Annotated in this window: 59 protein-coding genes and 2 riboswitches; of the genes, 23 read left to right on the top strand and 36 right to left on the bottom strand. The window is 38.2% G+C overall.

All coding sequences use genetic code 11. From position 1 onward, the window contains the following. Nucleotides 1-5: 5 nt before the first annotated feature. The 5 genes from AC3WJG_RS10500 to phaR all read right to left on the bottom strand — a co-directional run bounded on the left by AC3WJG_RS10500 (nt 6) and on the right by phaR (nt 4500). Nucleotides 6-1385, bottom strand: coding sequence for a TrkH family potassium uptake protein (locus AC3WJG_RS10500; protein ID WP_255256589.1), 1380 nt, complete (start codon nt 1383-1385; stop codon nt 6-8). A 171-nt stretch (nt 1386-1556) separates the two neighbouring features. Next, the gene (locus AC3WJG_RS10505) at nt 1557-1790 is read right to left on the bottom strand and encodes a hypothetical protein (RefSeq protein WP_342839364.1); all 234 of its coding nucleotides are present in this window, start codon (nt 1788-1790) and stop codon (nt 1557-1559) included. 120 nt (nt 1791-1910) lie between these two features. Further along, a complete protein-coding gene (locus AC3WJG_RS10510; protein ID WP_028407874.1) occupies nt 1911-2999 on the bottom strand; it encodes a class III poly(R)-hydroxyalkanoic acid synthase subunit PhaC in 1089 nt (362 codons plus the stop codon). A gap of 76 nt (nt 3000-3075) precedes the next feature. Next, entirely contained in the window at nt 3076-3819 is a 744-nt protein-coding gene (gene phbB, locus AC3WJG_RS10515; protein ID WP_014461095.1) for an acetoacetyl-CoA reductase, read from the bottom strand. Between the two features lie 81 nt (nt 3820-3900). Next, complete coding sequence (gene phaR / locus AC3WJG_RS10520) at nt 3901-4500, bottom strand: polyhydroxyalkanoic acid synthase subunit PhaR (RefSeq protein WP_013055937.1); 600 nt, start codon at nt 4498-4500, stop codon at nt 3901-3903. Nucleotides 4501-4853: 353 nt separating this feature from the next. Here phaR and phaQ point away from each other — a divergent pair, with 353 nt between their 5' ends. From phaQ to AC3WJG_RS10535, 3 genes are all read left to right on the top strand, one after another. Next, entirely contained in the window at nt 4854-5333 is a 480-nt protein-coding gene (gene phaQ / locus AC3WJG_RS10525) for a poly-beta-hydroxybutyrate-responsive repressor (protein WP_013082201.1), read from the top strand. A 168-nt stretch (nt 5334-5501) separates the two neighbouring features. Beyond that, the gene (gene phaP, locus AC3WJG_RS10530; protein ID WP_014461097.1) at nt 5502-6014 is read left to right on the top strand and encodes a polyhydroxyalkanoic acid inclusion protein PhaP; all 513 of its coding nucleotides are present in this window, start codon (nt 5502-5504) and stop codon (nt 6012-6014) included. Nucleotides 6015-6157: 143 nt separating this feature from the next. Further along, nucleotides 6158-6355 (top strand): alpha/beta-type small acid-soluble spore protein, encoded by a 198-nt coding sequence (locus AC3WJG_RS10535; protein ID WP_013055933.1) that lies wholly within the window; start codon nt 6158-6160, stop codon nt 6353-6355. Nucleotides 6356-6407: 52 nt separating this feature from the next. On the opposite strand, the gene sigI is transcribed toward AC3WJG_RS10535, so the two are convergent. The 5 genes from sigI to AC3WJG_RS10560 form a co-directional block, all read right to left on the bottom strand. Beyond that, a complete protein-coding gene (gene sigI / locus AC3WJG_RS10540) occupies nt 6408-7118 on the bottom strand; it encodes an RNA polymerase sigma factor SigI (protein WP_492588206.1) in 711 nt (236 codons plus the stop codon). A gap of 371 nt (nt 7119-7489) precedes the next feature. Then, the gene (locus AC3WJG_RS10545) at nt 7490-8305 is read right to left on the bottom strand and encodes a TerC family protein (protein WP_337133441.1); all 816 of its coding nucleotides are present in this window, start codon (nt 8303-8305) and stop codon (nt 7490-7492) included. Between the two features lie 96 nt (nt 8306-8401). After that, a riboswitch (yybP-ykoY riboswitch) is annotated at nt 8402-8497 on the bottom strand. Nucleotides 8498-8573: 76 nt separating this feature from the next. Next, the gene (locus AC3WJG_RS10550) at nt 8574-11597 is read right to left on the bottom strand and encodes a PAS domain S-box protein (protein WP_337133442.1); all 3024 of its coding nucleotides are present in this window, start codon (nt 11595-11597) and stop codon (nt 8574-8576) included. Between the two features lie 159 nt (nt 11598-11756). Next, nucleotides 11757-12500, bottom strand: a complete 744-nt coding sequence (locus AC3WJG_RS10555) for a LytR/AlgR family response regulator transcription factor (protein ID WP_028407869.1) — start codon at nt 12498-12500, stop codon at nt 11757-11759. A gap of 751 nt (nt 12501-13251) precedes the next feature. Continuing rightward, nucleotides 13252-14907, bottom strand: coding sequence for an alkaline phosphatase (locus tag AC3WJG_RS10560; RefSeq protein WP_337133443.1), 1656 nt, complete (start codon nt 14905-14907; stop codon nt 13252-13254). A gap of 202 nt (nt 14908-15109) precedes the next feature. Here AC3WJG_RS10560 and AC3WJG_RS10565 point away from each other — a divergent pair, with 202 nt between their 5' ends. The 3 genes from AC3WJG_RS10565 to AC3WJG_RS10575 are packed head-to-tail and all read left to right on the top strand — an operon-like array spanning nt 15110 to nt 18867. Next, the gene (locus AC3WJG_RS10565) at nt 15110-16630 is read left to right on the top strand and encodes a spore germination protein (protein ID WP_098248414.1); all 1521 of its coding nucleotides are present in this window, start codon (nt 15110-15112) and stop codon (nt 16628-16630) included. Nucleotides 16631-16644: 14 nt separating this feature from the next. Continuing rightward, nucleotides 16645-17730 carry a Ger(x)C family spore germination protein gene (locus tag AC3WJG_RS10570; RefSeq protein ID WP_102813759.1) on the top strand — a complete coding sequence of 362 codons (1086 nt, stop codon included), beginning with the start codon at nt 16645-16647 and terminating at the stop codon, nt 17728-17730. A gap of 12 nt (nt 17731-17742) precedes the next feature. Beyond that, the gene (locus tag AC3WJG_RS10575; protein ID WP_098579342.1) at nt 17743-18867 is read left to right on the top strand and encodes a GerAB/ArcD/ProY family transporter; all 1125 of its coding nucleotides are present in this window, start codon (nt 17743-17745) and stop codon (nt 18865-18867) included. A gap of 24 nt (nt 18868-18891) precedes the next feature. On the opposite strand, the gene msrA is transcribed toward AC3WJG_RS10575, so the two are convergent. From msrA to AC3WJG_RS10610, 7 genes are all read right to left on the bottom strand, one after another. Beyond that, a complete protein-coding gene (gene msrA, locus AC3WJG_RS10580) occupies nt 18892-19854 on the bottom strand; it encodes a peptide-methionine (S)-S-oxide reductase MsrA (protein ID WP_337133445.1) in 963 nt (320 codons plus the stop codon). A 153-nt stretch (nt 19855-20007) separates the two neighbouring features. Further along, entirely contained in the window at nt 20008-20436 is a 429-nt protein-coding gene (locus tag AC3WJG_RS10585; RefSeq protein ID WP_028407863.1) for a MarR family winged helix-turn-helix transcriptional regulator, read from the bottom strand. A gap of 201 nt (nt 20437-20637) precedes the next feature. Next, nucleotides 20638-21138 carry a MerR family transcriptional regulator gene (locus AC3WJG_RS10590; protein ID WP_028407862.1) on the bottom strand — a complete coding sequence of 167 codons (501 nt, stop codon included), beginning with the start codon at nt 21136-21138 and terminating at the stop codon, nt 20638-20640. 136 nt (nt 21139-21274) lie between these two features. Further along, complete coding sequence (locus AC3WJG_RS10595; protein WP_255257674.1) at nt 21275-21409, bottom strand: hypothetical protein; 135 nt, start codon at nt 21407-21409, stop codon at nt 21275-21277. A 447-nt stretch (nt 21410-21856) separates the two neighbouring features. Continuing rightward, nucleotides 21857-21991: a hypothetical protein gene (locus tag AC3WJG_RS10600; RefSeq protein WP_337133448.1), complete on the bottom strand. Its 135-nt coding sequence runs from the start codon at nt 21989-21991 to the stop codon at nt 21857-21859. A 114-nt stretch (nt 21992-22105) separates the two neighbouring features. After that, entirely contained in the window at nt 22106-23272 is a 1167-nt protein-coding gene (locus AC3WJG_RS10605; protein ID WP_337133449.1) for an ABC transporter permease, read from the bottom strand. Nucleotide 23273: 1 nt separating this feature from the next. After that, nucleotides 23274-24011 carry an ABC transporter ATP-binding protein gene (locus tag AC3WJG_RS10610; RefSeq protein WP_028407859.1) on the bottom strand — a complete coding sequence of 246 codons (738 nt, stop codon included), beginning with the start codon at nt 24009-24011 and terminating at the stop codon, nt 23274-23276. Between the two features lie 175 nt (nt 24012-24186). Between AC3WJG_RS10610 and AC3WJG_RS10615 the strand changes: the two genes are divergently transcribed. From AC3WJG_RS10615 to AC3WJG_RS10625, 3 genes are all read left to right on the top strand, one after another. After that, nucleotides 24187-24885 carry a LytR/AlgR family response regulator transcription factor gene (locus AC3WJG_RS10615; protein ID WP_098248418.1) on the top strand — a complete coding sequence of 233 codons (699 nt, stop codon included), beginning with the start codon at nt 24187-24189 and terminating at the stop codon, nt 24883-24885. 17 nt (nt 24886-24902) lie between these two features. Beyond that, nucleotides 24903-25853 (top strand): sensor histidine kinase, encoded by a 951-nt coding sequence (locus AC3WJG_RS10620; protein ID WP_098333624.1) that lies wholly within the window; start codon nt 24903-24905, stop codon nt 25851-25853. A 219-nt stretch (nt 25854-26072) separates the two neighbouring features. Continuing rightward, on the top strand, nt 26073-27374 hold the full coding sequence (locus AC3WJG_RS10625; protein WP_098248420.1) for an NCS2 family permease: 1302 nt from the start codon (nt 26073-26075) through the stop codon (nt 27372-27374). Between the two features lie 31 nt (nt 27375-27405). On the opposite strand, the gene AC3WJG_RS10630 is transcribed toward AC3WJG_RS10625, so the two are convergent. Further along, nucleotides 27406-27609: a hypothetical protein gene (locus AC3WJG_RS10630; protein ID WP_231504471.1), complete on the bottom strand. Its 204-nt coding sequence runs from the start codon at nt 27607-27609 to the stop codon at nt 27406-27408. A 165-nt stretch (nt 27610-27774) separates the two neighbouring features. Here AC3WJG_RS10630 and AC3WJG_RS10635 point away from each other — a divergent pair, with 165 nt between their 5' ends. Both AC3WJG_RS10635 and AC3WJG_RS10640 read left to right on the top strand, forming a co-directional pair. Next, complete coding sequence (locus AC3WJG_RS10635; protein ID WP_028407856.1) at nt 27775-28944, top strand: MFS transporter; 1170 nt, start codon at nt 27775-27777, stop codon at nt 28942-28944. Nucleotides 28945-28967: 23 nt separating this feature from the next. Then, nucleotides 28968-29198, top strand: a complete 231-nt coding sequence (locus AC3WJG_RS10640; RefSeq protein WP_034275570.1) for a hypothetical protein — start codon at nt 28968-28970, stop codon at nt 29196-29198. A gap of 45 nt (nt 29199-29243) precedes the next feature. Here the strand turns inward: AC3WJG_RS10640 and AC3WJG_RS10645 are convergent, their stop codons facing one another. Then, nucleotides 29244-29690: a GNAT family N-acetyltransferase gene (locus AC3WJG_RS10645; RefSeq protein WP_337133454.1), complete on the bottom strand. Its 447-nt coding sequence runs from the start codon at nt 29688-29690 to the stop codon at nt 29244-29246. A gap of 113 nt (nt 29691-29803) precedes the next feature. Here AC3WJG_RS10645 and AC3WJG_RS10650 point away from each other — a divergent pair, with 113 nt between their 5' ends. Together AC3WJG_RS10650 and AC3WJG_RS10655 are read left to right on the top strand one after the other, a co-directional pair. Continuing rightward, the gene (locus tag AC3WJG_RS10650; protein WP_492588210.1) at nt 29804-30163 is read left to right on the top strand and encodes a CotG/ExsB N-terminal domain-containing protein; all 360 of its coding nucleotides are present in this window, start codon (nt 29804-29806) and stop codon (nt 30161-30163) included. A gap of 147 nt (nt 30164-30310) precedes the next feature. Continuing rightward, entirely contained in the window at nt 30311-31108 is a 798-nt protein-coding gene (locus AC3WJG_RS10655; protein ID WP_098333628.1) for a VOC family protein, read from the top strand. A gap of 18 nt (nt 31109-31126) precedes the next feature. Here the strand turns inward: AC3WJG_RS10655 and AC3WJG_RS10660 are convergent, their stop codons facing one another. The 5 genes from AC3WJG_RS10660 to AC3WJG_RS10680 form a co-directional block, all read right to left on the bottom strand. Next, nucleotides 31127-32740 (bottom strand): M20/M25/M40 family metallo-hydrolase, encoded by a 1614-nt coding sequence (locus AC3WJG_RS10660; RefSeq protein WP_337133458.1) that lies wholly within the window; start codon nt 32738-32740, stop codon nt 31127-31129. A 470-nt stretch (nt 32741-33210) separates the two neighbouring features. After that, entirely contained in the window at nt 33211-33453 is a 243-nt protein-coding gene (locus AC3WJG_RS10665) for a hypothetical protein (protein WP_028407851.1), read from the bottom strand. 68 nt (nt 33454-33521) lie between these two features. Beyond that, a riboswitch (SAM riboswitch) is annotated at nt 33522-33623 on the bottom strand. A gap of 62 nt (nt 33624-33685) precedes the next feature. Beyond that, nucleotides 33686-34840 carry a M20 peptidase aminoacylase family protein gene (locus AC3WJG_RS10670; protein WP_028407850.1) on the bottom strand — a complete coding sequence of 385 codons (1155 nt, stop codon included), beginning with the start codon at nt 34838-34840 and terminating at the stop codon, nt 33686-33688. 47 nt (nt 34841-34887) lie between these two features. Then, nucleotides 34888-35394: a GNAT family N-acetyltransferase gene (locus AC3WJG_RS10675; protein ID WP_337133460.1), complete on the bottom strand. Its 507-nt coding sequence runs from the start codon at nt 35392-35394 to the stop codon at nt 34888-34890. A 203-nt stretch (nt 35395-35597) separates the two neighbouring features. Next, a complete protein-coding gene (locus AC3WJG_RS10680) occupies nt 35598-36842 on the bottom strand; it encodes a methyl-accepting chemotaxis protein (RefSeq protein ID WP_051421047.1) in 1245 nt (414 codons plus the stop codon). Between the two features lie 261 nt (nt 36843-37103). Here AC3WJG_RS10680 and AC3WJG_RS10685 point away from each other — a divergent pair, with 261 nt between their 5' ends. Continuing rightward, nucleotides 37104-37856 carry a M48 family metallopeptidase gene (locus AC3WJG_RS10685; protein WP_050688243.1) on the top strand — a complete coding sequence of 251 codons (753 nt, stop codon included), beginning with the start codon at nt 37104-37106 and terminating at the stop codon, nt 37854-37856. A gap of 212 nt (nt 37857-38068) precedes the next feature. On the opposite strand, the gene AC3WJG_RS10690 is transcribed toward AC3WJG_RS10685, so the two are convergent. Then, a complete protein-coding gene (locus AC3WJG_RS10690) occupies nt 38069-38476 on the bottom strand; it encodes a DUF1259 domain-containing protein (protein ID WP_016763340.1) in 408 nt (135 codons plus the stop codon). Nucleotides 38477-38728: 252 nt separating this feature from the next. Between AC3WJG_RS10690 and AC3WJG_RS10695 the strand changes: the two genes are divergently transcribed. The 3 genes from AC3WJG_RS10695 to lepB all read left to right on the top strand — a co-directional run bounded on the left by AC3WJG_RS10695 (nt 38729) and on the right by lepB (nt 40537). Further along, nucleotides 38729-39067 carry a YmaF family protein gene (locus tag AC3WJG_RS10695; RefSeq protein WP_337133462.1) on the top strand — a complete coding sequence of 113 codons (339 nt, stop codon included), beginning with the start codon at nt 38729-38731 and terminating at the stop codon, nt 39065-39067. 392 nt (nt 39068-39459) lie between these two features. Then, nucleotides 39460-39795, top strand: coding sequence for a LapA family protein (locus AC3WJG_RS10700; RefSeq protein ID WP_102813748.1), 336 nt, complete (start codon nt 39460-39462; stop codon nt 39793-39795). 190 nt (nt 39796-39985) lie between these two features. Further along, nucleotides 39986-40537, top strand: a complete 552-nt coding sequence (gene lepB, locus AC3WJG_RS10705) for a signal peptidase I (protein WP_013055900.1) — start codon at nt 39986-39988, stop codon at nt 40535-40537. A gap of 36 nt (nt 40538-40573) precedes the next feature. Here lepB and AC3WJG_RS10710 read toward each other — a convergent pair whose 3' ends face one another. Then, on the bottom strand, nt 40574-41020 hold the full coding sequence (locus AC3WJG_RS10710) for a YndM family protein (protein WP_016763336.1): 447 nt from the start codon (nt 41018-41020) through the stop codon (nt 40574-40576). Nucleotides 41021-41161: 141 nt separating this feature from the next. Between AC3WJG_RS10710 and AC3WJG_RS10715 the strand changes: the two genes are divergently transcribed. After that, entirely contained in the window at nt 41162-42037 is an 876-nt protein-coding gene (locus AC3WJG_RS10715; protein ID WP_060746683.1) for an aldose 1-epimerase family protein, read from the top strand. A 192-nt stretch (nt 42038-42229) separates the two neighbouring features. Here the strand turns inward: AC3WJG_RS10715 and AC3WJG_RS10720 are convergent, their stop codons facing one another. Then, on the bottom strand, nt 42230-43096 hold the full coding sequence (locus tag AC3WJG_RS10720; RefSeq protein ID WP_337133463.1) for a gamma-glutamylcyclotransferase family protein: 867 nt from the start codon (nt 43094-43096) through the stop codon (nt 42230-42232). Nucleotides 43097-43101: 5 nt separating this feature from the next. Continuing rightward, entirely contained in the window at nt 43102-43500 is a 399-nt protein-coding gene (gloA2, locus tag AC3WJG_RS10725) for an SMU1112c/YaeR family gloxylase I-like metalloprotein (RefSeq protein WP_014461134.1), read from the bottom strand. Nucleotides 43501-43647: 147 nt separating this feature from the next. Between gloA2 and AC3WJG_RS10730 the strand changes: the two genes are divergently transcribed. From AC3WJG_RS10730 to AC3WJG_RS10740, 3 genes are all read left to right on the top strand, one after another. After that, a complete protein-coding gene (locus AC3WJG_RS10730; RefSeq protein WP_029325051.1) occupies nt 43648-43848 on the top strand; it encodes a hypothetical protein in 201 nt (66 codons plus the stop codon). Between the two features lie 227 nt (nt 43849-44075). Further along, nucleotides 44076-44441, top strand: coding sequence for a MerR family transcriptional regulator (locus AC3WJG_RS10735; protein ID WP_013055894.1), 366 nt, complete (start codon nt 44076-44078; stop codon nt 44439-44441). A gap of 59 nt (nt 44442-44500) precedes the next feature. Next, on the top strand, nt 44501-45856 hold the full coding sequence (locus AC3WJG_RS10740) for a hemolysin family protein (RefSeq protein ID WP_013082163.1): 1356 nt from the start codon (nt 44501-44503) through the stop codon (nt 45854-45856). 52 nt (nt 45857-45908) lie between these two features. Here AC3WJG_RS10740 and AC3WJG_RS10745 read toward each other — a convergent pair whose 3' ends face one another. From AC3WJG_RS10745 to AC3WJG_RS10760, 4 genes are read right to left on the bottom strand one after another with little or no spacing between them, the layout of a single operon-like run. Then, the gene (locus AC3WJG_RS10745) at nt 45909-46619 is read right to left on the bottom strand and encodes an ABC transporter ATP-binding protein (RefSeq protein WP_337133466.1); all 711 of its coding nucleotides are present in this window, start codon (nt 46617-46619) and stop codon (nt 45909-45911) included. Further along, the gene (locus tag AC3WJG_RS10750; protein WP_492588214.1) at nt 46616-47758 is read right to left on the bottom strand and encodes an ABC transporter permease; all 1143 of its coding nucleotides are present in this window, start codon (nt 47756-47758) and stop codon (nt 46616-46618) included. Before AC3WJG_RS10750 ends, AC3WJG_RS10745 begins: the two co-directional genes overlap by 4 nt. Next, entirely contained in the window at nt 47755-48978 is a 1224-nt protein-coding gene (locus tag AC3WJG_RS10755) for an ABC transporter permease (RefSeq protein WP_337133468.1), read from the bottom strand. Before AC3WJG_RS10755 ends, AC3WJG_RS10750 begins: the two co-directional genes overlap by 4 nt. A 14-nt stretch (nt 48979-48992) precedes the next feature. Further along, nucleotides 48993-50687 (bottom strand): DUF6583 family protein, encoded by a 1695-nt coding sequence (locus AC3WJG_RS10760; RefSeq protein WP_337133469.1) that lies wholly within the window; start codon nt 50685-50687, stop codon nt 48993-48995. 513 nt (nt 50688-51200) lie between these two features. On the opposite strand from AC3WJG_RS10760, the gene AC3WJG_RS10765 reads away from it, so the two are divergent. Further along, the gene (locus tag AC3WJG_RS10765; protein ID WP_057241684.1) at nt 51201-51518 is read left to right on the top strand and encodes an iron-sulfur cluster biosynthesis family protein; all 318 of its coding nucleotides are present in this window, start codon (nt 51201-51203) and stop codon (nt 51516-51518) included. Nucleotides 51519-51576: 58 nt separating this feature from the next. Here AC3WJG_RS10765 and AC3WJG_RS10770 read toward each other — a convergent pair whose 3' ends face one another. Together AC3WJG_RS10770 and AC3WJG_RS10775 are read right to left on the bottom strand one after the other, a co-directional pair. Beyond that, nucleotides 51577-51894 (bottom strand): hypothetical protein, encoded by a 318-nt coding sequence (locus AC3WJG_RS10770; protein ID WP_328249293.1) that lies wholly within the window; start codon nt 51892-51894, stop codon nt 51577-51579. 15 nt (nt 51895-51909) lie between these two features. After that, nucleotides 51910-52380: a MarR family winged helix-turn-helix transcriptional regulator gene (locus AC3WJG_RS10775; RefSeq protein ID WP_029325046.1), complete on the bottom strand. Its 471-nt coding sequence runs from the start codon at nt 52378-52380 to the stop codon at nt 51910-51912. Between the two features lie 160 nt (nt 52381-52540). On the opposite strand from AC3WJG_RS10775, the gene AC3WJG_RS10780 reads away from it, so the two are divergent. Further along, nucleotides 52541-54211, top strand: a complete 1671-nt coding sequence (locus AC3WJG_RS10780) for an alpha-keto acid decarboxylase family protein (protein WP_328249291.1) — start codon at nt 52541-52543, stop codon at nt 54209-54211. A gap of 52 nt (nt 54212-54263) precedes the next feature. Here AC3WJG_RS10780 and AC3WJG_RS10785 read toward each other — a convergent pair whose 3' ends face one another. Both AC3WJG_RS10785 and nagE read right to left on the bottom strand, forming a co-directional pair. Further along, a complete protein-coding gene (locus AC3WJG_RS10785) occupies nt 54264-54983 on the bottom strand; it encodes a DUF554 domain-containing protein (protein ID WP_013055884.1) in 720 nt (239 codons plus the stop codon). 191 nt (nt 54984-55174) lie between these two features. Further along, entirely contained in the window at nt 55175-57052 is a 1878-nt protein-coding gene (gene nagE / locus AC3WJG_RS10790) for an N-acetylglucosamine-specific PTS transporter subunit IIBC (RefSeq protein WP_337133472.1), read from the bottom strand. Between the last annotated feature and the right edge of the window lie 186 nt (nt 57053-57238).

Consider the following 57238-nt stretch of genomic DNA (forward strand, 5'->3'; position numbering starts at 1 on the left):
CTCTTTTATCCAATAATAATACGTTCTTTCGGATAGTGATAATCCGGTCCAGACGTTGGACGGCGAAGCATTAAAATAAATGAAAACATGCCGATTCGGCCAATAAACATTAAAATCATAATAACGCATTTACCAATATCAGAAAGCCCTCCTGTAATTCCCATTGATAAACCTGTTGTCCCAAAAGCTGAACACACTTCAAAAATAAGCTCAATGAGAGAAAAATGTTCTGTAATACTTAAAACAAGAAGAGAAATCGAGCAAATGATTACCGCTAACATCGATACAGCTACTGATTTAATAATGTCATCTTCATGAATTTCGCGGCGAAAAATTTTAATCGTTTTATTTCCTCTTACGTAATAAAACAGGAAAAGAATATTTAATGCAAACGTCGTCGTACGAATTCCTCCCCCTACTGAGCTCGGTGAAGCCCCGATAAACATCATCGCGCTCATCATAATTAACGTGGGAAGCGAAAATTCATTAATATTCATGGTCGCTACTCCTCCGCTCCTTGTAGCAGCGGATTGGAAAAACGCATAAAAAAACGATTCATCCCAAGACTTATCTGCTAAAAATCCTGAATGCTCTAACACAAGAATCAAGATTGTCCCCCCTGCTAACAGCAGAAAAAACATAATAGTCGTTAGCTTCGTAAATAGCGAAAACTGAAATTTACGCTTATCTTTAAATGTTAAAAAATAGTGCTTAATTTCAATTAATACAGGGAATCCAATCGCTCCAAGCGTAATTAAAATAACGGTTACCACTTGTACAAAATAATCATGGGCATACGGAATAAATGAAGATCCTGTAATATCGAAGCCAGCATTTGTTGTAGCGCTGACAGAAGCAAAGAAACCATGCAGAAACGCATCTGTCCAGCTCGAATAATAACGGAGAAAATGTAATCCTAAAATAATGGCACCAACTAGTTCAATGGCAAAAATAATAAATAAAATATTTCTCATCAAGTCAACTAACCCTGATAAGCGGGATTGGTTATGGTCCGTCATAATGAGCTGACGTTCCTTTAAACCGATTTTTTTACCCAAAATCATCCAAATAAATGTACTGAGTGTCATTACACCAATACCACCGATTTGAAAAATAAAAGCGAGCAAAAAATAGCCCGTCGTACTAAATGTATCCGGAGTAGAGACAGGTGTCAGCCCTGTTACACTTACCGCACTGACGGCAATAAATAAGCGATCAATAAATGCTAACTTCACTCCCGGCTTTAAAGCTTCTGGAATACTAAGTAATAGAAATCCAAGCGTAACAGCCACTATGTAAAATGTAACAATAATTTGAGCTGAAGACATCTGCCTTACTCGTCGTTTCCATGGTTGCGGCATAATCTGACATTCCTTTTTTGTTATAATACTAATAGTTTTCTTCTTTCTTCCCAAAGCATACTCATTGTTACACGGATCGCAATATCCATGTAAAAAATCCCATGTTCAAGAAGGTGACTACATTAGTATAAAAGAAGTCACCTCACTTGTCATTAGATATCATACATTCCAGCAGCCCGCATAAAGAACCGTCAATCAATATTGTCTGTTTACAAAAAAAAAACGAGGTTGAGACATAATTAAATGAATCCAATCTAAAGACGAACAAATGGGATACATGTGCTGAACCGCTTGTGACACCGCTGTTGACTTCCGTGCAAGACTTCGCTTTCCGCGGGCGGCCCGTGAGCCTCCTCGTCGCTGACACTCCTGCGGGGTCTCACCTGTTCCGCTTTTCCCGCAGGAGTCTTCGCCTTGCTCTCCAATCAACAGCTAGAAGCAACTATATATTTGAAACCTACGTTTACCATAACAAAAAAACGAACCACTAATCTCAGTGGTTCGTTTTTCACGTCGGCTAAAATACTTTTGTCCAGCCTCGTCTTTATTTTATTTAGAGCGTTTTTCTAGCCAATCGCCGATTGAAGGATATGTTTCCTTCACTGCTTTTGGACCAAATACAACAGATACGTGACCTGTTTGCAACAATTTATACTCTTTATCTTCACTTGAAACAGCGTCCATTAAAGCTGCCACTTGATGCGGCATCGCAATATGATCACGGCTAGCAGCAATGTTTAAAATATTAGCTTTAATATTTTTCAAATCTACTTTGCGTCCGCGAACTTCAAGTTCACCATTGATTAATTTGTTTTGTTGATAGAAATCACGAATCCACTGACGATAAGCTTCACCAGCAAATGGGATGCCGTCAGCAACCCACTTTTGCATGAGCTTCCAGCTTTCAACAAAACGCTGATTTTCCGAACGATCCACCAACGTTACATATGGACCGTAGAAATTCGTGATTGGTTTTAACATCTTGTTTCCAAAGTCAATCATCTCTGGAGGGATATTTCCAAATGTATCTACTGCTTTATCTAAATTAAAGTAGCGATCGTCTAGGAATGCCCCGTATAAACCTGTATCCGAAAAATCAAATGGACTTGTCATAAAAATTAAGTTTTTAATCGGCAAGTCTTCATTTAATGCAGCAAAAATAGATGTCATAGTTCCGCCCATGCAGTAACCAAGAACAGACAACTCAGGAGATTTAGAAGTGCGCAGCACCTTTTTAGCCGCTTTTGGAATATAATCCACAATATAATCATCTAGCTTCATATTGCTGTCTTCAAGCCCAGGAGTTCCCCAGTCAAGTAAATACACGTCAAAACCGCGGTTTAATAAGTATTCAACAAGGCTGTTTCCAGGCGTTAAATCTAAAATATATGGTTTATTGATCAATGCATATACGAGTAAGATTGGTGTTTTATGCAGGTTATCTTTTACTGGCGTATAGCGGTATAATTTCGCTTTGTTCTTTTTCCAAATAACCTCTTTTGGTGTTAATCCAACTTCCGGTTCTGCTTCTGTTGTCATAATTTCATATGCACGCTTAAAACGTCTTGCAGAACTTTTATATTCACTTGGCATTGATTTGATTAATTTTTCCCACTCTTGCACGTAAGGAATTGCCACGAATATACACACCCTTTCATTTCATTAGTAGTTAGTTAACAAGCACAGCCCCGACAAAAGTCAGGGCCAGCATCTATTACATGTATAAGCCGCCGTTAATGTTTAACTGTTGTCCTGTAATGTACGCGCCGTCTTTTGCTAAGTAAACCACTCCGCGTGCAATTTCTTCAGCGTGGCCTAAGCGACGAGTTGGGATTTTTGCTACAACTTTTGCACGAACTTCTTCCGGCATTGCCATTACCATTTCCGTTTCAATAAATCCTGGGCAAATTGCATTAACTGTTACGCCTGACTTAGCTAGTTCAAGAGCTAATGATTTAGTGAATCCTAGCATACCTGCTTTAGCAGCTGAGTAGTTTGTTTGACCAAATCCGCCCGCTTGACCAATAATTGATGAAATATTGATAACACGACCACCTTCAGATTCTAAAAGGTGCGTTAGCGCAGCTGATGTTGTGTTGTATACGCTATGTAAGTTTACATCAATTACTTTTTTCCAATCTTCTTCACCTAACTTCTTGAATGAACGGTCGCGCGTAATTCCAGCATTGTTTACTAGAATGTCTAATTGACCAAACGCAGCTTTTGTTTCTTCGATTAGGTGTTTTGCTTGATCTACATAAGACACGTCAGCTTGAACCGCAATAGCTTCTCCGCCGTTGTCTTTAATTTCTTTGACAATTGCTTCTGCAGATTCTTTACTGCTGTTATAGTTTACTGCTACTTTTACTCCATTAGAAGCAAGCTCACGTGTAATTGCTGCCCCGATACCTTTAGATCCGCCTGTTACGATTGCTACTTTACCTTGTAATGTTGTCATGAAAAATTTCCCCCTTGCTTCTTCAGCTATGATTTTTACTGTAAATACAGCAGTTAATGTTATTATAAAATCCCCTATACCTTACTTGCGAGCTGGCTGCTCAGTTTTTTGAGCGTTTGACGGTTTTGCTTCAGATTTAGCTTCTGCCTTTGGCTTTTCAGCTAATTTTTCTTGTTTTTCTAACAGCTGAGCCTGAAGCTGCTCACCTTGAGTTTTAATTTGTTTTTGAATAGTTTCTTTTAACTCGTCTTGTGTTTTTTGCTGCCCTTCAAGAAGAGATAAAACTTTGTCGAGTTTTTTGTCTAACGATTTGACATCAGATTTCAGCTTAGTGACATCTTTTTTCAAAGCAGATGCACTTTCTTGCTGTGCTTCTAATTCATCAAAACGATCGTCAAATTGCTCTTCTAATAATTCTACTTTTTCTTCCACATTAATGACTAATGACGCAACGTTTGCTACATCTTCTTTTGTTGGTACATTTACTTGGTGCAGATAGCGCCCCGTTACTTCATTTACTGCTTGTTGATATTGAAGGTTCATATTTAGCACATTTCCCATGAGCTGGGAAAATTCTTCACGATTCATATTGTCCCCAATAACTTTACCCCAGTAAGATTCGGTTTTGTCATATACGTCTTTCCATGCTTGAAACGGATCAAATACTTTTTGCTGTTCCAAAACTCCATCTCCTTTCTTGTGTACGTTAAAAGTGATGGCTTTCAATATGGACACTTAATGTGACAAGCGACATATTAGAAGCTCTAAGTAAACGCAACCAATTTTGCGTTTATTTATTGGATAATGTAAATCTTTTCACAATTCACTTACCAACAAATTATAAATGTTATAAAAATTACCTACATGTACTATTATAAATACGTTTTCCGAAATAAACAATTCTAAATCTTTGTTTATTTTTGAATTTTTTTGACGCTTTTTGTCGAAATCCAAAAAATCGTTCTTTTTTCCTGTATTTGAAAGACCTGTTTTAAAGTGTTGACAATTTTTTCATCTAGGTGTAAATTACACATATGGAAAACAAATTCTCTTTTTTCGAAGGGGTGATTACCTTGGGATCAAGTGAAAAAGATAACACCTCTAATTCAAACAACTTAGAAAAATCGATTAGCGGTGCACCAAAAAACTTGATGGTTCCTTTTCTTCTTTTAAGTTTAAGAGGTTGGAATCTACATGGTTACAAGCTCATTCAGCAACTAATGAGCTTTGGATTCACATCAGTTGATCAGGGAAATGTCTACCGCACGCTGAGACAGCTTGAAAAAGACAACTTGATTACATCGCAATGGGATACGTCAGCTGAAGGCCCTGCACGTCGGATTTATTCATTAACAGATGCCGGCGAACAATATTTAAGCATGTGGGCTAATTCACTTGAACAGTATCAAAACATGTTAGATTCATTTTTTCACATGTATACCGACATGTTGTTCCCTTTTAGCTCTTCTTCTTCTAAAAAGTCAAAAGAATCAAAAGAGGAAGAAAACGATTAAAGGGATTCACGCAGTACATCTGCGTTTCCTAATATAATGTAAAATTTCACGGTCAACCAGCGAGCGCGGAATGTTAGGTTTATCACACAACTACGAATTTCTTCTTTAACGTTTTGTTCATTACGATAACTGTTCGCCAGACCAAATTATTCAAGGAGGAATTTGATTATGTCAACAGTAAAGTATGATACAGTAATTGATGCAATGTGGGAACAATGGACAAAGGGGTTACAAAACATTGCAGACGGAAACAAACAAATTGAGCAATGGACGTTAAAAGCACTTGAGCAACAGCAAGAATTTGTAACAAAAGCAGTTGAACAGCTTCAAGCAACAGACAAACAATGGAAAGCTGAATTAGAAGACCTTCAACAAAAAACAGTTGAAAACTTACGTAAAACAGCTGGAAACGCTGTTGCCGATTCTTATGAAGAATGGACAAACCGCACGCATGAAGCATTAAATAAATTACAAGAGCTTTCTCTTAACCAAAGCAAATCAAGCTATTCTTTAGTAAAGCAAGCTCAAGAACAATATCATCAAGTAGTAACACAATTAGTAGAAGAGCAAAAGAAAACGCGCCAAGAATTCCAACACGTATCTGATGCATACGTAGAACAAGTAAAATCTCTTCAAAAGTCATTTGCTCAGTCTCTTGAGCAATATGCAGTTGTAAAATAATATATAAAAAAGCCCAGCTTCTTTGAAAGCTGGGCTTTTTTATACTTTCTTGCAAACCATTACCAGTATGCAAAATAGGAAACAACAAATAATACAGATACAGCAGTGAACTGCTGTACCACTAAAAAAGGAGATGACTAATCATGGCTAGAACAAATAAACTATTAACACCAGGCGTAGAACAATTTTTAGATCAATATAAATATGAAATCGCTCAAGAATTTGGGGTAACTCTAGGTTCTGACACTGCTGCACGCAGCAACGGTTCAGTAGGCGGAGAAATCACAAAACGCTTGGTGCAACAAGCTCAAGCTCACTTAAGCGGCAGCACACAAAAATAAAACTTAACTTCATAACATGGCTAAAAAAAAGGCACCTGCGTGTGCCTTTTTCTTACATAATATAGTCTTTTAAATACACGTAGTCCCCCGCTAATATAATAACCATCGCGATAATATATTTACGGTTTCTTTCAATTGTTTTCCGGCTCACTTTGACATGTTTTTCAATCAAGCGAATAGGAAGCTGCCGCTTTAAAAACAGCTTATCTTTTAATTCTTTTTCATTGACGATAAATGATGCAACTTCGACTGCATTTCCCCTTGCATCCTTATGTTTAGGAGACGTGTTAATAATGTCTTCAAGAGTTAATTTAAACAATTTTAACGCCTGACAAAAATAAGTCATTTCCTCTTGAATATATGAAGTTTCACTTTGCCTTTTATAGTTAGAAAGCGATATGTCCCTTTCTACCTTACCTTGAATAAAACCTTCATTTTCAATTCGGCTATAGAGCAGCGTTTGATTTCTCTTTTCTTTTCGAATATAGTCGATTACTCTTCTTTTAATAATAAGTTCGGCAAATGCAAGAAGAGATCGTCCTTTTTGGACTGTGTAATTTTCAATGGCTTCATTAAATGCAATTAGACCAATGCTAAGTTCATCGTCAGCTTCACTTATATAACGTTTACATACAGCTGAAACAACTTTAGCAATAAACGGTTTATACTGTTGTATCATTTCATTATGTAATTGTTTATCCCCTTGCTGAATCGTCAGTACAAGCGTTTCAAGCGATGGAGGCGTTTGAACTTTTGTGAGCATTGGCTTCACCTCTTTTACTATACTCAGTTGCTTTATACCATGTTAATATCCATTCTTTTGATGACGAACAGGGTTGAGAAGCGCTCTGCTCCTTTTAATTTCCCTTTATTATAACCCATAATAGCTCAATTTTACCAATTAACATACATTTGAAATATATGTTTATAAACTGAAATAAACTTCATTGAACTGAATTACTTACGGCTGCTTCTGTTCTCTACAGAATATGAACGAAAAAGCAAAACATTCGGATATAAAATAATTAAACATTAGTTAGTTCTTTTACCCTTTACCTAAACAATCCAAACTAGGTATTTTGTCTCAACAATAAAAAACGCGCCTTCAATTAGCATTGAAAGCGCGTTTTTTTATTATTGATTTTCAATTTTTTTTAACAATTCTTTTTCTTTCTCTGAGCCTTCAAGATCAGTTTGTTCTTTATTTTTAGATAGAAACCAGCCTGAAGCTGCTATGCCAAGTAACACAATCCAAAACGTAATTTTCCACACTTTTGATTCAGGGAAATGTTCATTAATAATACCTAATTCCGGATGAGCAAGGGTATAAACCGCTAACTTAACCCCTACCCAGCCTACAATAGCAAAAGCCGCCGTTTCTAGGCCTGGGCGCGTATTTAATAGCTTGACGAACCAAGTTGCAGCAAAACGCATAATAATTAATCCCATAATTCCTCCGGCGAAGATCACCAAGAACTGTCCTCCGTCTAGTCCGCCAATTTGAGGAAGATTTGTCGTTGGCAATGTAACGGCAAGAGCTACAGCAGCCAAAATTGAATCAACGGCAAAAGCAATGTCTGCTATTTCTACTTTTAAAACCGTCATCCAGAAACTTGAGCCCTTTTTCTCGTCTGCTTCTTTCACTTTTTCATGATCGTCTTTTTTCACATATCGCTTCACAATATGATTAATGGAAATGAACAATAAGTAAATGGCTCCTATAGCTTGAAGCTGCCATACGTCGACTAAAAATGAAATCAAGAACAATGAACCAAATCTAAAAATAAAGGCACCGGCTAGTCCGTAAAATAATGCCTTCTTGCGTTTTTCTTCCGGTAAATGTTTGACCATAATGGCCATCACAAGAGCATTATCCGCCGCCAAAATTCCTTCTAATGCAACCAGCACTAGCAATACCCATCCATATTCTAACAAAAGTGATGCATCCATAAAAATCCCCTCTCGTTTCTTTGTATAAGTTTATTTATCCTCATTACCGGAATAAAACACAAAAAGACCTTTGCCAAATATGGCAAAGGTCTTGCTAAGCATAATCATTATGCCAACAAAGCCGATGGAATATTCCATGTAATGACGACTTTGTTTCAGGTTTCCCTGACGCTACTCCCCTTTACTCCTTAAGAAGTAAATGTATTAAGTTGTTTTTATTTTACAAAGAGTCCACTAATAAGTCAATTAAAAGCCCTCTAAACTTTTGTTAAGCTTTTGTTAAGCGTTTTAATACATTCAAAAACGTTGCAAGATGAATAGGCTTTGTTACGTATTCACTAAAACCGACTAAAAAAGCTTGATCGATATCGGTTTGCATCGCGCTTGCACTCAGGGCGACTCGGGGAATATGCTTCAACTCTTTTTCTAGCTGAAGCTGTGTGCATACCTCAAAACCATTCATATCAGGCAGATCAATATCAATTAAGATTATATCCGGTGAAATAGACCTGATTAGCCCGATGCCATTTTCTCCTGTTTTAGCAATTAAAAGCTTAACGTTTTTATATGGAGAAAGAATCGATTGCATAAGCTCAATATTTGTATCATTATCCTCAATATACACAATTGAAATTGGCATGGAAAAACCTAAAAACGGCTCGGCTTCTCCTTCATCGGATAAGCGTTTAGGAACAGGTGGATGGACTATGGGAAAACGCACCCAAAATGTACTGCCTTTGCCTTCTTCACTTCGGACTCCGCACGTTCCATTCATTAATACAACAAGCTGTTTTACAAGCGCCAACCCAATTCCTGTTCCGTCTTTTTCTAGTCTATTTACACGGTAGAAAGGCTCAAAAATCCGATTTAATTCTAAAGCTGGAATTCCAAAGCCCTTATCTTCAATCGATATAGTTACGTGATGCTGAGTGATGTCAGTATAGATAGTGATATCGCGATAAGCGGGCGAATACTTAATGGCGTTTGTAAGCAGATTTAATAAGATCTGCTGAAACCGAAGTTCATCTACTTCAACAAAGACTTCTTGGTATGCGTGAAAGCGAGTATAAAGTATACTATGCTTATTTTTTGCTAGTGGTTTCATAATTTTAAGCGCGTCTTCAATTGCCTCTTTTACCGACACCGGTTCAAGATTAATCGCTAAGTGACCTGATTCAATTTTCGATAAATCAAGCGTTTCATTTATCAAATAAAGAAGATGATTACCAGCTTTTAAAATTTTTCGTATACGATTCAATTGTTTTTCTGTTAAATCTTTTTCCCCTTGCTCTTCCAATATCTGTGCATAACCTAAAATACTGTTTAACGGCGTTCGAAGCTCATGGCTTACTTTTGATAAAAATTCAGACTTGGCTTGATTGGCCTTTTCGGCTTCTTCTTTTGCTATAATCATTTGCTGATTAGAATGAAGCAAATCTTGTTCTTGTTCCTGCTGTTTTGTAATATCATAAAATGTGACAACTACGCCTTTATAATATTTGCTTTCTTGAAGCGGTTCAGCATTCACCGAAAGCCATGTCAACTTTTTCTCATCTAAATAAATACCCATAACTGTATTTCGCACAGCCTCTTTTGTGTCAAGACATCGAACAGATGGAATGTCTTCCAGTGCAAAAGGTGTACCATCAGGATGAATAATTTCCCAGTCTAAACCAAACGGGTTAACCGATAACATTTGGTCGTAAGGCACGTTTAGAATTTTAGCAGCGTAGGCATTGGCAGCAATTAAGTTACCTTCAAGGTCATGAAACACCACACCTTCTGACATTGTAGAAAGAACGGAGCGATACATGCTTTCACTTTTAGCCAACTTTTCTCTTGCCTCGTGAAGATCAGTGATATCTACTATAGAACCAATAACTTCTTGTACTTCTCCTTTGTAGATATGAGGTATTAACTTCGTATAGTAAGCAAAGTCGTTCATAAGTACTTCATAAGACACTTTCTCTCCCGCCCATGCTTTCTCATAATATCTCTTATTTTCTTTCGCGTAGGATTCAGGCAAAAATTCTTCAAGTGTTTTACCAACAACATCTATTTCCTCATATCCCATTTCACGAACCATTTTTCCTTCGCACATGGTATGGATATACCCTTTATCGTTTTTCACAAATTTAAAAATAGCGCCATCTTGCTGTGAAAGCGTGCGTTTTAAATCTTCTTGTAAATCCAACAGCTGCTGTTGAGCCTTTTTTCGGTCTGTCACATCTTTGGCGATGACGTAACTGCCTTTAATTTGACCATGAACAATAATAGGCATTTGCGTTACTTCAACATATACAGGCTGATTATCTTTGCGAATGAGCGTTGCCTCATAATAAACAGAGTCTCCGTTCAGAGATTTCCACATATATTCTTCAGCTCTTTCAGCTTCTCTAAACATATAAGGAAACGGAATTTTCTCCATTTGATGCAACGTGTATCCTGTTAGCTCTGTTCCTTTTGGATTAATCGTTTGAATATTGCCGTACAAATCAACCGCACACACAATATTGGGATTGTAGTTAAAAAGAGATTGATAATACTCTTCTTTTAATTGACTTTCCCTCACTTCTTCCTGACGCTTAAAAGCAGCAACGAGCAGGAAGACAATGAGTAGCGTAATTGTGATGCTTGCAATAATATTGGAAAATGGCGCTTGATACGGCAGCCACTGGCCCCACCTTCTAGCAACTGAATGTGCAATATGGAGCTTCATTCCATACATACTGATGAAATGCATAGCTGAAATTCCAATACCCAGCAAAATAGAGCTAACAAGTTTAAGAAACGGATTAGCTTTCACGCTTTTCGAACGAAAAAACAAGTGCATCGCATAAAATGCAACGACCAGAGCGATGATGATGGAAAGCAAAACAGATAGCACGGCATAATGAATGCGTGCTTCTGTTTCGATTGCTGCCATTGCAATGTAATGCGTGCCCAGAATACTACTTCCTAAAATAAGCCCTGACCATACCGACGTGCGCCATTTCCAGAATGTCCAAAACGCAACTAATGATCCGCTGATCGCTATTATTAAAGCAAGGACAGAAAGTACAGCATCAAAATGAAAGCTAACAGGAACATAATAAGCAAGCATCGCAATATAATGCATCGCCCCCACTCCAAGCCCCATTGAAGTTGCTGACAGTGTAAGCCACAAATAATTGTTCCGCTGTTTTTTTATCATTTTGCTCATAATATCAAGTGCTGTATAAGAGGCAAGAATCCCTACAATGACAGCAAGAAATACGGTAAATTCATTATAGTGACCAGTAATTGAAATCATTTTCTTTCCTTTCAATTCAACGTTACGTCTTCTATCTAACTCTTCTCATAAGAACTATATTACGATCATTTATTCCGAAAGCAGACACATGAAAGAGACGAAACTTACATAAGCTTCGTCCTTTCATCAACATAGCTATTTTAGAAGCAGCAGCATCTTTTAATTCGTCATTAACTGATGCAGCTGTTTTTGAACGTCTTGAATTTTTAATTTTGAGATATGAGCATATTCATCAATTTCTAAGAAATAAACAAGATATGTTTCGTTTTTTGGTGTGATGTGCGAAACTTTCTGTAAATTCACGATATAAGACCGGTGTGTTTGACTAAATACAGAAGGGTTCAAATACATATAGATATCACTAATATTTTCATATGTCTCATAGACACGTGATTGAGTATAAATTAAGCATTTTTTTCCGGATTTCTCGATAAAAATAATTTGATCAATTGGAATGTAATAAGTAGAACCATTAAATTTTACAGGCAGTCTTTTTAATTGCTCACCTGGCTTTTTTGACTGATTTTTATCAATTCCAATGGAGTTTTTTGCCCGCTCTAACGCCATATAAAGCCTGGTTTTTTCAATCGGTTTTACAATGTAATCCAGTGCTGACAACTCAAATGCCTTTACAGCAAATTCATCATAACCGGTGATAAAAATGAAGTTTAAATTCGGCTTAATGCGCAGGCACTTTTTTATGGCATCTACACCGTTAATCGTAGGCATATTAATGTCTACGAGCAAAAGGTCTGGACTCTTAGCCATCACTTCCTGTACAAGCTGCTCTCCGTCTTTGCAGGTGCTAATCACTTCAAATTCCGGAAGCTGTTCTATAAAATAATCTAAAATTTCAACCGAATCTTCGTTATCATCGGCAATAATTAAGTTAATTTTGTTCATCCTGACTCCCCCTAGGATACAATGTTAAAGTATAGTACGAACTATTGCCCATTCTGTTTTATGCATGTCTACACATAGTTATAGTGTTTTTATGTTGAGATGAATGATCTACACGGACGCTAATCGTTAATGGAACGCACAACGATTGTTCATGGGGAATATTGCAATAATTGTAGGTTTTCTAGAAGAAGACATAAAAACCGTTTATCTATTATCATTTATTTTCCTAACAATGATTTAATACCCTTTTTATAATCTGTAAATCAGCATGCCAAAATCTTTATTTACTATTTTCGATAAAGACGACACGCTTTTTTCAATCATTTTGTTTTCTCTTACTATTAAAACATGTTCTACGCTCTTTCACCCATACTTTTATTCATTTTTTACTTTTTATTCAAGGTAATTACTTACATATTGTCCTTAATAACCATGACTTTGTGATTTCAGCCAAAAGAATTTATGTATTTTTTATTCATTTTATTATAAAAATTCTAGCATACAAAGGTATGAACTTACATATGTATTCCGAACTAGTTCCTTTTAAAACTATGATTATTATACCATTTCATAGTACAAATCACATATAGTTAAACGTGAAGACTTTCCATTTCTTTAAGTGTTCAAAGCTATTTATTTGTAAAATAAATAGCTTCATTCCTCTATAAAGGCTACATAACCTAATTAACCATCTATTATTTGTAAAAAAACAGGCCTAAAGTTATAACCCGGCCTGTTTTGTATTCATTTCTTATTTTTCATTTTTTACAATTTGCTGTGCTTGTTTCGATACAAAAAAGCGATTCTTTTTATCCTGTACCACCACGCTGTCCATTTGAATTTCTTTTCCGTTTACAATAGCAATATTTTTGTTTACTGGGAAACGCACCGTTCGCTTATTGTTTGTAACAACCAGCACAGGGTTGTTTTTGTCTTTTGAATCAACCGCTACCTTTGAGCCTTTAAAAGCTTTATTTGCCTCAATAAATAATTCATTTGTTAACTTGTTTAAGTTAATATTCATTGATTTAGCCATATGTTTGGCAATATCCGTATTATCAAAGTGCCCTGTTGGTCGATTTACACCGTACGAATACAGAAATACATCCTCACCCGTATGACCACCCGTTGTGAATCCAAGGTTTGCTCGGTTGGCTAATAACTTCGATAGTGCAGCACTGATTTCTTTTTTATCTCTTGCTTTAGTCAGCTGCGCTTTTTCCTCTGAAGTTAGATTGGACAAACCATACAAAGCAGCCACTTCTTCTTTATTTGATAAATCTTCTTTTAATTTAGACGTAGCACCTTCTAACGTCATTTTTGCTTTTTTTAACGGATCAATATAAGCAGAAACAGGTGTGGTATCGTACCCTTTTGTTGTATTTGCATTACCGATTGAAAGACCGCTGTTTCCGTGATCAGCAATCGCAATAACCATCGTATTTCCATCTTTTTCAGCGAACTCTACTGCTTTGCCCACTGCCTCATCAAAGGCTAATACATCGCTAATCATTCCTACTGGATCATTCGCATGAGCTGCCCAATCCGTTTTGCTTCCTTCAACAAATAAGAAAAAACCGTCTTTATCTTTGGATAGTGTTGTTATTGCTTTATTTGTCATCTGGGACAACTTTGGCTGTTCTGCTTTTGTCTGCGGTCGGTCCATATCATACGCTAAGTCACGGTCGGCGAAGCTCCCCCAGATTTTTTTGGCGCGTGACTGCTCTAATTCCTTTTTATTTTCTACAAAGTCATATCCTCTTGTATTCAAAACATCGACTAAGTTTTCACCGTCTTTCCGGCTTTTTTCTTCTTTTCCTGGAAGAAGAGATTGCTTACCTCCTCCAAGCACTACATCAATGTTTTGATACACTTGCTGCTCCGCTAGCGTTTGAAAATCATCACGGCTATAGTTGTGGGCTGAAAAACCAGCTGGTGTAGCGTGCTGGATTTCAGAAGTAGCCACAATTCCCGTCGCGCGCCCTGAAAGCTTTGCTCCTTCTAGAACGTTTGCTACGGGACGAAATTGATCTTCTTTTTCTACGGGTTTAACCCCAGGCGTATTCACTACCGAAGGCAGCACCCCTACATAGCCTGAATTTGATTTATTTCCCGTTGCTAAAGCAGTAGCTGCCGGAGCGGAATCTGTAATAGCAGATTCTGCCGAATACGCACGTACTCCCCCAGCCATCAGCTGATCCATATGTAACGGTTTTCCCTTGTACCATCTTGCGAGTGTAGTAGCATTTGAACTCGTCCCGTCCATTACCATCATAATGACATTTTGAGGCTTCTTAGCTGAATTATGCTCCACTTTTGCTTCCGTTTGAATAAGTGAGTTTCCTACACCAAACGAGGCCAATGCTACTGCTCCTGCCAGTGTAATACCTGCTAATTTTTTCTTCATATAAATGTACCCGCTCCTTTATTTCATTATCTTCGACATGTCTAAAGTTACCATTCAAACGTAAATCCACTGTTTATCCACTGTAAAAGAGTGTAAAGTTTGTCTTTATATTCTTCCTTTCTTCTTGAGAAAAAATAGTCGAATAAAAAGGAAGTACATGAACAAACTACCAGTAATAGAAAGTCATGCGAGGGGCACGGTTATGTTTAAACATTTATTTAAAAAAAAGAATGCAGACGATCAGCCAAAAAAAACATTGGATGAACTGATTAAACAATTTAAAAAATCAAGTGATTTCACAACATTAGCCATTGGTTCGCAGCATCGAAAATACATCATTACGTATTTTAAGCAACTTGTAAACATGCAAAGTGTTGAAGATAAAATACTTGAGCCTTTTCAAAAACTAGACTTCACGTTAAGCAGTGTATATGAAGTCGAAAACGTTCTGCCGATTGAAGATATTTCCGTTACAAAAGATACAAAAGAAATTTTAGAAAAGATGCTGCGCGGCTACGTAATGTTTCAATTACATAAAGACGATAAGCTAGTAGCGCTTATTAAAGTTCAAAGCTTTGATACAGGGTTTCGAAAAGAAAATGAAACCGAAAATGAGTTCAGTGTTGTTGGTCCTAAAATTGGTTTTGTAGAGGATTTAGATGTCAATCTCTATTTAATGAGAAAAACGGTCATTTCCGAAAACCTTATTTTTAAAGAACTCACCGTAGGAAATAAATCGAAAACGCGCGTCGTTCTTGTTTATTTAGAAGGCGTAACGAACCCTCAGCACGTAGACACTATGACGCAGCGCCTGGAAGATATAGATTTCGACGTCATTTTTGATAGTACAATGCTTGATCAATTAATTTCCGATAATTCTTCTACGGCGTTTCCGCTTTTTTTAACAACAGAGCGGATCGATCGAGTCTTGTTCAGCCTGTTAAACGGGCAAGCTGCCTTTTTCTCAAGCGGTTCACCCTACGCAGTTACAGGTCCGTCAACGCTGCTTGACTTCTTTATTTCACCTGAAGACTACTATTTACCGTGGGTTCTAGGGTCATTTTTCCGAGTTATTCGTATTTTTGGCGTCTTTTTCTCTATTTTTGCTACGCCTCTTTATGTAGCGATTGTTACGTATCATTATGAGATGCTTCCAAAAGATCTGCTGGGTCCTATTATCTTTTCAAGGACCAACGTTCCTTTTCCCCCCGTCATCGAAGTACTTTTTTTAGAAATCACCATTGAACTGCTTCGTGAGGCCGGGGCCAGACTTCCAACAAAAGTAGGTCAAACACTGGGAATCGTAGGAGGGATTGTTATTGGGCAAGCAACAGTCGAAGCGGCGTTAACAAGCAATATTTTGCTTATTATTGTTTCACTGACAGCTTTAGCTTCTTTTACAACGCCTATTTTTAAAATGTCTAATACCATCCGGCTGCTACGCTTTCCGTTTATTTTGTTTGCCACTGCGTTCGGTTTAGTCGGCATTACCTTTGGTTTTTGTTTCTTACTGGTTCATTTGCTTCGTTTAAAATCTTTGGGCATGCCTTATCTTGTTCCGCTTTTTCCGTTTCGTCCAACAGAGTATAGGGACACCTTCCTGCGATTGCCCTATAGTCATACGGCTAAGCGACCAAGCTACTTGCGTCCTTTAGAGCGCTTTCGCTATAACCCTAATAAAGCGAATAAGACTAAACGAAAAAGTAATCTAGATAATGAGTAAAGCGGGGAAACGTCATGAAGAAAATACTTATTTTATGCACTTGCCTTACTTTCTTAACAAGCTGTGCAGACCGTGAAACGATTGACGAAATTCAAGTAGTTAACTCTATAGGATATGATTATATTCCTCAAAGCAATAAAGTCAGAGGAACTATTTTATACCCTATCTATAAGTACGGGCCAACAGAAGAACCTAGTATTATTGCGGCTACTGCTAATTCATCATTTGATATTCCACTCCGCTTAAACAATAAATCATCTCTTCCGGTCGCTTTTGGGCAGCTGAGGAGCATCGTCATGGGAAAAGAATTTGCAACACATGGCGTGGATGAATTAGTAAACACGATTGCTAGAAATCCAGACCTTGGACGTAATATTAAATTAAGCATTGCAGATGGCAACGCACATGAATTATTGAGCTCCGTTACAAAAAAGAAAATTAAAGACTATCAGTTTATTTCTAATTTGATCGAACAAAATATCCGAACAGAAAATTTGCCCAACACTAATTTACAAATTTTTTTATTCAGTTTTTTCAGCGACGACCGCGACCCTTATCTTCCTGTTTTAACGCAGCAAAAAGATGCTATTAAATTAAAGGGACTGGCGCTTTTCAAAAAACAAAAAGTCGTTACAACCATCGGAATGAAAGAAACATTTTTATTTAAGCTGCTAACAAGCGGAACAAAACATGGCCGCTACTCAGTAACAATTAAAGAAAGTGACCGTAAAGGCGAAATTATACTGCAGAACTTGCGAACCAAAACAAAGTATGAAATTAAAGGAAATCATCAACATCCAAGTATTGTTGCGCACTTAACTATCGACGGTCTTGTAAAAGAGTTTCCCGGATGGATAAATCTAACAGACCCAGCTAGTATTAAAATGGTTGAAAAAACGCTTCAAAAAGATATTGAAAAAGATGGGGATGCCTTTATTAAGAAACTTCAGCAGCATAGGATCGACCCCATTTGTTTTACAGATTACGTTCGAAGTAAAACGCGAGGATTTAACAGTGAAAAATTCAAAGCGCAATATCCGGATATGAATATTGAAGTAAAAGCTCGCGTTCACCTTATTCAAACCGGGATTAGCAACTAGGAGGAAGAAAAGATGCACAATACAATTAAAGAAGAAAATCAAGTTTCCCCTTCTTTTCTTTTTTTCTTAGTCCACTCTACGCAAATTGGTGTTGGAATACTAGGATTTCAGCGTTATATTATTAAAGGAGCTGGATATGAAGCTTGGATATCTATCTTCCTTGCTGCGATCAGCGTCTGTATTTTATTAGCGATGATTTTTAATATCTTAACCCGTGAAAACAGCGATATTGTCGATATCCATCGGTTATACTTTGGTAAATACCTTGGAGGAGCTTTAACTCTTGCGGCATCGGCTTATTATTTTATTTTTGCTTTAACCATTTACCGGACGTACGTAGAAATTTTACAAATATGGATGTTTCCACAGCTGGAAACATGGATTGTATCACTTGTTTACTTACCTATTATTTACTATACAGTTTCCGGTGGATTTCGTGTGATTACTGGAATTGCTTTTTTTGGGGTTATGCTTCCCTTGCCGCTCGCACTTGCATTGATTTACCCTCTGAAATACGGGCACCTTAATAATTTATTTCCTTTGTTTGACCACACGATATGGGAATTTTTAATTTCAACTAAGATGATGACTTTTGAGAATTTGGGATTTGAATCTGTGCTTTTTTTCTATCCTTTTATAAAAAATGGCGCTACTAGCCAAAAATGGGGTCAACTTGGGATATTGTTCAGTGCTTTTTTGTATTTATTCACAGCATTGGTTTCATTTGCCTACTTTAGCCAGGGACAATTAATGCATACGATCTGGCCAACTTTAACGATGGCCAAAATTATTGAAATTCCGTTTTTACAGCGTTTTGAATATATTTTAATTGCTCTGTGGCTTATAGTGGTTCTTCCTACGATTGCTGTCAGCGTATGGTGTACAATTCGTGGATTTAGCAAAACATTTAATAAGCCACCTACGCTTTTTCTCATATTAGTTCTGATTGCCCTTCTTGGTTTTTCTATTTTCTTTGATGATCGAGAAACCATCGATCAGCTTAATACACGATTATCCATGACCGGCTTTTACTTTATTTATGGCTACATTCCTTTCCTTTTTCTCTACAGCCTCATTCGAGCCAAAATAAAACAAAAGAAAGCACAAAAAGAAGAGCGTGAGCCAACTTTAAGTTGAATCACGCTCTTCTTTCATATTATTTTATTTCTTAAATAAAACAGCGTATTCCCTGTATCCTTCTTTTTCTAAATCTTCCTTCGGAACAAAGCGAAGAGCTGCTGAGTTGATGCAGTAACGCAAGCCGCCTGCATCTTGCGGACCATCATCAAATAAATGACCTAAATGAGAGTTAGCCGTTTTGCTTCGTACTTCTGTACGAACCATATTATGACTAACGTCCATGTTTTCGTTTACTTCATCTTTATTAATCGCTTTTGTGAAAGACGGCCATCCGCATCCAGCATCATATTTATCAGTTGAACTAAACAACGGCTCTCCTGATACGATATCTACATAAATACCATCTTCTGTATGATCCCAAAATTCATTACGAAACGGAGGTTCCGTTGCGTCATTTTGAGTAACTTCATATTGAATAGGCGTCAATGTCATTTTCAGCTGCTCGTCGCGGCCAAAATCTTTCCAGTTTTCTTTAATAAAACGATCGCGTCCAGATCCTCGTCGATACATAGCATAGCGGAATTTATTTTTCTTATAGTAACCTTGATGGTATTCTTCGGCTTCATAAAACGGTTTTGCCGGTAGAATTTGTGTAGCAATTGGCTCAGAAAAACGACCGCTTGCTTCTAATTGTTGTTTGGATTCTTCAGCTAGTGCCTTTTGATGTTCATTGTGATAAAAGATGGCTGTTCGATATGAATCGCCTCGATCCGCAAATTGTCCGCCTGCATCCGTTGGATCAATTTGAGGCCAGTATAGTTCCAAAAGCTTTTCATATGGAAAAACTTCTGGGTCAAATGTAATTTGGACCGCTTCATAGTGGCCCGTTGTTTCTGAGCATACTTCTTTGTACGTCGGGTTCTCTTTGTGACCGCCTGTATAGCCAGATACAACTTTTATAATGCCTGGCTGTTCATCAAAAGGCTTCACCATACACCAAAAACAGCCGCCAGCAAAAGTTGCTACTTCATATTGTTCTGTCAAAAAGATGACCTCCTTCATGTGTTCTTTCTATTATTATACGCTGATTTTATGTTCTCACCAACTAACTTGCCTTTTATACTCTTTGCGTTTTAAGACAAAAAAATAATCAGTGAAGCTCATGTTCACTGATTATTCTTCCGTATTTAAAGCGCTTTATTTTTGATCGCCTTTAATTTTGTGAAACAGTTTATTCATCGTTTCAATTTCTTTATCTGTAAAGTGCTCAAAACGCTCAAGGAAATAGGCTCGTTTCTTCTCTTGAATAGCATTAAAAATATCCTGTCCTTCCTTGGTCAGTTCGATATCAATAATACGCCGATCGTTTTCAGACCGTTTGCGTGCAATGTAGCCTTTTGATAAAAGCAAGTCGGTTACCGCCGTAATGTGGCTTGCTGACACTTGAAGATACTTTGATAAATCAGTTGATCGCTGCCTGCCGGAATCAACCAGCATACGAAGCACCATAAATTCATTTGTTGATAGCTCTGAATTGTATACTTCATTAATTTCTTGGCGAAGCTGTCTGAACACAAAGCGAAACAGCGTCTCCATTTCTTGAACGAGCTCTTCTCTTTTTTTCACTTGTCACTCTCCTTATCGCTATCCCATAATAACGAATATGTATTTACGAAAGTATTTCACTTTCTTAACTTAATTAGTTTTATCAAATTACTAAGCGTTTCGTCAACTATTATTGAGATTTTTTTCCACAAACCTGTACGAATTGATGTATTTTTCATAAAATTCCATAAAAAAGCGATTTACCGTTATGGTAAATCGCTGCTAGTAGCTAAAAATACCGGTTAAAAAGCTTCTCCATCTCGGAACAGGCTTTTTACCTTTTAAGCTATCTTCACTTTTTAACTGACTTTCAAGTTCCACTACTCGATTTTCTAATTTCGTAATAACTTTATTTAATCGATCGATTTCTGAACGATGCTCTAAAATTTGAAACGTCACTACTTCTCCCGCTTTTTCTTCTGTACGCTTTTCATTTTCAATCAGCCTTAAAAAAAGCTGATCAAGCTGCTTTTGCATGTCTTGCGCACGTTCATCAGATATAACCACTTCCTCTTTTTCTACTACTTTTTCTACCACTTTGACGACGGCTTGACGATTGCGGTTTTTTTGAAAGTTTCTAAGTGCTTCAATGTTTTCTTCTGTAAACTCACAGTGTCCCGATTCATTTCTCTCTAGCTCGATATCCGCCATTTTGACCCACTTTAATACCGTACTTGGATGTATTCCCAGCGCTTTTGCCACATCTACCGTTTTCATCGTCATGTTCCATCCCTCCATTTTTTCATTTACTAGCCATTTCGAGAGAAATTTTTAAATCCCTTCATACGTGACAAAACTAGTATGAATTCGTCAAAGAAAGTGGACGTTCAACAAATGAAGAAAATGATGTCATTATTGCTTAGAAAAACTCGTACAACCCTTCTGCAAAATAACAAAATTCGTGCTGTGAAATCTGTTTGCCGTATCCCTTAAAAAAAGCAGCGCGCTCTTTACCGGTAAAAATTCCGCCTTCAAAGCGAACAGCAAGGGCCATATCATAACGGGCATCTCCGCAGGTTCCTCCGCTCCAGTCAATAACAGCTGTTTGAACAAATTTGTAAGCACTCGGGCTTTGAAAGTCCGCCAGTGCCCGTATATTTTTTAATACATAATATTACCTATATAACCATTTTCTGTACTTTTCCCCTTTTGTCCGCTTTAAAACATACCTTCCTTTAGCCGTATGAAGGATACCAACATCCGAGGTACACCCTTGCTTTGGAAACGTCACTTTTTCGATTTGCTTTACATACTTTTTTATCGAATGAGAAATTTCTTCTACTATAATAGGATGCATATAATAAGATGCAGCTGTTTCACTCTCCTTTCTTTCCATATTCTCTTTTAATTTCTATTTCCCTACAAAAAAGTTGAGACATAACGAAATCAATTGAATCTAGAGACAAACAACTGGGGTAAATGAGCTATTATGAGGCGCGTGTTATGCCGCTGTTGATTTCCGTGCAAGACTTCGCTTTCCGCGGGTGGCCGGTGAGCCTTCTCGTCGCTTCCGCTCCTGTGAGATCTCACCTGTTCCGCTTTTCCCGCAGGAGTCTCCGTTTTTCCCTCCAATCAACAGCTAGAAGCAGCTAACTACCTACTTGAAACCTACGTTCACCATTCCAATAAAAAAATCCGAACGATTACTCGTTCGGATTTCTCTTCAACTAAATTACTTTTGCCCAGTCTCTTACCCTTTACCAAGCACCCAACGGCTTTTGGTAAACATCGTATAACCAATCGTAAATAAAACAATAATGCAAACCGACAAGCTTCCTGCTGTATACGCAAGACTCTGCATGTCATAGACACCGTAGAGAAGCTGTTTCATAAGTGCAAATACGTTATAAATAGGAATTAAGAATCCGCTTGGCTGCAGTTCGTGTACGGATTTTCCCATCAGTAAAAAGTATGGAAGTATCGCTACTATCATAATCTGGGATGTGTAGCTTTGCGCTTCTTTAACGGAGCTTGCTAAAAGGCTAAGAATACATAATACCATAGCTCCTAGAAGCGCTAGTAAAGTAAGACTAACTAAAAATGAGAAAATAAAGGTTGTAAAATGCCCCTTAAGCTGCAGTGCATTATTTAATACCGTTGTTAAATAACGCACAGACAAAACAAAGGCCAATGTCGACAAAAGGCCGCTTATGATACCGAATGTAGAAATAGTCAGCCATTTCCCAACCAATAATTGAGTTCTTTTGACAGGAGACATCAATAAAGCTTCCATCGTCTTTCGTTCTTTTTCACCTGCAAAGATATCATTTGCAGAAGGAAGAATACCACCTAAAACGCCCATAATGATAATCATTGGGGCAAACATCGCAATCATAGTTAAAGAGCCGTCATCTTCCTTAGACACTCCTTTTTCAACCACATTAAACGGAGCAATCGTTTGACTATTGACATTTAATTGACCTAAGCGTTCGTTAACTATAGCTTCTCGATGTTTATTTAATATATTTTGTATATAATCCGCCGTAGCGCCTGAGTTCATACTGGATGAATCAATATAAACAGTAACTTCTGGCGATTTCATGTTACGCATTTCTGAAGAAAAATTATCTGGTAGCTTTAACGCCGCTAACGCTTTCCCTTGTTCTACAGCACTGAGTGGATTTCTGCTTTCAATTACTTTAATGTTGTCATCGTTTTTTAACCAATTGATCACACTGGCATCAGAATCTTTTGTAACAGCTACAGACATGGAATCCGTTTGATCACTAGCCATCATTTTGTCGGCAAAAAAGATAATCCCTACATTTAATAAAATCGGAATCAACACACTAAAGATAATCGTCTTTCGATCTCGCAAACAATCAATTAACTCTTTTTTATAAATATGCCAAATCATATTAAGCCCCCCTCACGATACGGGACATAAAGATATAGTTTAAGTCTGTGCTTTCCTCTTCTTTATACAGCTGTTCGTTTGTTCCTTGATAAATCATTTTGCCTTTATGAATCATGATGATAGACTGACACAGCATCTCCACTTCTTCCATAATGTGACTGGAAAAAATAATCGTTTTTCCTTCTCTTTGCAGACTTTTAATAAGCTCACGAAACATGTTTGCTGATGTAATGTCTAATCCTGTAGTCGGCTCATCAAATAGGATAACGTCCGGGTTATGAAGAATAGTGCGTGCAATGGCTACTTTTTGACGCATTCCTTTTGAAAAGCCTCCGACCCGGCGATCCAAGTAGTCTTTCATTCCAAAACGTTTGGCCAGTTCCTCGATCCTTATCTTTGTTTCATGTTTGCTCATGCCATAAAACTTAGCAAAATAAGCTAAGTTTTCACGAGCGGTTAAACGGTCGTATAAACCTGTTTCACCGCCAAAAAGCACGCCAATTCTTTGTTTTATTTTATCCGGCTGTTTATGAATGTTAATTCCATGAATGAACATATTACCTTCCGATGGTTCAAGTACAGTCGACAGCATACGTAAAAGAGTTGTTTTCCCCGCACCATTTTCACCTAATAGCCCTACAATTTCTCCTTGTGAGATGGTTACATGAATATCTTGAACAGCCGCAATTGTTTGCTTTTTCTCTTTAAAATATTTCGTCACACCTTTGATTTCAATCATATCCGTTCTCCCCTTTTACCGTGATTGACTATATCTTAGCTTATTTTTCATACAGCATCTTCCATCTTGTCATAAAGAGGGTTTTTTATGTCACGAAACGTCCTTTTCATCTTGTAAATCATGGTAAAATAGTGTGGTAATATCCAATAGAATGAAACAAAGAGGGTTTTTATTTATGAAAGTAGGATTAGTGGACGATCATTCATATGATTTAGAGAAATTGAGGATTTCTTTAGAAAGAGAAGATGATATAGACATACTTTTTTCGACTAGCAGCGCGGAGGAAGCTTATAACGAAATTAAAAAAAATCAAATTGATTTATTAATTACAGATATTGAAATGCCAAAGCTATCAGGTTATGAGCTTGCAGACTTTATCAATGCTTACGCACTTGATATTCAAGTCATCTTTGTCACTGGGCACAGCGGCTTTGCCGTTCATGCATTTGAACTCAACGTTTTAGACTATATTATGAAGCCTTATTCTAAAGAGCGTCTGTTAAAAGGCATTCAGCGTTTTCATCAAAAAAAACAATCAACTGACACAAGAGATAAGCTTATTTTAAAACAAAAAACCGAAATGCAAGTGCTGAACAAACAAGATATTATATTTGCAGAACGAACGGGTCGCTCTACCACAATCATAACGACAAATGGAGAATTTAGTACCTATCAATCATTAAACGAAATTGAAAAAGAATTAACAGCGAGTCATTTTCTAAGGTCGCATCGAGCTTTTATTATAAACATTTCCTATGTTCAAAATTTCTCCCTGTATACTAAGCACTCCTACTCAGTGATGTTTCAAAGCACCGAAAAAACAGCTTTAATCACGAAACCAAATTTAGACATCTTGCAAAAAGAATACTTTTAAAGGAGGGACTATCTAAAATGAAACTATTTTACACATTAGTTTTACTAACTGTTTTCGTGCTCCTCTTTTTTAAAGACCTGCCTGTTAGTTTACATCTCCTACTTAGTTCTTTTATAATTGGTTCATTTTTTATATGGAGAAAGAAATATCAAACGGCTCCTTCACTAACTATAAAAAAAGCAATCGTACTGACGGCTTTTTTCCTGCTTTTATTTAGCCTATCTTCACCTTTTAGTGTTAGCTTAACCGTTATCGCAATGATTGGTTACATGACTGACATGTTTTCTTCTTATCAACAATACATATTTGTAACCAACCGGGAAAGCAGTGCTTCACGTGAAATTCAAAAAAACAATGAGCTTTTTCAAGCGTTAAGGGCTGAAAGGCATGATTTTATTAAACATGTCAGTGCCGTATCCTACCTTTTAGAAACAAATCAAGGACAGCAGGCACAAGAGTATATTCAAGATTACGTTGAAGCTTTGAATGATACCCATTCATATATTCAAGGTGAACATTCGCACGTTGCTTCTGTTGTCCATCAAAGCAAGAATCAAGCACATACGTGGGGAATACATATGAATGTTCAATTAGATTCACCGTTATCACAGCTGCCTTTAAACCACCTTGACCAAATGAATCTCATCATGAATTTACTGCATAATGCTTTAGAAGCCGCTCATTCTTCTGAGAAAAAGGAGATAACCGTTTCGAGTATGATTCGAAGCGGCATTTACATTTTAGAAGTCAGCAATTCTACCGCTGCTTTATCACGAGAACGTCAAGATCACTTGTTTACTTCTTTTCATGTTACAGAAAAGAAAGAACGCCACGAAGGCCTTGGCACGTGGATCATTTCTGAACTTGTTTCCAACTACCACGGACGCTTGGAATATACGTATCACGATTTAACTCTTTCCATTAAAATAAAATTTCCAATAGTCGTTGCCTCAAAACAAGCAACATAGCCGCTGCAGCCCAAGCGGCTTTTTTTCGTATGAGCCTCTTCTATACGCACACACTATAAAAAGCACCGAAAAAAAGAAATATTTCACACTTGTTTTAGCTCTTTTATCGTCACTTTTTCAGTTTTTGATTTTTTATATGCAAATCTATTGCATTTCAAGTAAAAAACGAATATTATATATCATGTTGCTTTTAATGTTCGTTATTTTTGGAGGTTACTTATGTTTAAGTTAAAAGAATATAACACGGATGCTAAAACGGAGATTTTAGCTGGTATTACAACGTTTTTAACCATGATTTATATCGTCATTGTGAACCCAGTTATTTTGTCCAGCGCCGGCGTTCCTTTTGATCAAGTATTTACAGCTACTATTATTTCAGCAGTCGTAGCTACGCTATGGATGGCTCTTGCAGCTAACTATCCAATCGCGATTGCTCCCGGTATGGGAATGAATGCGTACTTTGCTGCTTTAGTTGTTGGTTCAAATGGAAGCATTGACTATGCTACTGCTTTTTCAGCTGTATTCGTAGCGGGTATTATCTTTATCATCCTATCGTTAACATCGTTTCGCGAAAAATTAATTGAAGCTATTCCAAACAATTTAAAGCACGCGATTAGTGCTGGTATCGGTTTATTTATTGCTTTTATCGGGCTTCGTTCAGCCGGTATTATTGTTGCAAATAAGTCAAATTTAATTGGACTTGGTGATTTGCAGTCTGAAAAAGTAGTTTTAACACTGATCGGACTTGCGATTACAATCATTTTATATACGCTAAATGTAAACGGCGCTTTATTCTTCGGTATGATTATTACCGGATTAATTGCTTTCTTTAGAGGACAGCTTTCATTTGATAAAGGTTTGTTTGCTTCCCCTCACCTTCCAGACGGCTTAATGATTTCAAATCCTTTTGCTGCTTTTGGAGATGTTATTCATCATGATTTGTACACAGTTGTTTTTTCTTTCTTACTTGTGACGATTTTTGATACAACAGGTACAATGGTAGGCGTAGCTCAACAGGCCGGTCTTATGAAAGGTAATAAGATGCCTCGTGTACGTCAAGCATTGCTTGCTGACTCATTTGGTACAACGATTGGAGCTTTATTTGGTACAAGCCCAACAACGGCTTACGTTGAATCTTCATCTGGTGTAGCAGCAGGCGGACGTACAGGTCTGACTAGTGTAACGGTAGCCATTTTATTTATTGTTGCAGCGTTCTTTAGTCCGGTTGTAAGCTCGGTTTCTGGCGTAGCAGCTATTACTTCCCCTGCATTAATTATTGTCGGAAGCTTGATGATGGGTGCTGTAGCTAAAATTAATTGGAATGACTTTGATGAAGCGTTCCCTGCCTTTTTAGTTGTTCTGGCGATGCCTCTTACATCAAGTATTGCAACAGGAATTGCGCTTGGCTTCATTTCTTATCCGTTAATGAAGCTGGTAAAAGGAAAAGGCAAACAAGTTCATCCGCTTGTGTATGTCTTTGCTGTTTTATTTCTCTATCAGCTCATCTTTTTACCGCATTAAAAAAGCTTGGAGATTTCTCTCCAAGCTTTTTTTATTGAAAGTGATTGTTATTTTCTTTTGTTTGATAAAGATAATTTTCCACATAGATTTGTTCTGCATCAGAAGCATTCTTTATTCCTTCTGCTGGATCTAACTCGATACTTCTCTTTTTAGCTATATAGTCCACTAGCGCCCCAAATCCTAAAAGACCGCCTATGATCCCAGCAAATACAATCCATATTGGCAATCGCTTCACGACCCTTTTCTTTTAATTGTATCATCCTCAGTGCAACAGGTAAATATTAACATAGTTATCCATTTGTAAATAAAACGTTTTTTACCAAATATACGTAAAAAACTTCTTTGTATTTGGTATACTAAACTCACGGCATGTTCTACAGAGAAAGGGGCTTAATTGCATATGAACAAACAGCTTGGAACATTAATGTTTGTTATTTTTATGGTATTTGTCGGCTTTGGAGTGATCATCCCCATCGTACCTGAAGTTATTCGTGCCACGGGTGCAAGCACGGTCAATTTAGGAATACTAATGGCTAGCTATTCGATCGCATCTTTTATTACTGCACCTTTTTGGGGGAAGCTTTCCGATATAAAAGGCCGGCGTCCCATCTTACTTTGGGGCTTACTCGGCTTTAGCGCAAGCTTTTTTCTTTTTTCGGTGGCAGAAAACTCTCTGACTTTAATGTATACGTCGCGCATCATCGGAGGTTTGTTCGCAGGAGCTGTTATTCCTTGTGCTTTTGCATATGCTTCTGATAGTACAGATGAAGAAAACCGCACGAAAGCAATGGGACTGTTAGGAATGTCGATTGGCTTAGGCTTTATTTTTGGACCGGCATTAGGCGGCGTCCTTTCATCTTTCGGCTTGTTTTTCCCCTTCGTTATCTCTGGTATCTTGTCACTGATTATGACAGCGTTCTCATTCTTTACGTTAAAAGAATCTTTACGAAAAGAATCTGCTGATAAAGTACAGACATCGAGATGGCATGACTTCACGTCAGATTTTCAAGGAGCTATGAAGTATTTATATGTTCTTTCATTTTTAGCGACTTTTACGCTCGCTGGTTTAGAAGCTACTTTTCAATTTTTTCAAATAGCGAAAATCAATGCTACTCCTACGACAATCGGATGGATGTTTATGGCGAGCGGTTTAACTCAAGCGCTGATTCAAGGCGGTGTGCTGCAGCGATTTAAAAAAGGAAATGAAAAAAAGCTGATGGCCATTGGCTTATTGGTTTCAGCAATAGGATTTACGTCTATTTTGTTATCTTCTAGTGCCGTTAATGCTACCTTATTTTTGTGCATATTTACAGCAGGTAATGCCCTTATTCGTCCTTGTGTCCTCTCATTAATTACAATGAGAACCAAAGTAGGATATGGCTCTGCTTCGGGGTTAACCGCCTCAATGGATAGCTTAGGGCGTATTTTTGGGCCTCTGCTTGGTGCATTTGCCTTTAAACTCAATATGACGCTGCCTTTTATTATTGGAGCGGTTGTCACTTTAGCTGCTTTACTGCTGATTCAGCGCCATACAGCTCTAGATTATTCTGAGCAAACACTCTCATCGTAGAGGCTGGGACAATATTATTTTAGTTGAAAGAAGATCCGAACGATGAATCGAGATTCTTGCTGGAGAATCCAACGCGTTCGGATTTTTTTATTGTTATGAGTATGCTAGCTGTGTTGATTGAACAGCAAGACGGAGACTCCTTCGGGATAAGCGGAAGAGAGGAGACCCCGCAGGAGCGGAAGCGACGAGAAGGCGCAGCGCCCGCCCGCGGAAAGCGAAGTCTTGCAGGAAAATCAACAGCCGATTTCTACTAGCTCATGTGGTTCATTTATTGTTCTTTGGATTAATTTAGCTATGTCTCAATCTCTTTTCATCGTTACTAACACAAGATTATCAGCAGCTGCAGTACGTTTTATAATTGAAAACCGATGAGCTTCGTATAGCTTAATCGCAGGTGTATTTTTTTCGGCTGTAGACACCATACATTCACATTTTGAATATCTTTGAAGTACATGTGTTAAAAGACGGCTTCCGATTCCTTTCCGAAAGTAATGAGGACGCACAACAAGGCGGCAAATCGTTAATCGCTCATTTTCTTTTTCAAACGACAGCACGCCTGCTAGCTTACCTTCAATCATTTCTCCCATAAACACTTCCTTGCTTTTCATAATATCTTCTTTGCTTTCTGTAAGCTGAGGAATATCTGAAAAACCAATGAGCCTTGCTTCTTCTTGATAAGCTTCTATTTGTACAGCTACTATTTGAAGAGCGATATCCACTCTTTGATGTTCGAGGATTTGAAGCATGAAAACCACTCCATTTCTTTCACAAATTTAGACAAATTCCATGTTTTCACTATATCCAAACGCCTTCCTTGTACATATTGTATTATGTACCGAATTAGCCAGGAGGTGTTTATATGCATATCACTGCTGAAAGAATTAGAGAAGCAACAGAAGCGATTGCTTCTACTGAGCTTGAAACATTTATGTACCAAGAGCCAACTGCTCTTCACAGGCGCTCTCGTCGTCGTTCTACTCGCCGCACTACTCGCCGTTCTACTCGCCGCACTACTCGCCGTTCTACTCGCCGCACTACTCGTCGCACTACTCGCCGTTCTACTCGCCGTTCTACTCGTCGCACTACTCGCCGCACTACTCGCCGTTCTACTCACCGTTCTAGCCGTCGCCGCTGTCGCTGCGGTTCACCTTGCTGCTCATATCCATGGTTTAATAAATCATTTGGATGCTGCTATAAGGGGCATGGCTGTCGTCGCTAAATGAATCTAAAGCAAGTCGAGTTTAAAACATACGCGGCTTGCTTTTTTTAAGATTTTCATTTTACATAATCATTCGTTTTACTCCTCTTGAAAAAGAAAACAACGTATAATAATGGGAAAGAATCTCTTTTAAAAGGAGGCCTATCCATGCACTTATCTTTTGATCATCTTGTTCATTTTTCACCTGACCCTATTAAAGCTCAGAAAGAACTAAACGAATACGGAATACATGTCATTAAAGGCGGCATCCATGAAAAATGGGGCACTTTTAACACGTTGGCTTATTTTAACCTCAGCTATATTGAATGGCTTGGGCTTAGAGATATCGCGTTAGCTCAAAACGTTACAGATAATGACCTTATTCAGCAGCTTGTTAACGAACATACACCGGTTGGTCATTTTGGCCGATTTGCGCTTCGTACAGATGATATGGATTTGCTGATAAAAGAGCTGGAAAACAAGAACGTCACTGTAAAAGGTCCTGTAGCGGGTTCTCGTCAAACCAATGATGGAGAAAGACTTCAATGGAAAATGTGTTTTATTGAAGCTGATCACGATTCCCTGCCTCTTCCTTTTTTCATTGAATGGGGTGAACCAGAAGAAAAACGCAAGCCAAAGCTAGCGGATCTTTCTTCCCACCAAGCTGGTCAGCTGCAGCTAAAAAACATTTACTGTGCTGTACATAACCTCGAAGAATCCATCAGCAAGTGGACGAAACTGCTGGACGTTCAGTCTGGCGAAAGCTACAAAGACTCTTTGCTTGATGCACGTTGTCAAAAACTATATGTCAATGGAGGAAACCTTATTTTTTGCAGCGGAACACAAGGTGTTGTCCATGATACATTAAAAAAAGTTGGAGAGCGTCCATTTTTGGTTGAATTGGATCACGCTCTAACACCGCAACAAATTACCGTACAAGGAGCTTCTTTTAAATTCAACAAATAAACATCCGCAGGCGGATGTTTATTTCTGCGCTTCTTTTATAGCTTGATAAATGAAATGAGGCAAAATTTCAAAGGAATACTGAACGTCTAATCTTTCGGTCCATTGATGCGCATCTCTTCCCAGCGGTCCAATGTTCAGCACCGGCATCTTCAGCTCCTCTAGCTCTTCTAGCGGGATATGATACCCTTTATTCCATAGCGGCATATTGGCTACTAACGTGTTAAATGTTTGAAGCGGATGCTGCAGGCTAGCATAGCTTAAATCCGAAATTCCGCCAAAATAACTTTGTTCAACTAGCTCCACTTGGAACTGCTCTTTGGCAGTTGCCTGTACGTTTGACAAAATCTCTTGTACAAAGGGGTCATCATGTGAACAAACGGCCGGATAAAAAGGCGGCGTAAAAAATAAGACCATCATCGGAGCTGCTTCTTTACATAAACCAACTAGAGAGTTTACTAAGTTAATGGTTTTATTTCTATCATCATCCTCTTGTGCCAAAAGTGCTGCTTTCATTTCTTGCACATATTTTTCACCGTGCTGTTTGACTGCATGAGTATAAAGTTCTTCATACGTCCATACGTTCACGTCAAGAGATGAACTCTCCATTCCCGCAGCGTACTGCCTAGCAGCTTTATTATAATGTTTTTTCACATTCAAAGCCGCTTTGTCAGCCGATTTCAACAGCAGATCTGTTACTTCTTTAAGAGAGCGGTTTAACATAAATAAATTAAATAAGACAACGGCAGAGTGCGGAACTTGAACTGAATACTCTTCTTTTAAATCTTTTTGTATCAGCACCGTAGGAGGTGGACTCGTTTCATCTCTTACTTTTTCGCAAAAATCAACGTTTAATTCTATTTCTTTTGTTAAATAAGAAGCTAGTAAGTTAGCATTTAAACCAGCTAGCGGTTCCCCTACATGAGTTTCTTTTCCATAACACAAAAAGCTTGGCATGATCTTCCCAATCGATCCTGAGTACACATAGTTCGTTTGATCTCCAGGATAGCGGCTGAACACCGGTTCTGCATTTAGCATGAGAGAAAAATCCAGCTGATGTTTGCGGGCAAGTTCTAAAAGAACAGGCACTGCTTTTCTCATCCCAAGCGAATTTACTTCTTCATCCGGTACCGACAGCAGCAGGATGTTTCCGTCAAACTCTCCGTTGCATGCTCGTTCAACCATACTGATATGCAGGGCAATGCCTGCTTTCATGTCCATCGTTCCTCGGCCAAAAAGCCAGTCTCCTTTTATCATATCTTTTTGTACGTGCGCCGGAACTTGTTCCATATGGTTATAAAAAGTACTCGTTAATGTATCAGCGTGAAAAGCATCCTTTTTCCACTGTCCATAATCTTGTACATCCACTACATCGTAATGACTTACGAGTACAACTGTTTTATTCGTATTTTTCCCTTGAACAAAAGCTGTGACAATCGATCGTCCGTCTCCTGTTGAATGAAGCTCGACTTGCTCGTTTTTTTGAAAGTAAGGCAGCTTCAATAAATACGACGCTATCGATTCAGCTATTTCAACTTCTGCCATCGTTCCTGTCACGCTAGGTATAGAAACCAATTCGCTTACAAGTTTTTTTAACTGTTCTTTTGTTTGATACAAAGATGTTTTGTTCGACATACCCTTCATCTCTTTCCTTTTTCTAAATTTTCTATCAAACAAAACCATTCGTCAATCCCTTTGACAGAGACCCTTTCATTCTATCCCTATGTATCATAGTATGGCGCTGCCTTTACACACATGATAAAAAAAGAGTGCGCGGCTAGGGATAGCACCGCACACTCTTTTTTTTACTTTTGGTCATCTTCTAAAAAGTCTAGGATACGATCAATAAGCTGTTCGCTTCCTGCATCGTTTCCGTGTTCAAGAGACATTTCCATTTCAATGCTCCTTTCATAAAATATTCTTGTTTTATAACATACCACAATTCATTTCGAATGTAACCTTTAATTTGTGTAAAAATTTCGACAATTTACGATCAATTTTAAAACCTAGTGAGTATTGATTATACCCACCAGATTCTTTGCTTGTCAAAAACCATGCTTTCTATTTAAAACCACTTAAAAAATAGAGGCGCGAGCAGACTTTTTCTATAAAAGACAGCCTACTCGCTCAAGCTTGGAACAGCATGATGAATAAATTTCTAGTTCATTTGCTTTTTGTACATCTTTAATATCTATGCCTACAGCATATGTACGAACATGGTTTTCGACCACAATTTCATAAAATGTTTCTAACTCACGATAAGCTACTTGATAATGCTTTCCTAATAATTTCACTGCTTCCTTTAATGCTTTCTCTCCTGTATGTGCTGCAACTGCTGTATGACCCATAAAACCCTCTCCTTTTAGAAAAATAAAAAAAACTCATTTTGCTTTGATGCAAAATGAGTTTTTCACCCGTTTTATCACCCAAAGCACATGCTTTGCTGGTAGGAGCACCTTACATTCGTAGGTTGCTGTGGAGTCAAAGAGCCAGATCTCTCGTCCACTCGTGATAACTTTTTAATTTAAAATTTATTTTATCAAACAATTCCATCCGCGTAAATAGAAAAATAAAAATATTTTAATTTTTTCGGTAATGGAATGAATTCAAAAAATGAAAGCTTAGATTAGCAAAATAAGAAGCTGCTACAAGTAATGCTTCTTCATTTAATGAAAAAGAAGGATGGTGCCATTCATATTCTCCAGCTGTACCCATCCATACAAAAAATCCTGGTACATGCTGCTGATATACGGCAAAGTCTTCTCCTCCAGGCGATTGTTCAGCTTCTACGACTTGGTAACTAAGATCCTCTGCCGCTTTAGTAGCCAGTTTTTCCAGCGTATCATCATTGTTGACTACAGGAAGATATGGATACCATTTAACGTCTACTGAAGCCCCGAAAGCTGCCCCAATCCCTTCAGCAGTTCGTTTCATAAGAGCCGGTATTTTTTCTCTCGCTTCTTCTTGAAAGGTACGCACCGTTCCTTCAAGCGTTACTTTGTCAGGAATGACGTTCCACGAGCTCCCTCCATGGATTTGAGTTATGCTGACAACAACATTTTGAAAGGGGCTGAGATTACGGCTGACAATGGTTTGTAAACTAGTAACAATTTGACCAGCAGCAGCAATCGGATCTATTGTTTTTTCAGGAATACCCGCGTGACCTCCTACTCCTTTGACGTCAATTTCAAAACGATCAACACTTGCCATTAAAGGTCCCGGTTTGATACCAATGGTTCCTACAGGAAGATCCGGTTTGTTATGCATCCCAAATATCGCTTCCACTCCTTCGAGCACACCTTTTTCAACTAGCATTTTTGCCCCAGAAGCCGTTTCTTCAGCTGGCTGAAAGATAAATCGAACCGTGCCGCAAAGCTCCTGCTGACGCTCTTTAAGAAGGATAGCTGCTCCTATTATAGAAGCCGTATGAAAATCATGGCCGCACGCGTGCATAACACCGTTCACTTCAGAAGCAAATGGCAGATTGGTTTTTTCTTCAATTGGCAGAGCATCAATATCAGCTCGAATAGCGATAGTAGGTCCCGGCTTTCCTCCTACAATTTCTGCTACTGCCCCTACGTCTAATTGGAATGCATCCGCTATAGAAATATCATAGTGCTTTAACCACTTTTTAATACGTTTAGTTGTTTCATATTCTTTCATTGAAAGCTCTGGAAACCGATGCAGCTCACGGCGTATGTCTATTAACTCGTTTAGTAGTAATTGATCTGTCATATTTATCACTCTTTCACATTTCTTAATTTGGATCACTTCTTTATCTTTTACGACAAAAAGTGTACCTTATTGAATTTTTTATAAAGAAATACGGTCGTATAACCTTCTGCAAGGTGCTTTTCTTTATCTTGAACATATCCTTTTCGTTCATACATCTCAACTAACCAAGGATGTTCTTTTGCTGTTCCTAAAGACACACCTGGTGATTTAAACGTATTTTTTATTATCTCTTCCTCTACTAGATGCAGCAGCTTAGATCCAACGCCTTTCCTGGCAAACGACGGGTCTACTGCAAACCACCAAAGGTGCGGAACAGCAAACGGACCTGGATGTTCTCCCCAAGGCATTCGTATAGACACAGTTGCAGCGATTCTTTTATCTTCTTCATATACATAGCAAAGGTTTTGAGAAATATTTTTCTTAACGAGGGCAAGATCAGCAGTAGCTGCTAAGAAAGGAATGCCTAGCTCTCGAATAGGCTTATATGCTTGCAGAGTTAAGTTCAATAAGCTATCTGCGTCGTCATTTGTTGCCAAACGGAATTCATTTTTCATCTCTTCGTCTCCTTATGTAGTGCTTAAATATTTTATTTAACTTATAAGTTTACTAAGAATTAAAAAAGACAGACTGCCGCCTTGCCTCACTATACAACTGCTTTTATAACGTGTCAATTCTATTTATCGTTTTCTATAAAGGGTATAAATAAAACAAATACACGCAGTTTTCTGCGCGTATTTGTTACATATCAAGACAAATTTTAGGACTCACTTACCGTAGCTTTTAAATTAGCTGCCAACACTACAAGTTCTTCTATAGATGCTAATTCCTCCTGTGAAGCCGCGGCTACTTCTTCAGCATAAGCAGCTGCTTGTTTGGCAACCTCTGAAAGCCCCATGACAGACTCCATTACCTTGAACGAATACCCATCAATCTCTCCTGTTGCCCTTGTCATTTTGTTCATTTGTTCTTGAGCAGCAAAGACATCTTCCATGATTGTGGAAAATTGTTCAGTTACATCTTCGACAGTGGCAATCCCAAGTGTGACTTCTTCTGTATTGACTTCCATGTTTTGATAAGCCTGCTTTGCCTGCGCTTCAATTTCTTTTAACAGATGACTGATTTGTATAGCGGACGTTTTAGATTCTTCCGCTAGCTTACGTACTTCCCCTGCTACTACAGCAAAACCTTTTCCATGTTCCCCAGCTCTTGCAGCTTCAATAGCAGCATTAAGTGCAAGAAGATTTGTTTGTTCAGCAATTCTTGTAATCGTGTCAATAATTCGTCCAATCTCTGTAGAACGATCTTCGAGTCCCTTTACTTCACTGGTGGATATCTTAACTGATTCATAGATTTTATTCATTTGATTCGTCACCTCTTTCACCGAAACATTGCCAGTGGAAGCATGTTCAGAGGCTCTGTTCATCGATTGTTGTACCTTTGAAGAATGATCAGTCATTTTCTGAAGCAGCTTAGCCATATCCACCATAGCTTGCTCGGTTTCAACCACATTTAGCAACTGCTTATCAGAACCCGCAGCAATTTCTTGAATAGACATCGTAACTTCTGTCACAGCTGTTTTTGTTTCCTCCATGCTTGCAAGCAATTGCTCTGAGGAGTGACTGACCGTGTTCTTTGTTTTACTTATTTTCTGACGCAGCATTCTCATGTGAGTCATCATTTCATTAAATGAAGATATGAGTGTACTAATCTCATTTTTCCCTTTCAAAGGAACAACATCTACAGATAAATCACCGTTTGAAATCCCTTTCATTGTTTTTGACAAATTTTCAACCGCAATTATGTAGCGACGTATGATAAAATAGAACACGGTAGTTGTAAAAGAAACAAACAGAAATGTAATCACTAGCGTAATCGAAGCTGCTTGCTCTTGTTTCACAATAAGATAATAATTTGTTACTTCAATTACAGTAGATGTTATGGCCACCATGGCTGCAATCATACATAGCATTTTCATGCGTAAACTTTGAAAAACTTTTTTCATTTTTTCATCCCCTATACCATCTAAAGACATAGAATGTCTAATCTATATTAGTAGTATCGGCATATTTTTATATTTTTTTGTAAAAACTAAAGAAGAATTGAAACAATTATTATTGGCGCTTTTCCACTAAATATTGGAATACATATCATTCTGCAAGGCGCTGCAACAGCAGTTGATAACTGTCTGATTATTCTTTCATTTGACCAAACTCTACCTTTGCTTATAAAATGAAGTTTTGTAGAAAGGAGTACGAAAAATTTTATGTATACGTATCAAACAGGCAATCAAACAATTGACTACAAAATTGAAGTCGTTCCAAATAGAACCGATATCACGGTGCAAATTTGTGACAAAGAAGGGGTAAAAGTTATTATCCCGAGAGGTCTTAATGAAAACAATGTGCGTTCAATCATCGCACGCAAAGCAACATGGATTTTAAAACAACTAAACGGTTCACAGCCAGCTGAGGAAAAGCCAGCTGCTCCAAAGAAAGAAGCAGTAAAAAAAGAAACAGCTAAAAAAGAGGCTCCTAAAGCAGCAGCTTCTGCAGCTAAAACTGGTTCTTTTGAAGAGGGAGACAAATTCCCTTACCTAGGACGTCAATACCGCTTAAACATCGTTCGTGGAGATGTAGCAAAGGCTGAAATGACATTCCGTGCAAAATTCATTGCTACAGTACCTGAAAGCTGGAACGAGCAGCAAACAAATGAAGGTATTGGACAATTATTAACAGAATGGTACCAAGGCCGCGCAGGTGAAAAATTCCAAGAAGCTTTGAAATCTGTTAAAAAAGCAGCAGACAATGCTCCTGAATCTGTTAAGTGGGACGAGTTAGGGGAAGAATACGCTACGAATCAAGATAATACAATCGTATTAAACTGGCGTTTGCTAACAGCTCCTCTTGCAACAATTGAATATGTCATTGCTTCTCAATTTACAAATGCAGATGAGTTATTCGAAGATGCAGCTGAACGCAAACAGTGGTTAAGCGATAACACCCTAAACGCATTTTAAGTTTATACATAAAAAAAGCACGCGGCGAACGCGTGCTTTTTTTATTTCGATAGAAGCACTCGATTAATCTCACTGCTCAAAAATTAGTTAACCTGATAGGTTCATTTAAGTGCAGTTTATAAACCAATATATAATATACATGTTTAAAGTTTTATTAATCTAATTTTAAAAGCAGTAAGTAAGAATAAACTGATTCTATAAAAAACTGCTTCTTATCCTTTTAATACTCTAAACGCTTCTCTTACTTTTCGTGCAAAATCTAACGGTGGTTCTACGGATTCAAAATGCATATACATTGCTCTCGGCTCTTCAAATAGCCAATGGTTGTGAACGGCCGTAACCTTAATATCTCTTTTTCTAAGCTCCGTTAATAATGGATTTACCTCTTCTTGCAAAAGCACGGTTTCACCTAGATTTAGCGCTCTTCCCTTGCTATCTAAATCTTCAAAAGTAAAAAATTGAGGAGTAACTAACGGAGAGCGTGTTGGACGCCCTAAAATTTTAAAACGAATTGTCCGAAATTTTTGTACTAAACAAACGCCATTTTCATCTAAACTGCCTTGTCCACCTAGAATTCTCGCAAACTCCTGACATAGACTCTTTTTATTTTCCCAACTCATTATGCTGACTTCCTCTCTTGTAATAACTTGTCCTACCTTAATAAATATATGTGAAAGTTATCAAGTAGAAACGGCAAACACACAGGAAAACTACCCATTTTATAAATCCTGATTATCAAAAGTCATATTTATTTTTCTTTATTCATATCAATAGCATGTATTTTTGAATTTAACTAAACAGAGAAATTTAGATGCCATTTTAAAAATTTACTTAAGCAGTTTTTTTAAATTGAATTTATAGGGGGAAGTAAAATGAAAAAAATAGGCAAGGATGATTTTATTTCAGGGTTTGTTCCTCATCATAATCATGGCTCAGTGGACTACACTTCTGTTGCGTCAGGACACGTCCATCAGTGCCTCGATGTAACGTCTCCTCCAATTCAAAGCGAGGATGGAAGCCACATTCACTATACAGAAGGCTATGTTGTTTTTGAAGACGGACATACACATCATTACAAAGCCTACTCTGGTCCCGCTATTCCCATTGGCAACGGTATGCATGTTCACTATTATGACTTTTATACCAGCGAAGACAAACAGCATCGGCATCATGTCAAAGGTGTAGACCATCCTGCTCCGGGCGATAGATAATGAAATAGTTTAATGCAATTAAGCCAAAGTCTTAGCTTCTGGACTGATTTTCATCTTGTGTTTATACCCCTTTATTAACAGTGAGACCTTTAATAGATAAAGGTCTCTTTGTGCATATATGAGTTAAATGCCAGTCTCTCCCTCTGCTTAAGCAAAAAAGGATACGCGAGCTCTTTATTCCAAAAGTTCGACATACCAGGTCTTTGGACATGTCAAAGTTTCTACACCAATCGATATATTGTGTTTTGAAAGAAAGATATATATAATCAAGAAAATGTTTGATTTTGTTTAAATGTGGATACGTATACCTATAAGCAAGATAGCAAACACTTAAGATGAGTGGTTACGCTATAAAAGTTGTAATGACCATGTAAAGAAAGGAAGTGCAGCTTATGAAAGGACAGAGCTTTTTTATTTTAGGACTTATATTTGCTCTTATCATTGCTGTTTTAGCTGTAATTAACAACGATCCTGTACAATTTAACTATGTATTTGGTTCACAAAAATGGCCTCTTATTTTAATTATCTTAACAACGGCCGTGTTTGGAGGAGTTGTTGCTGCTTCATTGAGCTTTGTGAAAATTGTTCAACTAAGAGGACAAGTGAAACAGAAAAACAAGCGAATTGCTGAGCTGGAAGAAGAAGTCAAGCAGCATAAGCCTATTGAGCCTGTTGTGGAAGAAGAACCAAATCAACCAGCTACTCGAACTGAGCGTGCTCAGTTATAATAAAGAAGAGCCGTTATTCTAGAGAATAGCGGCTCTTTTCATTTTTTGTTCCGCCCAGCATATTTTTGGCATATACGCATAAATAGATAGATATGGAAAACTTTAGTTCTGAATGGTACAATCAACACTGTTATATCTCTATGAAAAACTTAAATTGACAGTCTTACCGTTAAGAAGGTGTTCATCCATTATGGTCAATAAAAAAATAAAGCGTGAAATTCTTACATACACAAGCGTCATCCTCGGCACCGTTTTGCTTTCTGTTGTCGTTCAGCACTATTGGTTTCAGCCCTACACTGTAAAAGGCGATTCTATGAAGCCTATTTTGCACGAAGGCAATCGAATTATTATTAACAAACACAGCAAGCTGGAGCGCTTTGACATTGTCGTTTTGCAAGCTCCCTACAGCAGTGATTTTCTAGTAAAGCGTATCGTGGGCTTACCAGGAGAAACGGTCGAATACAAAGATGATGTTCTGTATATAAATAACAAAGTCAAAAAAGAGCCGCATCTCCATAAATATTTATCCAAAGTTCCTGCTTACGAGCGATTCACTGAAAATTTTTCCACGTACGAACTGTCTCCAGACGGCACGATACCGGATGGATACGTATTAGTGCTAGGTGACAACAGACGTATCAGCCGAGATGGCAGGCATTTTGGCCTCACTCCGATTTCTTCGATCATGGGAGAAGTCAATATGAAATACTGGCCTTTAAAGGAAATGACTTTTATGCATTAACACATAAAAAAGAAAGCTCAAAAGTGAGCTTTCTTTTTATTTTGGATTTTCCTTGTTTTCTACATGCTGTTCTTCTGCAAATTCTGTGTCATACGCTAGTTTTCGCTTAAAAGCGGGACGCGTTCTCGCCGTATGTTTCGTTTCAATATGGTTGAATAAGTAGCGGTGAACAAAAACCTCGGCAAATGTAATAATAGCTGCAGAAATAATACTTCCCCAAGCAATTTGAACGTAGCTGTCTAATAACAATGTTCCAAAAATCCATACGCTCATATAGGTTAGAACAAATTCAACAATAATGGCATCACGGTTGCCCACTCGAGGCAGTACAATTCGATCCACTACTAAATATGTCACAACTGTCGTTAGCAAGCTAAAAGAAATAATATCTCCGATGGTTGCATCAAAAAACAAATCAAGGCCTATACCAAACGCAATAAGTGCCGCTGCAAATTTAATGAGCAATAATGTTGCATGATTCATATTTGAACCCTCCTTTTTCTATATTAATTTGAACAAAAATAGGGAAATTAATACCTTTTTTGCCAAGAAGGGTATAATATAGGCAAAGCCAGTACGGTTGAGGCTGCTCGAGCGTACAAGAATGATTTGGGAGATGTTGTAATGATTGTACTAGAAAATAACCAAATGAAAGTCAGCATTCAAGAAAAAGGAGCGGAAGTTGTAGAAGTATTTCATAAAGAAAAAGACCTGCAGTTTATGTGGAGCGGCGACCCCGCTTATTGGGGACGAGTATCGCCCGTATTGTTTCCGATTGTGGGCAGATTAAAAAATGATCAGTATACCGTTGATCAGCGCGAATACTCTTTGCCGCAGCACGGTTTTTTACGTGATTCTGCTTTTAGCGTGATCGAACAAACAAACGAAACGGCACGGCTGCAATTTGCTACAAACGGCCGTTTTAAAGACGTATATCCGTTTGAATGTTCAGTTGAAATCAGCTACCGTCTGGAAAATAACCGATTAACTTTTCAGTGGAAAGTAGTGAATGAAGATAAAGACGATATGTATTTTTCAATTGGAGCCCACCCTGCTTTTCGTATTCCGTTACGTGAAAACGAGCAGATTTCTGATTACTTTTTAGAAATAGAGCCTTCTGAAACTACGCCGAAGGAATTTATATTAAAAGACGCTCTTATTCATGAAAAAGGAGCTGCAGAAAATGTGCATCAGCTGCCGCTAAGCGCAGATTTATTTGCAAATGATGCGTTAATTTTTAGCCATATTGACGGAATTACGATTAAATCTGCGGTTAATGAAAATCAAATTAACGTTCAGTTTAATGATTTCCCGTATGTCGGTATTTGGTCAAAGTATGATGCAGAAAATCATACAATCGCTCCTTTTCTTTGCATCGAACCTTGGTTTGGAATTGCAGATACGCATGATCACAACGGAAATTTCAAAGAAAAATTAGGCATCAACCGTTTATCAAAAGACGGTGTATTTCAAACAGAGTTCTCTGTTGCCTTTAGCTAATACAACAGAGAACATAACACAATCAATCCAATCTTAAGATGAACAAATGGGGATACATGAGCTGGACTGCTTGTTACATCGCTATTGATTTCCGTGCAATTCTTCGTTCACCATAACAATGAAAAGCTCCGCACGATTACTCGTTCGGAGCTTTCTTCAACTAAACTATTTTTGTTCCTGCTTCTTTTTACATTAGTTATTTACAACATCGCTATTTTTTAGCGCATGGACTTGTTCTATTAGCTTCTGAACATATTCTTCGCTGAGTACACCTGTTGCTCCTCGAATAATTTCAGTCGAATAGTGATCCGGAGGTGCAACTTCTTTTTCTTTATTTAACACAAAAAAAGTAAGAACATGATCCACCATCTTACCTTCATGCTCGACAGAAATAATAGCAGGACGATAGCCGTTATTATCTACGCCTTCTCTGCCATACAGGTACGTAATGGCTTCAGGCGGCACGCGGTACAGTTTGCCTTCAACGACTCCGCCTTCTTCAACCATGTCTGCACGTCCTCCGTCATGAATAACGTGGTTATATCGAAGCGTATAGCCATTGAAAACAGCTCTGCCGAGACAGTCTTGGAAATGCTGATCCACCCCGTGCTTAATAAAACGATCGTTATCCATACATGAACCGTAAGCGAAATACAGCATACCTTCTAATAAATCTTCTTTCCACACGCGCCAGTTTCCGCTCGGGATAAATTCGTGCAGCAGCGAACGATCGCTTGCCACATACACAACGGCTTCAAATTCACCTTGGTCCGTTTCAACCGTTTGCACAACTTTATCATATTCATTGTCTTTATGACCTTCATGAATGTATCCTTCTAATTCATCAAGAGCCTTCCACATAAGCTGATCGGTCACTTCATATACTTCTCCGTATACAATATGTTCACTGTCGATATCGAGCATAGGATAGCCTTGCTTTGTGTCATATAATTTCCCTTTCGTTTTTGCCTGCTTGGCAATAGGGCGCGCATGATGCAGCAATCCGTGATTACCTTCTCCTTCAAGAAGCGTTCCGTATACAAATAAATAATTGCACATACTCCTTATTCCCCCTCTTTCTCTTCATAAAGCTCTAGCGGTAACCCGTCTGGATCAGCAAAAAAAGTGAATTTTTTTCCCGTTAGTTCATCTACCCTAATAGGTTCCACATCAATCCCTTGCTGCTCTAGTTCACGCTTAGAATCCTCTACGCTTTCAACCGCAAAAGCTAAATGTCGTAAGCCGCACGCTTCAGGCCTTGAAGGACGCTGTGGCGGATTTGGAAACGAGAACAACTCAATTTGATAGCCAGGAGCTACTTCTAAATCTAGCTTATATGAATCTCTTTCTTTTCTATATGTTTCTTCTATAATCTTGCATCCTAACACATTTACATAAAAAGCTTTTGAACGTTCATAATTACTTCCTATAATGGCTACGTGGTGCATTCGTTTTAAATTCATTTCATTCTCCCATAAAAACCCTTTTCTAATCATCCTACACAAAATGCCGGCAAACATCAAATAATTACGTTATCACCTTTGACGAGAGTGATAAAAGTCACGGACATAGCGCCTCATAACGAGTAACATAACAACGAGGTGAATAACATGATTTCGTTAACATTTAAAGCAAGAATTGACCGAACTCAAAATTTAGATTCGTTAAAAGAAGAAGCTGCTATTATGCACCGTATTGCTGATCAGCTATCTCCAATGAGCCCTGAGTTCATAGAATATACTGAACGTATTCAATATGTGTATGAACGCATGCACATTATCGTACGTCATCCTACTAAAAAACTCGCTTAATATAAGCGAGTTTTTTTATAAAATCTTTGTCAAACTACCTTATTTTGAGATATACTGAATGCTAATAAAAAAATGAAACTTTTTGATCTTACGCGCGTATACTTAATTACGATAGGATAAAAGATAAATAGTTACGCAGATAAAAACCATCACGTGATGGTTGACATAGTTAAAGGAGGTGGTATTCTGATGGGGTTGCGACATACAAAATTGGCGAACTTGCAGAGATGGCACATGTAACGAAACGCACGGTTGACTATTATACCAACATTGGTTTGTTAAAAGCAGAACGCTCTGCTTCTAACTATCGCTTTTATAACGAAGAAGCGCTGAAACGTCTTTACTTAATTGAAAAATTAAAAAGCGAAGGCCGTTCTCTTGAAGAGATTTCTTCTCTATTTTCTATAGAGCAATCCGAGAATAGCCACTCCAAAGACGAATTAGCATCCAAATTTTACGTACTAAACGACAGTTTAAAAGAAGTTGCACCGCTTATGGAAAAGCTGAATGAAGAAGATCGAAAAGTAATGATGAATCGGCTCTCACCAGAAAGCGTCACTCTTTTGCACTCTTTACTGCTGCTGCTGTCGTAAATTTATTATTTACAGGAGGTGTTTACTTACTTTATAGCATTATAAAGTAAGTATATTCATTGATAACCATTAACTTAATTATTTTTGCGATTTTAATTGTACTCACTGCTTTTTTCGTTGCTTCAGAGTTTGCAATTGTGAAGCTTCGTAGTTCACGGGTAGATCAACTTGTTGCTGAAGGAAAAAAAGGAGCGAATGCGGTTAAAACCGTGACGACACACTTAGATGAATATTTATCTGCGTGTCAGCTTGGTATTACGATTACTGCTTTAGGACTCGGTTGGTTAGGAGAACCGACTGTTGCAAAGATTGTAGAACCCCTGTTTGAAAAAATGGGTGTTGCTGCATCTTTAACACATATTCTTTCATTCATTATCGCATTTGCGCTTGTAACGTTTGTTCACGTAGTCGTTGGTGAATTAGCGCCAAAAACATTTGCGATTCAAAAAGCTGAAACAGTTACGTTATTGTTTGCTCGTCCGTTAATTTTATTCTATAAAATTATGTTCCCCTTCATTTGGTTACTAAATGGTTCTGCCCGTTTATTAACTGGAATGTTTGGATTAAAGCCAGCTTCAGAGCATGAACTTGCGCACAGTGAAGAAGAGCTGCGCATTATTTTATCAGAAAGTTTTAAAGGCGGGGAAATTAACCAGTCTGAATATAAGTACGTGAACAACATTTTCGAATTCGATAACCGTGTTGCTCGCGAAATCATGGTACCAAGAACAGAAATTTCAGCTGTTTCTGAAGACGACAGCATTGAAGATTTCTTAAAGCTTGCTGTAGAAGATCGCTACACTCGCTACCCTGTTACCGTTGACGGAGACAAAGATAACATTATCGGCTTAGTCAACGTCAAAGAGATTCTAAACGATGTCGTAATTAACGATGCGTTAAAAAAGCAAAGCGTGAAGCTTTATATGAATCCTATTATTCAAGTAATTGAAACCGTAGCGATTCAAGACCTACTGCGCTCGATGCAAAAGAAACGTACGCATATGGCTGTGTTGATTGACGAGTACGGCGGTACGGCTGGTATCGTTACCGTTGAAGATATTTTAGAAGAAATCGTTGGAGAAATTCGAGATGAGTTTGATACAGATGAAAAGCCGCTTGTTCAAAAAATAAGCGATCAGCATTTTGTCTTTAACTCAAAAGTACTGCTTGAAGAAGTCAACGAAGTGCTTCATATCGAAATTGAAAACGACGATATCGATACAATTGGCGGCTGGATGCTAATGCAAAATATCGATATCCAGGAAAGCGAATCGTTCAAACTTTTCGGATACGAGTTTATCGCAAAAGAAATGGACGGTCACCAAATGAAAGAAGTAGAAGTACGTGCCCTTCCTGAAGAAGAACGCGTGCAGCCTGAAAGTCATTCACCAGAACAAGAAGTTACACAAGCATAATAAAAAGAGCCGTTTCATAAAGAAGCGGCTCTTTTTTTATTATTGTTGTACTTTAATCATGCAGCAGCTTATACACAACGTTCTCTTCTGCCTCTTCCCCAGTCTTTTCCTTCGCTTGGTCCATCGTGCCGACAAATTCCAGCTTTCCTTCCTTTAAGACCGCAAACCGATGACACACATCTAAGGTTTCATTCAAATCATGGGTAATATAGATAATCGTCTTTCCTTTTGCCGCCAGCTGTTTAATATAACGAATGATCTCAAGCTTGGACTGCAAATCAATTCCGACCGTCGGCTCGTCCATTAACAAAACGGACGGTTCATGAATAAGTGAAACGGCTATGTTGAGCTTTCGCTTCATGCCTCCTGATAAATTTTTCACTTTTTCCTTCCATCTTCCTTCGAGCTGAACAGCTGAGCAAAGAGACTGAAGCTGTTCATTCGACAGAGAGCGTGAAGTCATTTTACTCCACATTTTCATGTTTTCTTTTACGCTAAGCTCTTCCCACAGCGCTATGTCTTGTGGAACGTAGCCAATGACTTCTCGAATCGCTTTTTGATTTTTCTTAAGCGATAAGCCTCCAATCGTGACCTTCCCGCTTGAAGGAGCCGTAATAGTAGACAAAATAGACAGAAGCGTCGACTTACCAGCGCCGTTTGGTCCTAAAAGACCAATGACTTCTCCACTTTCTACGGTCAGCGTAACATTTGCTAACGACCGTTTTTTTCCGTATGTTTTGCTAACATTGTTAATTTCAATCATTTGATGCTCCTCACATTCCACACTAGTTTAAACGCGCACAAACATATACATGCAATGGAAACAGCTATCTCTTTCCAAATGAACGTAAGCGGCAGTGCATGCTGATACAGAAGCAGATGCTGCGGAAGCCACTGACTTATTCTTTCAATCGTTGCAGAAAGCTCTCCTACCGGGAAAAAGCTCCCTCCTATTATACTGAGTCCTGTGACCATAACAACGCTGATCATATAATAAGATCCAACTCGCTTACTTTCACTTGCAAGCCACGTGCTAAAAGCAACGCACACAATCACATAGATACACATATACAGCAGCACACCGTAAGACTCTACTCCATAAAGCCATTTAAATAGAGTAAAGCTTATGAGAGCTTGAAGCACGTATAGCACAGCATAAGCGGCGCTGACGCTTCGAATATAACCGTAAAGTCCTTTTTGCATCGTTTTCATTCGTTTGAAAAGGTGCTTCCGCTCTTTAATCATCCAATCTGATGTGATGCAGCAAAGTAAAAGCGTAAAGAATCCCCATAGCGGCACGTATCCGGTCATTTGAACGTTCCCTTGCTTCGTAGGCTTCGTTCCTTGCGCCTCGTAATCAATTGTCATCAGCGGCTTTGGCTTCCACTGGTTATCAGTATAACGATACGCTTCTTTCCATAAATCCGGTTCTGCATGAATGTTATAGACTTTATATAAAAAACGCACTTCATTTGCCGCTTTAACATTTGTCGTTAACCTTGTCACTTCACTCGCCACAACTTCTCGAACCGCTTCTGTGGCAACGGAAGAAGGCAGCATGAGCAAATCAATGCCCCCTTGATAATTCCCCGCTTCTACTTCTTGTTGAAATCCGTTAGGAAACATAAAAATGCTGTCAATTTTATTTTTTGCCAGCTGCTTTCTCGCTTGTTCTTCGTTCAGAGAAAGAAACTGAATTTCTGTTGTTTTCTGTAGTCGATCCATCACTTGTTTAGACATTTTGCTGTGATCTTGATCGACAAGAGCAACAGGTATTTTCGAATCACTTTGTACTTTTGCTAAAAACGAGCTGCTAATAATCGTTCCTATTAAAGGTAAAAAGAAAATCATAATAACAAGCATAGGGCGCTTCAGCAGCTGCTTTATTTTTTCACTGATCATTTTCTCCACCGCCTTTGCAAAGTCATCACGTAGCCAACAGCAAGAACAAAACTTCCTGCTGCCGTAATGAGAATAGGCTTAAGGTGAAGAAAAGCTTCGTTTGTGTTATATCCATCAAACTCATAAAATAACAGCTCCAAGACACGGGTGTTGAGTGACCATTTCTGGAAACCACTCGCCCAGTCCGGTAAATAGACGACCGGCACAACATGTCCGTTTAAAATCGCACTCAGCAAAATAAACAGCAAACCGGTTATTTGATAAGCTTTTTGTGATAAAAAAAGAACCCGAAGCAGTAAAAACAAACATAAAAAAGCAAACAAAATTCCGCTTACCCCTAAAAAAAGCTCTCCGTACGTACCGGTTACAGGAAGTTTCAATCCTTTAAGAAGGCTTCCAAACAAAACGACGGATACGGGTAGCAAAAGAACATACAGAGCTGTCAGCTGCGCTAAATAAATATGGACAAATGATACACCTCTTGTTTTCATTCGAGCCAGCACGGGAGAAGTCAGCGTTTCACTAGCAAGCAGCCAGCCGCCGTAGCTCCAAATCATAAGCAGCAAAGCAGCAAAAGACAGGACGTAATATTGCTTCATATCCTGCTGAAAGAAACTCGTTTCTATTTGTTCATCAAATAAACTTCCTCGATCTAACACGTGAAGCCCAAACGTCACCAAGCTTTTCTTAAACTCTGCGCGTCTATTTTTATCGGAAACATTTTCTTTTTCTAAAAAGGTATCAACCGTATTAATACCGCTTTGAGCAGCTGATGTGTAGTCGGCTGCACTTTCCATCACATAGCGAAAGAGCTGTGACTGAAGCGGCTTATTGCTATTTCCAATGACGTGTAAAGGCTGATTTTTTCCATGAGCAATATCATGACTAAAACCTTTTGGCAGCGTCACAATGGCTGCCACTTTATTTTGCTGCAGCAGCTGTTTAGCTTTCTGTTCATTCGTGTAAAGAGGCTTCATGATCTTGCGAAGCTTACCTTCAGTCAGCTGTTCGATGACGTACTTCGTTTGTGCAGTATCATCTTTATCCACAATTGCCACGGGGAACCGATTTACTCTCTCCTCACCTTGCATGGTCTGACTAATAATGATCCCTGCTCCAAGTAAAAACAGAGCAGGGATCATTATTAGCAGTATGAGAGATTTTATATTTTTCAATAGAGCTTTACATGTAAAAAGAGTCAAAGAGAAATATATCTTCATCTGCTTTGCACCTTTTAGTAACCAGCTGTTCCCATATTCATCATGAGACCTTGAACATTTTTAGCGAAATTTTCTTGAATTGACAGCATATCTTCAGGCGTTACATCTTTTACGTTTGTCGCATTAGATGCGTCAAGCTCTGGAATAGCTGCTGATTTTTTTAATTGAGAAGCAGAGTCAATTTTTAACGTAACGTTTGCCGGATCTGCTTTTGGTCCTATTTTTGTACGAATATCAAACGAATAATCTGCTTTTCCTTTTGAAGCACTTATTGCTTGATTCTGCTTTACTTCCCCGTTTACTACTAGATCTTCTTGATCACCTAAGTCTAAAGAGAAAGTACGGTCAGCCGTTTGTTTCGCATCGGTTTTACCATTGATTACTGAATCCATTTTAAACGTCATATTCGTGTCTTCATCTTTTGAATCTTTTGTTAACAAATGAATAGACATGTTTTCTTTTCGTTTTTCACTTTCCGTTGTTACGTCATTTTTCATATCAAACGTAAACGCATCATCGGTAGTGCTATCAGTTAGAACTGCTTTAAACTGCTTAGCCGTTTTGTTATCTTCATACGGAATATTTTTAGTCACTACGTTAAGTTTGCCTTTATCGTTAGAAGCATTTTTTACACCCATGTCCATATCGCGAGCTACCACAACATCATCTTGAACGTACACAGTTGATTTAACACCGCCAGGGTAAGTCGTATCTTTTGCTTCTTTTTGGAAGTCTTGAAGACTTTCTTTTACTGATTTTTTCAATTCTTTTGGATCTGCCATATCTTTTAATTCTGGATTCGTTGCTGCCGAAGATTTAAACAGCTTAGATACGTGGTTTGCATAGATGGTATGAAGCTTGTCATCTTTTGCTACCTTCGCAATAAGCTTATCCATAAATTGTTTTGTTTCTTTATCAGACATGTTAAGCGTCACACTTGTTAACTGAAGCGTTTTGCCATTTGTTTTATAATCCACATTTTTTTCTTTTGTAAAATAATCGCTGTCTAGCTGATCATAAATGAACGTTCCGTACTCTTTTGCAATGTAAGTCTTTTCTTTTTCCGTTAACTTTAAGTCTTCTAAACTTACGTTGCTTGTGTTAATATCAAGCGTTTCAGGACCTGAATAAGAAGGATCGAACTTACGCGCTACCTGCCCATATTCGTCTAAGTTTAAATAGAAATATTCATTTGCTAGAATCGGAGCTTTAAAGCCTATTCTTTCTTTCGTTTGAAAACCTTCTAGATCAAGCGCTTTTGAACCGCCGATATTAAGAGCCAGTGAACCGTATCCTTCACTTTTTTTCGGATCTTGTTCCGCTTTAATTTTAATTTCAGCTTTACTGATAAGGTCTTGAATCATTTTAAAGCTTGGATCATATGAAAGTGAATCCATGTTAAAGCCGCCTTTGATAGTAGCATTTGTAGTAGAAGGCTGCTTCATCGCTTTTTCCTGATAAGCCATCGTTTCACTGTACTTTGTTTCTAATTCATCAGCTGCTTTTTGATACGTATTTACTTCAGAAATTAAGTATAATTGCTTAGGAGATTTTTTAAATATCGTAGCAAATGTAATTGCTCCTCCAATAATCACAATTAAAGCTGCTAAAATGATAATCCATTTAGCCGGCGCTTTTTTGGGAGCGGGCGCTGTTTCTAGCGAAGCCGCTGTTTCGTCTGTTGTTCTGTTTTGATCTTTCTCACTCATCTACACCAGAACCTCCTATGTATTTTGTTAGTCACTTTGTACATGATAAGGAATGGTTTCCATAAATTCTACTACTTCGACAAAATAAGACAATAATTAGTCCGATAAACCGATGTCTTTCGGTGCAATATCGTGTGCAAAGTACTCTACTTAAGTACCCAATATATTGAAAATAAAACCAATTATTCAAAACTATCTCAATAACTATTAAAATAGGTAAATGACTTAACTTCTTATTTTATTACAATATATTCCTATTTTTAAGCATTTACACCTAAGAATTACGAATCGGCGTTTTTCTATAGTCGATTCTTTTTCCTTTAATCACATACAGGTGATATCTATGTACGCCTTTATGAAAAGATGATAAAAAAGCAGCGTTTTGTTCCATTTCGAAAGGGAAATAATATATAAGAAAGCTTTTTTCTTGCCGGTGATGTAAAAATCGAGTAAAGTATTCCTAAATACATTTTACACAATTTAATTTGAGGATAGAAAAAGGAGGATATCATTATGAATATACGCGTCACTCCTTCTGCAAAAGAAGCGTTGCGGAACGTAGAACAAAATCAAATGATTCAGCTTTCTTTTGATCGAGGAAGCTGCGATATTGTTAATACGATTTATGAAATGAAGATCATCTCAAAGCGCAGCCTTCAACCCTATGAAAAAGTTGTAACGGTTGAAGACTTAGAATTTATTGTTGATGACGACATGGAAGAAGTGTACGACAATGAGCTGGTAATTGATCACGCAGCAGGTGCTTTTGTCTTCAAAAATCACAACCAAATTTTTAATAACCGCGTAGGATTGCGCTATATCAATTCATAGAAAAAAGCAGGGAACTAACTCCCTGCTTTTTTTCTTGCATATGTTAGGAAACTCGCTTCTATCGATTGACTTTTAAGCGCTCTTGGATAAATAACAACACGTTCACAAGGCTGTTTTCTTCATATACATTAACCTGCTGACGCTTAAATTCTCCTTGTTCATGGTAGTAAATAATATCTCCTGTCCCTTTGTCTTCATTCATATGTAAATGAAAACTAAGCGGCGTCGCCAAAATAGATCCATCTTCATCTCGCTGAAGAATTTGACAAAGCGTTTGATTCCCTTGTTTTTCAGATAAAAAATCATAGCCAAATTGATGTGCTAACTTCTCCACTTGTGCAGCAATAAGAGCTGTAATCTGTTGATTGTCTTTCATATCTCTAGTTTCTCCTTACTTATTTTCTTTTTTTATATTCCATGCTTCATAGCCGGAACGAGTTTTTGATAGTTTTTCCATAATATCGAACCACGCTTGTTCATGACCTTCACCAGCTTCAGAAAAAATAGCCGATAACTGCTCACGCTGTCGATTACTTAATTCTTTTTCTAATTCCCGTCCTTCATCCGTCAAAAACAGCTGCTTTACTCGACGATCATGCGCTGCTTCTTCACTAATCATTAATTCTTTTTCAACCAATTTTTTCATTGGACCGTGCAGCGCTTGTTTTGTGACTTCTAGCAATGCCAACAGCTCGTTCACACTAAGTCCTGGAAACCTCGCAATGAAAAATAAAATACGATGATGAACGCGCTGAATTCCATACTTTTGAATAATCTGATCCGGCTCCTCCGTAAACGTTTTATAGGCAAAATAAAATAAAGCCAGCACATCATTCATTTGCTGCTTCTTATTTTCGTCCATTTATGTCACCTGCTTTCTCTACGCTCTGAGTATCTTCTTATCAGTATACTATATTCTGAACTTATAGCACTAAAGGTCAATATACTTGACTAAAAACACTTATTCTTCTACACTGTATTTAAGTCAACTATATTGACATATTATTTTGAGGTGATGAAGTATGAGTAGCAACTATACGATCGGACATTATTTATTAGATCGTTTAGCCGAATTAGGTGTTCACCATATGTTTGGTGTACCTGGCGATTATAATTTATCTTTTTTAGATGAAGTCATTGATCATAAAGAAATAGAATGGGTCGGAAATTGTAATGAGTTAAATGCAGCTTATGCTGCTGACGGCTATGCAAGAGTTAATGGAATGGCCGCGCTCATTACAACATTTGGTGTCGGTGAATTAAGTGCTGTTAACGGTATTGCAGGATCTTACGCTGAACGTGTACCCGTCGTTAAAATTACGGGAACTCCTACAACAAATGTAATGGATAATGGTTTGTACGTTCACCATACGCTTGGAAACGGAAAGTTCGATCATTTTTCAACTATGTATAAAGAAGTAACTGTAGCTCAAACGTTCCTTACACAGGAAAATGCAGCTCAAGAAATTGACCGCGTACTTCTTACATGCTGGACTGACAAAAGGCCTGTTCACATTAATTTGCCAACCGACGTATATGATAAGCCTATTAGCAAACCCTCCAACTCATTATTAGACAGTGCCATTTTAAGTAACGAAGAAACATTGAAACAAATGATAGTAGACGTTCCCGAAAGAATCAATTCAGCCAAAAGACCCGTTATACTGGCAGACTTTGAAGTAACTCGATACGGAGCACAGAAAGCTTTGCTGCAATTCGCTGAGAAAACCGGTTTTCCTGTTGCAACATTAAGTATGGGAAAGAGTGCTTTTAATGAAGCACACCCTCAGTTTATCGGTGTTTACAACGGAGATTTAAGTTCTTCTTATGTGCAAAAACGTATAGATCAATCAGATTGCATCATCAGCGTTGGAGTAAAATTAACGGATTCAATAACAGGCGGATTTTCTCACCAATTTTCAAAGGACAATGTTATTCATATTCACCCATTTTCCGTTCAGTTCAACAGCACAAAATATGCACCTGCTACAATGATTGATTCTTTACACGCATTAAGCAGTGCAATTACAAAAAGAAAAGCGGAAGATTTGGATATTCTTTCTCTCACTTCACAGATGGCTGCTAAATCATATACTGCAGCTGAAACCGAGATAACGCAAGAAAGGTTCTTTGAACGAATTGCTGCTTTCCTTCATGAAAATGATGTACTGTTGGCGGAACAAGGAACATCTTTTTTCGGAGCAGCAACCATGCCGCTGCCAAAAGACACAACATTTATCGGCCAGCCGCTTTGGGGATCTATCGGCTACACACTCCCTGCTCTTTTAGGATCACAGCTTGCCGACAAAAACCGACGCAACGTATTGCTTATCGGCGACGGTTCATTTCAATTGACAGCACAAGAGCTGTCAACTATGCTGCGTCAACATATTAAACCGGTAATTTTTCTAATTAATAATGACGGCTATACGGTAGAACGTGCGATTCACGGCGAAAATCAAGTATATAATGACATTCAAATGTGGAATTATCAAGAGCTTCCCGGTGTGTTAGGCCCTAAAGACCGGAGTATAACTTTTAAAGTTCGTACAGAAATAGAGCTGGAGGAAGCTTTAATATTGGCCGAACAGAATTACCAACATCTCGTATTTATTGAGGTTATGATGCACCGAGACGATAAACCTGCTCTGCTTGCCGAACTTTCAAAACGATTTGCAAATCAAAACGTATAAGCTAATAACTGTAACACAAAAAGCTTGTGAGTCATGCTCACAAGCTTTTTCCTCATAAAAAATATGTATGCTGCACAACTACAATCACAACCGCAATTAAAATCGAAGGCAATAAATTAGCAACTTTGATTTTTATAATTTCTAATAAATTAATCCCTATTGCTAAAATTAGCACGCCGCCTACTCCTGTTACTTCGGCAATGATACTATTCATTAAATCTTGCGGCACGACCGCATTAATTTGCGTAGCAAATAACGAAATGATGCCTTCGTACAGAAACACGGGCACCGCTGAGAAAATAACGCCTATTCCAAGCGTAGTGGTTAATAATAATGAGATAAATCCATCCATCACCGCTTTCGTAAACAATACGCTGTGATCGCCTCGTATTCCGCTGTCTAATGCTCCTACAATCGCCATCGCTCCAATAACAAAAATTAAAGTTCCTGTCACAAAGCCCTGTGAAATACTGAATGCTTGCTTTTCGTTTTGCTGCGATTGAAATTTTCGTTCAATCATATTACCTAAAAGGTTTAGCTTTTCATCTAAATCGATGAACTCACCAATAACCGCTCCAATGGCTAAGCTCAAAATTACAATTAAAAACTGATGGCTTTTAAAGCCCATTTGCAGACCGAGCGTGATAACCGATAAACCCATCACCTGCATCACCGTCACGCTTACCTTTTCAGGAATGCGGTGAGCAAGCTTGCCCATTAATGTTCCTACAACAATCGCTAATCCATTCACTAATGCTCCTATAATAAACATGTTGTCACCTTTACTGCAAATAATACCGCTTCTTTTTTCATTTGCTCTACTCCTCTCTGCTCCGCACTAGCTGTATCAAACACACTAAATTTTAACACAAAATTCTCGCAATTATGAAGAAAAGAAAAAAGATCCGAATGATGAATCATTCGGATCTTTAACTAAAACACGTTTGTTCCAGCCTCTTTTGATTAAAATGTAATAACGTCTTTTGTGCCTTGCTTTTGGTAGCCTGTTTTTAACAGCTTCACTTCTTTATCTGCTGGCAAATTGGTAAATAAAACTGGTGTCACAATCGACGGTGCATGCTTTTTAACATACTCTAAATCCACTTGTAAAAGAGGCGTTCCTTGTTGAACACTGTCCCCTTCTTGAACAAGCGCTTCGAATCCTTCTCCTTTTAAATTCACCGTATCTAATCCAACGTGAATCAGGATTTCAATTCCTTCTGCTGTTTTTAAGCCAATCGCATGTTTTGTTGGGAATACGGTCATGACTTCACCGTTAATCGGTGATACGAGCGTTCCTTCAATCGGTTCAATCGCAAAGCCGTCGCCCATCATTTTTTGTGAAAACACTTGATCTTCTACTTCACTAAGCGGCTTTACAACGCCTTCAAACGGTAACACAAACTCTGTGTGTGCGTCTGCTTGGACAGCCTGTTGTTCAACAGGTGCAGCGGTTGACGCTGTTCCGTATTTAACTAATTGATTCATTGCGTCTGCAACAAACTCTACTTCTGTTCCGACAATGACTTGAACATTTGTTTTGCTGAGCTTCATGATTCCTCTCGCTCCGTGACGCTTTAAGGCAGCTTCGTTAATGTTGCCGGCATCAGCTACTTGTAAACGAAGGCGAGTCGCACAGTTATCAATTACGGTTAAGTTTTCTTTTCCGCCTAAATCTTCAATAAAATAAGACGCCATATCCACATATTTATCGCCTGTTGCCACAACCGTTTCGTTTGATGTGTCTACTTCTTCATCATCTTCACGTCCCGGTGTTTTTAAATTTAATGCTTTGATCAGCGTGTAGAAAATGACAAAGTAAATGACTGCATACACAATTCCAATTCCTGCTAACAGCAGCGGTTTTTGTGAAATTCCGTAGTTTAAGAAGAAATCAATGGCCCCTGCTGAAAATCCAAATCCAGCGTGAATACCAAGTGCAACGGCTAAAGCCATCGAAATTCCTGTTAAAACGGCATGAATAACGTATAATAGCGGTGCTACGAACATAAATAGAAATTCAATTGGTTCCGTAATTCCCGTTAAAAAAGAAGTAACAGCAAGTCCGATTAACATACCGCTGACTTGTTTGCGTTTTTCTTTTTTAGCTGCTGCAACCATTGCAAGCGCAGCTGCCGGTAAACCAAACATCATAACCGGGAAGAATCCAGACATAAATGTTCCTGCCGTTGGATCGCCTTTAAAGAAGCGGTTCAAATCTCCCGTTACGCCGTGATAGTCTCCAAATACAAACCATACTAAGCTGTTTAACACGTGATGCAGTCCAATTGGAATCAGTAGACGGTTTAAAAATCCGTATATACCTGCACCAAGCGCTCCTGCTCCTGTAATCCACGTTCCTAAGTTGTTAATTTGATCTTGAATCGGCGGCCAGATAACCCCAAAGATTCCTGCAAGCGCAAGCATAACGACTGACGTAATAATCGGTACAAACCGCTTTCCTGCAAAGAAGCCGAGCCACTCTGGCAGCTTAATGGCTGAGAAACGATTGTATAGTAAACCAGCCGTCACCCCCGAGACAATCCCGCCGAGTACACCCATGTTAATATCTTTATCAATAGCTACAGTCCCTTTTGTTAACACAAAATAACCGACCACTCCGGCAAGTGCTGCTGCACCGCTTCCATCTTTTGAAAGCCCTACAGCAATTCCGAGTGCAAACAGTAGTGCTAAATTCGCAAAAATCGCATCTCCGGCTTGAGCCATAAACGGAATATCCAATAAGTCCTTTTGACCCAAACGGAGAAGCAATGCCGCAGCAGGTAATACTGCGATGGGCAGCATAAGCGATTTACCAATACGTTGTAAAAAATTCAGCATGTTTCTATCCCCTTTGTATAACGTATTTAACCCGATGTTACGAGCAAGGATTTTCGTAACAATATTTATCGGATGACAAGTTACCGCATTCATCCCGGCCTATGATTACATCATCAGCTGACATAACGGCGGTTTTACTGCATGGACTCATACTAGCACATAAAATATATAGTTGTCTATACCAAT

This window comes from Priestia sp. FW507-14D1A (assembly GCF_058781295.1).

Excerpts from the sequence above, each read along its gene's own strand:
- AC3WJG_RS10750 (WP_492588214.1), bottom strand. The coding sequence starts at position 47,758 with ATGATCAGTGAAAAAATAAAGCAGCTGCTGAAGCGCCCTATGCTTGTT.
- AC3WJG_RS10660 (WP_337133458.1), bottom strand. The coding sequence starts at position 32,740 with ATGTCGAACAAAACATCTTTGTATCAAACAAAAGAACAGTTAAAAAAA.
- AC3WJG_RS10550 (WP_337133442.1), bottom strand. The coding sequence starts at position 11,597 with ATGATTTCAATTACTGGTCACTATAATGAATTTACCGTATTTCTTGCT.
- AC3WJG_RS10685 (WP_050688243.1), top strand. The coding sequence starts at position 37,104 with ATGTATACGTATCAAACAGGCAATCAAACAATTGACTACAAAATTGAA.
- AC3WJG_RS10755 (WP_337133468.1), bottom strand. The coding sequence starts at position 48,978 with ATGAAGATATATTTCTCTTTGACTCTTTTTACATGTAAAGCTCTATTG.
- AC3WJG_RS10745 (WP_337133466.1), bottom strand. The coding sequence starts at position 46,619 with ATGATTGAAATTAACAATGTTAGCAAAACATACGGAAAAAAACGGTCG.
- AC3WJG_RS10535 (WP_013055933.1), top strand. The coding sequence starts at position 6,158 with ATGGCTAGAACAAATAAACTATTAACACCAGGCGTAGAACAATTTTTA.
- phaP (WP_014461097.1), top strand. The coding sequence starts at position 5,502 with ATGTCAACAGTAAAGTATGATACAGTAATTGATGCAATGTGGGAACAA.
- AC3WJG_RS10690 (WP_016763340.1), bottom strand. The coding sequence starts at position 38,476 with ATGAGTTGGGAAAATAAAAAGAGTCTATGTCAGGAGTTTGCGAGAATT.
- AC3WJG_RS10570 (WP_102813759.1), top strand. The coding sequence starts at position 16,645 with ATGAAGAAAATACTTATTTTATGCACTTGCCTTACTTTCTTAACAAGC.
- AC3WJG_RS10720 (WP_337133463.1), bottom strand. The coding sequence starts at position 43,096 with ATGTGCAATTATTTATTTGTATACGGAACGCTTCTTGAAGGAGAAGGT.
- AC3WJG_RS10715 (WP_060746683.1), top strand. The coding sequence starts at position 41,162 with ATGATTGTACTAGAAAATAACCAAATGAAAGTCAGCATTCAAGAAAAA.
- AC3WJG_RS10735 (WP_013055894.1), top strand. The coding sequence starts at position 44,076 with ATGGCACATGTAACGAAACGCACGGTTGACTATTATACCAACATTGGT.
- AC3WJG_RS10710 (WP_016763336.1), bottom strand. The coding sequence starts at position 41,020 with ATGAATCATGCAACATTATTGCTCATTAAATTTGCAGCGGCACTTATT.
- nagE (WP_337133472.1), bottom strand. The coding sequence starts at position 57,052 with ATGCTGAATTTTTTACAACGTATTGGTAAATCGCTTATGCTGCCCATC.
- AC3WJG_RS10610 (WP_028407859.1), bottom strand. The coding sequence starts at position 24,011 with ATGATTGAAATCAAAGGTGTGACGAAATATTTTAAAGAGAAAAAGCAA.
- AC3WJG_RS10675 (WP_337133460.1), bottom strand. The coding sequence starts at position 35,394 with ATGAAAAATGAATTCCGTTTGGCAACAAATGACGACGCAGATAGCTTA.
- AC3WJG_RS10590 (WP_028407862.1), bottom strand. The coding sequence starts at position 21,138 with ATGACGATGAAAACGGTAGATGTGGCAAAAGCGCTGGGAATACATCCA.
- AC3WJG_RS10680 (WP_051421047.1), bottom strand. The coding sequence starts at position 36,842 with ATGAAAAAAGTTTTTCAAAGTTTACGCATGAAAATGCTATGTATGATT.
- phaQ (WP_013082201.1), top strand. The coding sequence starts at position 4,854 with ATGGAAAACAAATTCTCTTTTTTCGAAGGGGTGATTACCTTGGGATCA.
- AC3WJG_RS10655 (WP_098333628.1), top strand. The coding sequence starts at position 30,311 with ATGCACTTATCTTTTGATCATCTTGTTCATTTTTCACCTGACCCTATT.
- phbB (WP_014461095.1), bottom strand. The coding sequence starts at position 3,819 with ATGACAACATTACAAGGTAAAGTAGCAATCGTAACAGGCGGATCTAAA.
- AC3WJG_RS10760 (WP_337133469.1), bottom strand. The coding sequence starts at position 50,687 with ATGAGTGAGAAAGATCAAAACAGAACAACAGACGAAACAGCGGCTTCG.
- AC3WJG_RS10555 (WP_028407869.1), bottom strand. The coding sequence starts at position 12,500 with ATGAACAAAATTAACTTAATTATTGCCGATGATAACGAAGATTCGGTT.
- AC3WJG_RS10620 (WP_098333624.1), top strand. The coding sequence starts at position 24,903 with ATGAAACTATTTTACACATTAGTTTTACTAACTGTTTTCGTGCTCCTC.
- AC3WJG_RS10770 (WP_328249293.1), bottom strand. The coding sequence starts at position 51,894 with ATGAAAGACAATCAACAGATTACAGCTCTTATTGCTGCACAAGTGGAG.
- AC3WJG_RS10785 (WP_013055884.1), bottom strand. The coding sequence starts at position 54,983 with ATGTTTATTATAGGAGCATTAGTGAATGGATTAGCGATTGTTGTAGGA.
- AC3WJG_RS10560 (WP_337133443.1), bottom strand. The coding sequence starts at position 14,907 with ATGAAGAAAAAATTAGCAGGTATTACACTGGCAGGAGCAGTAGCATTG.
- AC3WJG_RS10635 (WP_028407856.1), top strand. The coding sequence starts at position 27,775 with ATGAACAAACAGCTTGGAACATTAATGTTTGTTATTTTTATGGTATTT.
- AC3WJG_RS10605 (WP_337133449.1), bottom strand. The coding sequence starts at position 23,272 with ATGATTTGGCATATTTATAAAAAAGAGTTAATTGATTGTTTGCGAGAT.
- AC3WJG_RS10775 (WP_029325046.1), bottom strand. The coding sequence starts at position 52,380 with ATGGACGAAAATAAGAAGCAGCAAATGAATGATGTGCTGGCTTTATTT.
- AC3WJG_RS10650 (WP_492588210.1), top strand. The coding sequence starts at position 29,804 with ATGCATATCACTGCTGAAAGAATTAGAGAAGCAACAGAAGCGATTGCT.
- AC3WJG_RS10565 (WP_098248414.1), top strand. The coding sequence starts at position 15,110 with ATGTTTAAACATTTATTTAAAAAAAAGAATGCAGACGATCAGCCAAAA.
- AC3WJG_RS10665 (WP_028407851.1), bottom strand. The coding sequence starts at position 33,453 with ATGGGTCATACAGCAGTTGCAGCACATACAGGAGAGAAAGCATTAAAG.
- AC3WJG_RS10595 (WP_255257674.1), bottom strand. The coding sequence starts at position 21,409 with ATGGCCCTTGCTGTTCGCTTTGAAGGCGGAATTTTTACCGGTAAAGAG.
- AC3WJG_RS10670 (WP_028407850.1), bottom strand. The coding sequence starts at position 34,840 with ATGACAGATCAATTACTACTAAACGAGTTAATAGACATACGCCGTGAG.
- gloA2 (WP_014461134.1), bottom strand. The coding sequence starts at position 43,500 with ATGAATTTAAAACGAATGCACCACGTAGCCATTATAGGAAGTAATTAT.
- AC3WJG_RS10730 (WP_029325051.1), top strand. The coding sequence starts at position 43,648 with ATGATTTCGTTAACATTTAAAGCAAGAATTGACCGAACTCAAAATTTA.
- AC3WJG_RS10765 (WP_057241684.1), top strand. The coding sequence starts at position 51,201 with ATGAATATACGCGTCACTCCTTCTGCAAAAGAAGCGTTGCGGAACGTA.
- sigI (WP_492588206.1), bottom strand. The coding sequence starts at position 7,118 with ATGCTCACAAAAGTTCAAACGCCTCCATCGCTTGAAACGCTTGTACTG.
- AC3WJG_RS10780 (WP_328249291.1), top strand. The coding sequence starts at position 52,541 with ATGAGTAGCAACTATACGATCGGACATTATTTATTAGATCGTTTAGCC.
- AC3WJG_RS10615 (WP_098248418.1), top strand. The coding sequence starts at position 24,187 with ATGAAAGTAGGATTAGTGGACGATCATTCATATGATTTAGAGAAATTG.
- AC3WJG_RS10695 (WP_337133462.1), top strand. The coding sequence starts at position 38,729 with ATGAAAAAAATAGGCAAGGATGATTTTATTTCAGGGTTTGTTCCTCAT.
- lepB (WP_013055900.1), top strand. The coding sequence starts at position 39,986 with ATGGTCAATAAAAAAATAAAGCGTGAAATTCTTACATACACAAGCGTC.
- AC3WJG_RS10625 (WP_098248420.1), top strand. The coding sequence starts at position 26,073 with ATGTTTAAGTTAAAAGAATATAACACGGATGCTAAAACGGAGATTTTA.
- AC3WJG_RS10645 (WP_337133454.1), bottom strand. The coding sequence starts at position 29,690 with ATGCTTCAAATCCTCGAACATCAAAGAGTGGATATCGCTCTTCAAATA.
- AC3WJG_RS10700 (WP_102813748.1), top strand. The coding sequence starts at position 39,460 with ATGAAAGGACAGAGCTTTTTTATTTTAGGACTTATATTTGCTCTTATC.
- AC3WJG_RS10575 (WP_098579342.1), top strand. The coding sequence starts at position 17,743 with ATGCACAATACAATTAAAGAAGAAAATCAAGTTTCCCCTTCTTTTCTT.
- AC3WJG_RS10545 (WP_337133441.1), bottom strand. The coding sequence starts at position 8,305 with ATGGATGCATCACTTTTGTTAGAATATGGATGGGTATTGCTAGTGCTG.